This window comes from Synechococcus sp. ATX 2A4 (assembly GCF_024346375.1).
In the GTDB taxonomy this organism is placed as follows: Bacteria; Cyanobacteriota; Cyanobacteriia; order PCC-6307; family Cyanobiaceae; genus MW101C3.
In genome coordinates this window covers 113,616-169,569 of record NZ_JAGQCV010000005.1, presented here as the reverse complement: position 1 = coordinate 169,569, position 55,954 = coordinate 113,616, and the positions used below count along the sequence as shown (strand labels likewise).

Below are 55,954 nucleotides of genomic sequence, written 5' to 3'. Positions count from 1 at the left end.
AAGGCGGCCAGCTGCTCGGCATCGGCGCTCACCAGCGAAGGCGCCATCAGGTGGCTGAAGCGCAGGGCGCCAAGCTTCTCGTTCCAGGCCAGCAGGGCCGCCGGCCGGTTGAGCACGCGCACGCCCTGGTGCTCGGCCCGCTCCAGCAGCAGGGTGGCGTAGAGGAAGGCTTCATCGACGGGGGGATCCTTGCGCATCCACACCACCGGGAAGTGGCGGAGCGGCAACCAGAGCGGTTCCCCGGCGCTGAACCAGGGATCGGGCACCTGCCAGCCCTCGCCCTCAACGCGCATGGGGGCAAGCGTGACCGGGCGGGCGCGCACCAATGGAGTGCAACCGGGGCTGGCGGCACCCGCCCGCTCGCCTTCCACGGCCAACTCGGCGATGGTGCAGACCCACACCTCCTGGCCGGCCCGCTGGGCGGCCTGCATCAGGGCAACGCTGGAATCCTTGGCCGGCCGCAGCCGCTCGATGGGGTCGACGACAAAGAGCTGGGAAGCGGCCTGAGGGGTGCGTGCTGTGGCCCCCACCCCTCAGGCTCCCTGCAGCAGGGAATTGAGGCGGCCGGTGCGTTCGAGGCCGTGGAGCTCGTCGCAGCCGCCGATGCCCTGATCGGCGATGAAGATCTGGGGCAGGCTGGTGCGTCCACCGGCGCGGTCGGCCATGGCGGCGCGGGCCGCATCATCGCCGTCGATGGCGTATTCGGTATAGGCGACCCCTTTGCGCTCCAGCAGCGCCTTGGCGCGCATGCAGAACGGGCAGAAGCGCCAGGTGTAGATCTCCACGCTGGGGCTGGCGGAGGAGGGAGCGGAGGATGCCGCCATCAGGCTGGACCAGTGCTTTGGCCCGATCCTAGGAGCGGCCCCGCTTCGGGGTGCAGGCGCGGCTGATACGGTCGAATCCACTACGCCCCAGGCCCGCCGGTGCTCGATCTCACCGATTTCAAGCGCGATCTCTCCGAGCTCACTGACCGCCTGGGCCATGCCCAGGACTGTCTTTGACGTACCGGCCCTGAACGCCCGCCAGCAGGACCTCGAGCAGCTGGCCTCCCAGCCCGGCTTCTGGGACGACCAGCAGCAGGCCAAGAAACAGATGCGCCTGCTCGATGAGGTGAAGGCGCAACTGCAGCAATTACAGCATTGGCAGGCGGCGATCGACGACGCCCGCGCCACGCTGGAGCTCTACGACCTGGAACCCGACCAGGAGCTGCTGGCCGAGGCCAACGGCGGCCTGCAGCAGCTCAAGGGCGCCCTCGACCGCTGGGAGCTGGAGCGGCTGCTGAGCGGGATTTACGACAAGGAAGGTGCCGTGATCTCGATCAATGCCGGCGCTGGCGGCACCGACGCCCAGGACTGGGCGCTGATGCTGATGCGCATGTACAACCGCTGGGCCGAAGACCACGGCATGAAGGTGTCGGTGGACGAACTCTCGGAAGGGGAGGAGGCGGGGATCAAGAGCTGCACGTTCGAGATCGAGGGCCGCTATGCCTACGGCTACCTGCGCAACGAGAAGGGCACCCACCGGCTGGTGCGGATCTCGCCGTTCAACGCCAACGACAAGCGCCAGACGAGCTTCGCGGGGGTGGAGGTGATGCCGAAGCTGGATGAAGACGTGAAGCTCGACATCCCCGACAAGGACCTGGAGATCACCACCTCCCGCTCGGGCGGCGCCGGCGGCCAGAACGTGAACAAGGTGGAAACGGCGGTGCGGATCCTGCACGTGCCCACCGGCCTGGCGGTGCGCTGCACCCAGGAGCGCTCCCAGCTCCAGAACAAGGAGAAGGCGATGGCGCTGCTGATGGCCAAGCTGCTGGTGATCGCCCAGGAGCAGCGCGCCTCGGAGATCGCCGACATCCGCGGCGACATCGTGGAGGCGGCCTGGGGCAACCAGATCCGCAACTACGTGTTCCATCCGTACCAGATGGTGAAGGACCTGCGCACCGCCGTGGAAACCACGGATGTGCAAGGGGTGATGGATGGCGATCTCGATCCCTTCATCCAGGCGCTGCTGCGCCAAGGTGTGGAGATCGCCGCCGATGAGGCCGCCTGAGCCCCGTAGATCCCCCGATGGCCGATCCCCAGATGCCTGAGAGCAGCCCCCCGGACGCCCCGGACGCGACCCCTGCCGCCGCCCCGGCGGTGCCGCCGCCGAGCTTCGTGAAGCTGGCGATGCGGAACATGGTGCGCAAGGGGCGCCAGAGCCTGCTGCACTTCGGGCTCACCGCCGTGGGACTCAGCTCCCTGCTGCTGCTGCTGGCCTGGTTCGGCCGGCCCACCTTGCCCCAATGACGATGCCAGCCGCCCTGGGCAACGCACCGCTCCTGCCCGACCTGGATCTCGCCTTCGCCAGCGACGACGACCTGCCGGCCGAGCTGCTCACTGCTGCCGGGGATCTGGCCGATCCGCTGGCCGGCGCCGATCTGTGGCACGGGGCACTGGGCCAATGGCTGGCGCAGCTGCAGGGCGAACTGCCGCCTGCGCTGGCGGCAAGCTCCTACAGCCTCGGGCTCACCCTGGTGGGTGATGCGGCGATCGCGGAGCTGAACGCCGACTGGCGCCAGATAGAGGGGCCCACCGACGTGCTGGCTTTCGCGGCCCAGGAGGAGGCGCCACCGCTGCCGGCCGGCGGCGAGGACGGCGAGGACAGCGAGCCGCTGGAGCTGGGCGACATCGTGATCTCGGTGGAAACGGCCGCGCGGCAGGCGGAGGCGGCGGGCCAGAGCCTGGCGCGGGAGCTCACCTGGCTGGCCAGCCACGGCCTGCTGCACCTGCTGGGCTGGGACCATCCCGACGACGCCCGCCTGGAGGCCATGCTCGCCCGTCAGGAGCAGCTGCTGGAGGGCACCGCTGCGGCGGCCGCAGGGGGCGACACCACCGGCCCGGTGTGCGAGCCGTGACCGGCGGGGGGAGCGGTCACCAGAAACCAGCGGTAGGGTTCGACGCAGGCCCGAGTTGCGGTGCCCATGACCACGCTGCTGCCACGCACCACCGAACCGATGGCGAGTGAAGCTCCTCGCCGCGGACGCGGGCGCCGCGGCGGAGCCTGGAGGGTGGCCGGCGATCTGCCGCTGAGCCTGCGCTATGCCATGCAGGGGCTTGGCTATGGCTTCATCAGCCAGCGCAACTTCCGCATCCACGTGATCACCGGCGCGGTGGTGTTCGTCCTGGGGCTGTGGCTGCAGCTGAGCCTGGATCGCCTGGCGGTGCTGGTGCTCACAGTGGCGGCGGTGCTGGTGCTGGAACTGATGAACACGGCGATTGAATCGGTGGTGGATCTGGCGATCGGGCGCCGCTTCCACCCACTGGCCAAGATCGCCAAGGATTGCGCCGCTGCCGCTGTGCTGATAGCGGCCCTGGCGGCCGTGCTGGTCGCGGTGCTGCTGCTGGTGCCGGCCCTGCTGCTGCGGCTGGGGCTCTGAGGGCGGCCCAAACCCCCCGCTCCCTGACGCGGGTGGGTTGAATGGCGGTTGGTCTGGCAGCCGGGATGCTTCTCGTTCTCGACAACTACGACAGCTTCACCTTCAACCTGGTGCAATACCTGGGCGAACTGGCCGCGGAGCACCCGCTGGCGGCCGAGCTGCGGGTGGAACGCAACGACGCGCTCACGCTGGAGCAGATCCGCCAGCTGGAACCCGCCGCGATCCTGATCTCGCCGGGCCCTGGTGACCCGGATCAAGCGGGGGTGTGCCTGGAGGTGCTGGCGGCGCTGGGACCGACGGTGCCGATCCTGGGGGTGTGCCTCGGGCACCAGTGCCTGGCCCAGGTGTATGGCGGCAAGGTGGTGCGGGCCCATGAGCTGATGCACGGCAAAACCTCACCGGTGCTGCATGGCGAGGCGGGGGTGTTCGAGGGGTTGCCCAACCCGCTCACGGCCACCCGCTACCACAGCCTGATCGCCGAGCGCGAAAGCCTGCCCGACTGCCTGGAGGTGACCGCCTGGCTGGAGGACGGCACGATCATGGGCCTGCGGCACCGGCAGCACCGCCACGTGCAGGGCGTGCAGTTTCACCCGGAGAGCGTGCTCACCCAGAGCGGCCACCAGCTGCTGGCCAATTTCCTGCGGCAGGCCGCCAGCACGAGGAGCGGAACCAGCCGGTAGGGCTTGCCCCGGCAGCACTGCTAGGTTCCGCCAAGATCCGGCGCCATCGGGGCGCGAAGCAGCCCATGGCGTCCGACTCCCCGGCACCGGCCCCGTCCCGGCGCCGCCTGCTTGCCCAGCTGCTGGTGGGGGGCCTGGCTCTGGCGATGCCCCTGGCCCTGGCGATGCCGCTGGCCGGCCATGCCGCCGGAGGGGTGAGCATCACCAGCTACGGCCACAGCGCCCTGCTGATCCGCGGCGGTGGCGCCACCGTGCTTCTGAATCCGTTCAAGGCGGTGGGTTGCGCCGCCGGGCTGAGCGAACCGCGCGTGCGCGCCGATGTGATCCTGGCCAGCAGCCGCCTGTTGGATGAAGGGGCGCCGGTGGCCACCGGCCGCTTCCTGGTCACCCCGGGCTCCTACCGGGTGGCGGGGCTGCGCATCGAAGGCTTCGCGGCCCCCCACGACCGCCTCGGCGGCCGCCGCTTCGGCATGGCCACGCTGTGGCGCTGGAAGCAGGGAGGCCTGGAGATTGCCCACCTCGGCGGCACCGCCGCGCCGCTCAAACCGGAAGACCGGGTGCTGCTCGGCAAGCCCGATGTGCTGATCATCGGCGTGGGCGGCGGCGCCAAGGTGTACACCGGCGCCGAAGCCGCCGAAGTGGTGCGCGACCTGCAACCGCGTCGTGTGATCCCGGTGCAATACGTGAGCGGCACCACCCCCGCCGGCTGCGATCAGGGCGACGTGAAACCCTTCCTCGACGCCATGGCCGGCACCCCCGTGCAGCGCCCGGGCCGCACGGTGACCCTGGGGGCTCCCTTGAGTGATGCCACGCAGATTCTGGTGTTGCAGTGAGCGGGGTGGGGTTGGTGTGGGGTCTTCGGGGTTGGGGGCTGGCGCCCGGGATGAGACAGCTGTACGGAATAAAGGGTCATGGCAGTGGCAGCCATTGCAAGCCATGAAATCGCTAGACATCACGATCGCCGCGCGCGCTTAGAAGTGTGCAAACAGCGGATCTGACAGCTCCGAGTTGATGCCTGTGCCGTTCCTTGCCGATGGGCTGTTGACGTGGACCCCAGAAACTGAACCAGTCCATAGGAGAGCTTCCGTGCCCGGCGTGAGCTCAGAGCCCGGGGGGAGCCTGTGAAGCCAGCCGAACCAGTGAAGCCGGCCACCCCAACACGGCCAGCCACCTAGAGCCGAACGCTGCCGCTGCTGGCGAATTCGGCCACCGTGCCAGCCAGCCCCTCCGCCAGGGGGATGCGGGCACGCCAGCCCAGGGCCGCCAGGCGGCTGACATCAAGCTGCTTTTTTGGGGTGCCATCGGGCTTGGTGGTGTCCCAGTCGATCGTGCCCGCAAAGCCCGTGGCGGCAGCCACCGCTTCCGCCAGCTCACGGATCGTGAGATCCACGCCCGTGCCCACATTGAGAAACTGCAGCTCCTCCGGCCCGGGCTGCCAGCGCTCCAGCGCAAACACGCACGCTTCGCCCAGATCATCCACGTGCAGGAATTCCCGCAGCGGCGTGCCGCTGCCCCAGCAGGTGACCCGTTCAGCCTTCGCAGTGGCGGCCTCATGAAAGCGCCGGATCAAGGCCGGCAGCACATGGCTGTTGGTGGGGTGGTAGTTGTCGCCCGGGCCATAGAGATTGGTGGGCATCAAGCTGATGGCATCAAAGCCGTGCTGGAGCCGTAGCGCCGCACACAGCTTGATGCCGGCGATCTTGGCAATCGCATACCACTCATTGGTGGGCTCCAGCGCTCCGGTGAGCAGCGCTTCTTCGCGGATCGGCTGCTCGGCGTACTTCGGATAGATGCAACTGCTGCCTAAAAACAACAAGCGCCGCACACCGCTGCGCCAGGCGTTTTCGATCACATTGATCTGGATCTTGAGGTTGTCGAGCAGGAAATCAGCCGGGTAGCTGCTGTTCGCCGCAATGCCGCCCACCTTCGCGGCCGCCAGCACCACCACTGCGGGCTTGTGCGCATCAAACCAGGCCGACACCGCCGGGCCATCGAGCAGGTTGAGCTGCTCGCGGCTGGCGGTGAGCAGGGCACCGCCCTGGGCCGGATCGCCATAGCCGGCGCGCTGCAGCGCCCGCACAATCGCGCCGCCAGCCATGCCGCGGTGGCCTGCCACGAAAATGCGCTCAGAGGGGGTGATCAACGCGACCATCACCCCTGCCCCCGGGCCACTGTTCCACCAAGGATGGCCGCCGGGTTGGTTGGCGGGTTTTCCATCGATCCCACCACCTTGAAGCCCTGCAGCCGCAGGATCGCCTCCTTGCGCGCTTCCTCCCGATCAGCCGTCACCATCTCAGCCACCAGCTGCTCCAGGGTGCAGGTGGGCGTCCAGCCCAGCTTCTCGCGCGCCTTGGTGGGATCGCCCAGCAGGGTTTCCACCTCCGCAGGGCGGAAATAGCGCGGGTCGATGCGCACCACCACTTCGCCGCTGCTGCGCTTGCCGATCTCCTCGGTGCCCATGCCCTCCCACTGAATCGCCCCCCAGCCCAGTTCCACCGCCGTGAGCTCGATGAAGCGCCGCACCGTTTCCTGCCGGCCCGTGGCAATCACGAAATCCTCCGGCGGCCCCTCCTGCTGCAGCATCCGCCATTGCATCTCCACATAATCCCGGGCATGGCCCCAATCGCGCAACGAATCGATGTTGCCCATGTAGAGGCAGTCTTCCAGCCCTTCGTTGATGCGTGCCAGGCCGCGTGTGATTTTGCGGGTCACAAAGGTTTCACCTCGCCGCGGTGATTCATGGTTAAACAAAATCCCATTACAGGCATACATTCCATAGGCCTCACGGTAATTCACCGTGATCCAGTAGGCATACAGCTTCGCCACTCCATAGGGGCTGCGCGGATAAAAGGGCGTGGTTTCCTTCTGCGGTGTTTCTTGCACCAGGCCATACAGCTCACTGGTGCTGGCCTGGTAGATGCGGGTTTTCGGCGTGAGCCCAAGCATCCGTACCGCCTCCAGGATCCTCAGGGTGCCAAGGGCATCGCTGTTGGCAGTATATTCAGGCGCCTCAAAACTCACCGCCACATGGCTCTGGGCGCCCAGGTTGTAAATCTCATCAGGCTGCACCTGTTGGATGATTCGAATCAGATTCGTGCTATCGGTTAAATCGCCATAGTGCAGTGTGAGCCGTGGATCCTGTTCGTGGGGATCCTGATAGAGGTGATCGATGCGTGCCGTGTTGAAGCTGCTGGCCCGGCGCTTGATGCCGTGCACTGCATAGCCCTTCTCGAGCAGCAACTCAGCGAGATACGAGCCATCCTGGCCGGTGATGCCTGTGATCAGAGCAGTCTTGGCAGCTGGGGACACCTGAGGGTTCTGCGAGGATTCAGTGCCAACAAACTACGCCGGGCCGCAGCAATTGGCTTCAGCCTTCGCTGAATCGCGGAACCCAGCCAACCGACCACGCGCCTGAGCCTGTCGCGCAACAGCGGCGGCAGCCATCCCCACGCATTGGCCCAGTACCGCAGGACCTCCGGGCGCCGTGCACAGCCCTGGAGCTGGAGAGCTGGTGTTCGAGAGCTGGCGATGGTGCAGGAGCTGGCGTTGTGCCTCCCGCAGACGATCTGGCTGACGCCATGCCGCTTTCTCTGCTACCGCTCCAAAAATCCAAGCTGATCAATGGATGGGTTGCCGCCGATGAAACCAGCTCAGATCGACTTCGCCTATCATAAGATCGGCTCTTGGCGGCATGCCGAGCTGCTGAATTCAACCCGAGGGCTTGCCTACTTAGCACAGGCAATTTGTCTTTGCAGTGAGAAGCACAAGGCTCTCGATGTGGGCTGCGAAAGCGGCGGACATTTCCGGACCGCCCTGGCCGAAGCCGGATTTGAGGTGAGTGGCCTTGATGTGTCGCAGGAGATGCGGCGAATCGCCAAAGAACATCACTCTGAGGCAGGCTTCATCAGAGCTGATGTATCCGCGTGGGAGCCACCCGGGCACTACGGCATCATCACGACCTGGGACAGACCTCATCCATGTGCCCCACGCGCTGCAGAACAGCGTGCCACAGAAACTGTGCCTTTCCCTGACTCGCCACTGCCTGATCTTGATCACGGTTTGCGGCGTCGACGGGGTGGTGACGAGCAGCATGCAGGATGAGGATTCCTATCACAGCTCCCTGCACGATCACCACTACCTCCACGTGATGAAGGCTGCCGGCTGTGGCTGCCTTCATCTGGAGCGGGATCAGTTCCCAAGAGGACACCTGGTGCTGTTCGCCATCAATGAATGGCGCCGAGAGCTCGTGATGGCTTCAGTACTGAGCGGCCCTGCTGTTGTCAGGTTACAACTGTTTGGTGCACTCGCCACGGTCGGCTCAGCCCGTGAATCCGTGAGGATCTACAGCATGAGCCTGGAAACGATGGCCCTGATCGGCGTGCTCACGCTGCTCTCTGTGAGCCTGGGCGCCGATGTCTGCCTAGCTCTGGTGATCAGCCGGCTCCTGGGCACCTCAGCGACCCTGCCGTTCTTACAGCTGCAGCCAATAGTCACCTGCAGGCCGCGAAGATCCTGCCTGTTGTGTCCATTTACAGGTTGATTTGTGCCGTCACATTGAATGGGGTCTGGAGCACGCGTACTGAGCCCTATCTACTACGCATCGGGCTTTTCGCCGTCGCGGTGGCACTGCCATTGAGGCGCGGGGTGGGGCATTGATCCACGAGGGAACTGGGCCCTTGCCGGCTGTCGCAACCGCCGCCTCAACCGCCGCCTCAACAGCCGCTGCAAGCGCTGCCTCAAGCCTGAGCGGTCTGCAACGCCAATGGAAGGATCTCCTATGGCTTCGCATTCCCAGCCTCTTGATTGGCTATTGGTCGGTTTTGCACTACGGGTTGAACCCGAAGCGGTGAAACCTGAGCCTTGAGCCCCAGAGCCGAACCATGAGTCCCAACACGCCCGGGTGCCGCGGACATCACACAATCGCCAGGGCCGCGAGCGAACCACTGAAGCCAGTGATCTCCACGATGGCGTCATTGGCGGCCTGGAAGCCGGCCACCCCATCATTGAGCGCCAGGAACGTGCGGGTGCCGCCGGTGGCACCGAGGCTGAAGGTGGCGGCACCGTTGGCCCGGAAGGCGGCAGGTGTCAGCACCGCCGCCACCGCCGAGGCGTTGAGATTGGCAGCCCGGCCCAGCTGGCGCACATCAGCGGCCGCCACAGCCCGTGGGCCATCGATGCGATCGCTGCCGATCGCCAGATCGGTGATCTGATCGCGGGCGTTCAGCAGCGAATCGCGCAGGTTGTTGATGCGGAACGTGTCCGCGCCGCCCAGGCCGGTGAGCACATCCACGGCGGCACTGCTGCTGATCACATCGGCAGCCGCACCCCCTGTCTTGAAGCTGGGATTGGCGCCACTGAAGCCAAGCCGGCCGGCGCCACCGAACAGCGCCGCCGCCGTGAGCGTGCCGCTGTGGCCCAGGGCCCTGCCTTGGCTGGCGTTGAAGCCCACATTCACGCTGCGGCCGGGTTGAATCGCGCTGGCCCAGGCATCGCCGGTCACGGTGTGGCGGAACAGGCCGCCCGCCAGCGCCGCGCTGCTGATCCGCACCCCCCAGGGCGTGCCGGTGGGCCGGTGCGGGCTCTCGAAGCTGAAGTTCCAGCCGTTCAGGGGCGTGCTGCCGGTATTGGTGAGCGTGAGCTGCACCGTCATGCCGCCGGTCCAGATCGATCCACCCACCGACACCGCCAGGTTCGGGTTGGAGGTGCGCGGGATGCCATTGAGCGTCCGGGGCAGGGGCGTGCCGGGCTGGGGCGCCGGGGGCACGGGGGTGGGGATCGGCGTGGGAGTGGGGGTTGGGATCGGTGTGGGGGTGGGAGTCGGTGTGGGAATCGGCGGGGGCGTGGGAATCGGTGTCGGGATCGGGGTCGGTGTGGGGGTGGGAACTGGAGTAGGAGCTGGCGTCACCGGTGACCCGCCACCGCCGGGCCGCACGCTGATGCCCGGCAGGGCATTGAGCTGGGCATCGGTGAGTGCCTGGCCACCACGGCGCTCCACACTGCGGGCAAAGGCACCGGCCAGGCCGGCGTTGTAGTCGATCGCCACCTCATTGGCCACGAAGTCGTCGCGGCGGTCCTGATAAGAGAAGTCGTTGGAGCTGGTGGGGCCACCCACCAAGGCGCCATAGAGAATGTGGGCGTTGGGCAGGCCGTTGCGGAAGCCATCCCAGCCCACACCCGAGGCCGCCCGGTGATGGGGCTGGCGCGGGGCATTGGCACCGAAGCCCACCAGGTAGCTCGACCGGCGCGGATTGGCCCCGAGGATGTAATCCACCGTGCCCTGGGACAGCCGGCTGTAGGCACCACCCGGATCACGCACGTTGTCGGCGTACACATCAGCGAGGAAGGCCGTATTGGCGGCATAGCGCAGCGAGCCCCACTGGCTGATGTGGCGCAGGCCGCCGGCACTGATCGACACACCATTGCCGCCGTTCACCCAGTTGTTCAACCAGCCCTCCACGTCCTGCTGGATACGGGCCGAGCCGGTGTCCTGCGCCAGGATCACCGCGGTGGCATAAGAGGCGTCGTCCCAGTTGCCGGTCCAGCCACGCGAGAGGCCGCCGATGTTGTTGGTGTAGATCGACAGCGCCTTGTCGCGATAGGCCGTGCCGTTGCCTCCCGCCGCCGTGACTGCTCGCGATAGCCACGCCGCGCCATAGGCCAGCTCATCGTTATAGCCACTCCAGGAATTGTAGTAGTTGCGTACTTCCGGAATCGAATCGGCATAACTGCCGCGGTAGCGATCCGCAAAGTTGTAGAGCGAAATGGCGCGGGTCAGCAGCACATCGGCGTACGCCGCCTGACCGTTCTGGCGGAACAGCACCGAGGCGGAAGCCAGCGCCGCGGCCGAACCGGCTGCCACATCGGAGCCGGGCTTGCTCGGCGTCACCGCCATCGCCGGCCGGGCAATCCGCTGGCTCTCGGGAGAACTCCACTGGGAGTGGTCGGCGCCCACATTGCCCACCTGCGCCACGAAGAACCGTGTCACCCCGGCCGCATCCACGGCATGGGCCTTCAGCAGGTAATCGGTGCCCCAACGCACGGCCTCCAGCAGTTCGTCGGTCTGGCCGGAGAGGGCGTAGCCATCGGAGAACTCAATCCCGCCCCAGGCAAGGGTGGCGAGCGTGGAGGCGAGCGGCAGGCCGAACTTGGAATGATCGCCAGCGTCGTGATAGCCGCCAGTGAGATTGAGCGTGAGCCCGCTCTGGAGGTTGGCGGCGGTCTGGCCACCAATATACACCCCATCGGCGCCGTCCCGCAGGCCGGAGTCGCCGCGCCAGTCGATCCGCTTGCTGGCTTCGTTGAGATCGCCGGAGCGCTGGGCCTCATAGAAGAGGAAGCTCTTCTGCAGAGCCACGGCGTAATTGAACGCCATCCCAGTGACCGGATCGACGCTGGACATTGGGCAAATCAGATCGCTGCAACGGTCCTACGCCGGATGTCCCCGCCGGGGCGACCCCCATCGGGGGGTGGTTGGCAGCTCCGGCGAGGGTGAATGCCGGTGCTGCCGTGCCTACGGAAGGCCTCAGCGCAGCCGGATCAACCCCTGGCGCAGGGCGATCACCAGGGCCTGCAGGCGATTGCGCGCGCCCATGTTCTGCAGCAGCCGCTTGGTGTACGACTTCGCTGTGTTGGGGCTGATCATCAACCGCTCGGCAATCTCGCGGTCGGTGAGCCCATCGGCGAGGCCTTCCAGAATCTGGTAATCGCGCGGGCTCAGTTCGCAGATCGGCTCCGGCATCGGCTGATCGCGCATCGAGGCGCTGCGGAAGTGGCTGCCGCCCAGGGCCGCCAGCACCGCCGCCTGCAACGCGCCGCTGTGGAAGGTCATGTCGCACTCCGCCACCAGCCCATCGATCCAGGCGGCCCGCACCAGGGCGGGATCGACAGCGACACCCATGCTGATCACGATCACCTTCACGGCGGGGTGCCGCTCCTTCACGGTGGCAGTGAGACTGAGCACGTCGCCACTCTCGAGGCTGTCGGAGCACACCAGCAGGCCATAGGGCTGCTCCGCCAGCCGCTGCAGGCAGCTCTGGGCATCGGTGACCGCGCAGCCCACCAGGCCATAGCCGAACAATCCGATCGTGTAGCGCAGCAACAGAGGCTCGTTGCCCATGGCCAGCGCCACCCGCGGCGGGATCGCCGTGGAGAGCAGCGCCCGGCGCATCACCGTTCGCCGGATCTGCACGACGGGGAGATCGGCGGTGAAATCCACAGCAGCCGGGTACGGGATCAGAGCAAGGGCAGGCTATGGCCGTGCGCGGGCCTGCAAACGGGCAAAGGAGCCCCCAGACTGCCCAGCGAATGATGTCCTCCCTCTCAATGGACCTCCAGGTTCAAGGCGCACAGCTCCGGTCGGTTCGGCTGAAACGGCACAGCCGCCGCAGCTGGCTGGCCCTGCTGGTGCTGGGAGGCAGCCTGCTGCTGCCTGTGCCGCCCGCCCTCGCCGATGGGGAACCGGCCGCCGCGAAGGTGCGCACCGTGGTGAAGTCCAGCGAGGCCTGGAACGGCACACGCCTGCCCGCCTATCCGAAAGGCGAACCGGAAATCACCGTGCTGCACATCACCATCCCGCCAGGGGTGAAGCTGCCGATGCACCACCATCCAGTGATCAATGCCGGCATGTTGATCCGCGGCCAGTTGCTGGTGATCGGTGAAGGGGGCGCCCGCTTGCAGCTGAAGGCGGGCGACGGAATCATCGAAATGGTGGATCAGCCCCATTACGGCACCAATAACGGCACCGAACCGGCCCAGATCGTGATGGTGTACGCGGGCACCACGGGCAAGCCAATCACGGTGCTGGAACCGGCCGCCGGCAAAGCCCGCTGATCGCCGGGCTTCAGCCGAGAGCCTCGATATGCCGGTAGGCCGCCCAAAAGGTGGCCATCTGCTCGGTGGTGCCCAGGCTCACCCGCAAGGCGCCATCGATCAGCGGCTTGCCGGCCATCGAGCGCACCAGGATGCCCGCCGCCCGCAGCTCGGCCTCCACCGTGGCCGCCGGCCGCCGCGGCCAGATCAGCAGGTAGTTGCCACCGGCGGCGTGGTGGCGCACCCCGGCGGCCACCAGGTGCTCCAGCAACCAGGCCTGCGCCCGCAGCACCTCGGCCACATAGGCATCGATGTAGGCCTGATCGGCCAGGGCCGCATGGGCGGCGGTCACGGCAACGCTGTTGACGTCATAAGGGCCGCTGACCCGGCTCACCCGATCCACCAGCGCCGGTGCACCCACCGCAAAACCGAAGCGCAGCCCGGCCAGCCCGGCGGTTTTCGCCAGCGAACGCAGCACCAGCAGGTTCGGGAAGGCCGCGAAGGGATCGCTTGCTGCTGCCGCGGCCGCTCCAGTTGTGGCCTCCCCTGCCGCGGCGAGCAGCAGGGGCAGCACGCTGTCGCCGGTGAAGGCCTCGTAGAGCTCATCGACCACCACCAGCGTGCGTGGGGCAGCCGCCGCCAGTTCCAGGACCCGCTCCGGCGCCAACCGGGTGCCGGTGGGGTTGTTGGGATTGCAGATCAACAGCAACCGAGGGGCTGAGCCGCCGAGCGCCGTTGGGGTTGCTGGCCCGCCGAGCGCCGTTGGGGATGCCGAGCCGCCCAGAGCCGCTTTGATCTCCTCGAACGGAAAGGCGAAATCAGGTAGCTGGTAGGGGATTGCTTCGATCTCCATCCCCTGCATGCGGGCGCAGGGGGTGTAGTAGCCGAAGGTGGGGCTGGTGGTAAGCAGCCGATCGCCGGCGGCGCCATAGGCGTGGAACACGGCGTGCAGCGCCTCATCCACCCCGTTGAACAGGCCGATGTGGGCGGGGGTGAGGGTGCTGGGGCCAGCAGCGGTGCCGGCGGCTGCGGCGGACCCGGCGGCCGGGCCGGGCCGGGGGGCAGCTTCGGCGAGCAGCGAGGCGATCACCGCCTCCCGCAGGCCGTTGTATTCGGGATAGATCGCGTAGTGATCGGCCGGAATGGCGCGAACCGCCTCCACCACCTTCGGGCTGGGCCCCACGGTGTTCTCGTTGAAGTCGAGCCGCAGCAGACCGCGGCGCCCCTCCAGCGGCGCGCTGTAGGCCGTGAGCGTTTCCACCTCCGGGCGGGCCGGCGGACAGGGGGAAACGGCCGGGCGCTCGCCGGGGCTCGGGCTGGTCACAGAAACGGCGTCATGGCGGCGGGAAAGATCCACCGGCTGCAGCCTAAAGATGGGCGAGCCCCTGCCCCCACTGGCCAGCAGCGGCCCGCCACCGGAGCGTATTGATGACCGAGCCGCCATGATTTCAGCTCCGGTTCACCTCCGTGCCACCCCGTGCCGGCGTCCCCCTTCTATCAACGGATCCGCGCGCAGGTGCTGCAGCTCACGCAGGCTGTTCCGCAGGGGCGCCTCTGCACCTACCAATCGATAGGGCGGCATCTCGATGTGATGCCCAGGCACGTGGCCTACATCCTGAGCCGGCTGAACGATCACGAGAAGGTGCTGGTTCCCTGGCACCGCGTTGTGCCGGCGGATGGGCGTCTTGGCGCCGGCAAGCAGCACCCGGATGGGCGCACGCAGGCTGACCTGCTGCTCAGCGAAGGGATCACGGTGTGCGAGGGCAGGATTCCCTCTGCCTTCCCGCAGGTGTTCATCGAAGCGGAACATCTTCCCAGCGGCCTGCCCAAGCAGACCAGGCCGGACGATGCACCTCGATCCACACCGAAGCGCTCCCAACCGCGCCAACGCTGAGGCCCCGAACATCGATCCTGAGACAGCTCTGGCACAGGTCGGTGTGCAGATGATGGCGCAGACTGAAGGGCTGGCTGAGAGAGCTACCTGAAGGCGCTGGCTGGAAGGCTGACTGAAGGGGCTGGCCAGTGGTGAGTGGTCAGTGGCGAGGACCGCTTGTGGGCCTAAAGGAGGCCCCCACAGAAGAGCTGCCTCATAATCGAAGCAGGCGTTGAGGTTGTGAACAGTTGGCGAAAACAGAGCTGGTTCTGCGGGCCCTTGAGCGCGGCGACCTCAGATTTATTCACGACCAGGTGAACAACAGAAGCGTGATGGCTTATTGGTTCGAGGAGCCCTACGAATCCTTCGATGAGCTCGAAGAGCTCTATAGCCGGCATATCCACGACAACGCAGAGCGCCGTTTCGTGGTGGAAACCAGGGAAAAGGAATTGATCGGGCTGGTGGAGCTGATCGAGATCGACTACATCCACCGGCGCGCTGAATTTCAGATCATCATCGCGCCACACCATCAAGGCAAAGGCTTCGCCCGCTTCTGCATCCACAAAGCGCTCGACTACTCCTTCACCATCTTGAATCTGCACAAGATCTACCTATCCGTCGCCGTCGACAATGCCAAGGCCCTGCACCTCTATCAGCAATGCGGCTTTGCGGAAGAGGGCCACCTGGTGGGTGAATTCTTCATCGAAGGCCGCTACCGCGATGTGAAGCGCATGTACATCCTCCAGGAGGATTACCTCGCCAGAGCTCAGTGAGCAACGTCCCGCTTCCTGCGCCTCAGTGATGCTGCGCCTCAGTGGTGGCGGGATCCGCCGCTCACATCCGCTCCAGGGTGGGAATGCCGAGCAGGCCGAGCCCCAGCTTCAAGGTGGCGGTGGTGAGGCGGCAGAGCGCCAGACGCGAACTCCGTGCCGGTTCCTCGGCCTTCAGCACCGGCACCTGGTCGTAGAAGCGGTTGAACATCTGGCTCAGTTCAAACAGGTAACTGCACAGCCGGTTCGGCAGCAGTTCTTCCTCCACTTCGGCAATCACGGCGTCGAACTTGAGCAGCTCCCGCACCAGCGCCCACTCCTGCGGCTCGCTGAAACTGAGCACCTCCGGCAAGCCTGAATCTGCGGCACCGGCGGCCGTATCCGCCCCGGCGCCACCCTTGCGGGCGATGCCGGCGATCCGCACCACCGCATAGAGCAGGTAGGGGGCGGTGTTGCCGCTGAGGGCCAGCATGCGATCGAAGCTGAACTGATAGTTGGTGATCCGGTTGGTGCTGAGGTCGGCGTACTTCACCGCCGCCAGGCCAACCGTGGTGGCCACCTCCGTGATGAAGGTCTCCTCTTCGTGGCGTTCCTCCTCCGCCAGCCGGCGGCGCAGATCGGCCTCGCAGCGCTCCACCGCCTCATCCAGCAGCTCCCGCAGCCGCACCGTGTCGCCGGCGCGGGTCTTCAGCTTCTTGCCGTCCTCCCCCTGCACCAGCCCGAAGGGCACGTGCTCCAGACGCCCGTCCTCGGGAATCCAGCCGGCGCGGCGGGCCACCTGGAACACCCCGGCGAAATGGCTGGCCTGGCCTGCATCGGTCACGTAGATCACCCGCCGCGCGCCATCGCCGGCGGGGGGCGCGGCAAAGCGGTAGCGGATGGCGGCCAGATCGGTGGTGGCGTAGTTGAAGCCGCCGTCGCTTTTGCGCACGATCACCGGCGGGGCCTTGCTGGCGCTGCCGTCCTCCGCTTCCAGGAACACGCACTGGGCGCCGCCATCGCTCACCAGCAGCCCGGCGGCGGCCAGATCCGCCACCACCGCCTCCAGATAGGGGTTGTAGAAAGATTCGCCGCGTTCTTCGAGGCGGATGTCGAGGGCGTCGTAGAGGCGCTGGAATTCCCGGCGCGATTGATCACACAGCAGCTGCCAGGCGCGGCGGCTGATCGGATCGCCGCTCTGCAGCTTCACCACCTCCTCGCGCGAGGTGGTCTGGAAGGCTTCATCGCTGTCGAAGCGGGCCTTGGCCTGGCGGTAGAAGGCCACCAGATCCCCCAGGTCCACCGCGTCGGCGGTGGTGAGCGCCTCGGGCGCCTCCTGCTTGAGATGGGTGATCAGCATGCCGAACTGGGTGCCCCAGTCGCCCACATGGTTGAGCCGCAGCACCGGATGGCCGCGAAACTCCAGCACCCGCGCCAACGCGTCGCCGATGATCGTGGAGCGCAGGTGCCCCACGTGCATCTCCTTGGCGATGTTGGGGCTGGAGAAATCCACCACCACCGGCGCCAGCGCCCCAGGGTCGCTGGCGCTCTGCTCACGCACCGTGGGCACCCCCAGGCGCGCATCCCTCAGCCGCCCAGCCACCTCCGCGGCCAGCCGCTCCGGCCGCAGGGTCAGGTTGATGAAGCCTGGGCCGGCGATCTGCGGTGCCAGGCAGAGCGCATTGAACTCTGGATCGGCGGCCAGCTGCTCCACGATCGCCGTGGCAATGGCCCGCGGCGCCTGGCGGAGCGGCTTGGCGAGGGACAGGGCACCGTTCGCCTGAAAATCACCGAATTCGGGCTTGGTGGCAGGCGCCAGTTGCGGATCCAGCCGCTGCCCGCCCTCTGTCCCGAACGGTTCTGAGGTCTCCTCCCCCATGGCCGCCATGGGGAAGGCCCGCTGCATCGCCGCGCGCAGCTGGCTGTCGAGGGCTTGGGCGAGGCGAAGCATGGGCAGCGGGTACGGAAGCAGGGCACTCCCGGCAGCGGGGAGGCACCCTGATCATCCCCTCTGGAGCGATGGCAACCCGCCGGGCAGGTTCTGGATGAACGCACAACCGGTGGGAACAGCGCTTCAGGGCTGTCCGCGCCATGGGTGGCCCGCCAGGAGCACTGGCTCCCGCTGTCGGCGGGCGGCGCGTGCGGGCGCGTGCGGGCGCGGCCAGGATGGCGCATCTCGCTGGTTGACCAGGCTGGCGAACCACGAGACGACCGCGGCGTTCAACCCGCCTTCAATAGTGCGTTCAAGCCCGCGTTCAGCTTCGCGTTCAACGGCCCGTTCACCGCACCCTCCCACCGCCTCAAGAACCCCATGCAACTTGCCTCCGTGGTGTTCTACGGGCGTTCGGGGGAGCAGGCCCTGGCGATGTTCAACCTCGAGGGAGACCTGGAGCAATGGCGTGACGCCCGCGTGCTCGACTGCCCCGGCGGCCCCGGTTCACTCTCGGCGCGACTGCGCGGCCTGGTGGGGGAGGTGGTGGCGGTGGATCCCCTCTACGCCCTGCCGGAGGAGGAGCTCGAACAGCGAGCCCTGGCCGATCTGGAGCGCACCATGGCAGGCCTGCGCAGCAGTCCCACGCTGCGGCCGGATTTCGATCTGGAGGCCTGCCGCGAGGAACACATTCAGGCGCTGCAGATCTTTCTGGAGGACCGCCGCCGCCATCCGGAGCACTACCGCAACGCTTCCTTGCCGGAGCTGCCCTTCCCGGATCAGAGCTTCGATCTGGTGCTCAGCGGCCATCTGCTCTTCGCCTATGCCCCCCTGCGCGATGGCGGCCTGTCCAGCAGTGACGCCTTCGACCTGGACTGGCACCGCCTGGCCCTGAGCGAGCTGTGCCGGGTCAGCCGCCGGGCGGTGCACCTTTATCCCGCCCACACGATCGAGCGGGTGGCCCGGCGCCATCCCTACGCCACGGCGCTGCTGGCCGAGCTGCCGCCGGGCTGGCGGGGCGCCTTCTGCGCCAGCCGCTACGACCAGGGCCACGACGGCTGCACCGATGCCCTGCAGCTGGAGCGGATCACGGCGGCGACGAGCAGACCGTCAGCGGCGGGCAGCGCTTGAATGGCACGGTGCGGCCCGACCGTTGATGCTGCAACCCTTCCCGCCTCCGCTGGCGCGCACCTTGGTGGGCGGGCTGCGCGATCTGGTCGCCGTGGAGGGCGGCGCCACCAGCGAGCAGGAGCGGCTGCTGCGCAGCCTGGCGCTGCACCTGCTTGGGCTCACCCCAAGCGAACTCACAGCCATCACCCCGCTGCCGCCCCAGGCCCTGGCGGCCCTGCTGCCCGACGACGACAGCCGCCGCCGCTTCCTGCAGCTGGGCTTGATGCTGGAGCTCTGCCGCCATCCCCGCAGCGCCGCCCAGCTGCAGCGGCTGGAGGCCTTCAGCAATGCGTTCGGCATCCACGGCGTGGAGCTGCGCCTCGTGCAGGACCTCTTCCACCGCACCGCTGCAGAAGCCACCGCCAGCTTCGTGCGCTGCTATGCAGTCTTCCTGCCCGAGCTGTCTTCCAGCCACGGCGCCCTGGTGGTGGATCTGAGCAAGAAGCCTGGCGCTGATCAGGGCACCGATCCCGGCAGCGATCCCGGCGACGCCTTCTTCGCCCAGGTGCAGGGGCTGCGCGACTGCCCCCACGGCAGCCTCGGCTGGGCCTTCGTGCAGTTCTACGCGCGCAACGGCCTGCCCCTGCCGGCCCGGAACACCCCGAACCCCGCCTACTACGTGAGCCATGACATGAACCACGTGATCACCGGCTACGAACCGACGGGGCCGGGCGAGATCGCCCTGGGCGCCTTCAAGCTGGCGCTCCGCAACGACGACGCCAACTGGATGGCCTCGCTCGCCAACTTCCTCATCCATGAGGTGGGTCTGTTCGTGCACGGAAACGACAGCCAGTTCGTGCCCTACGGCGGCGATGGCGAGCCCTACAACGGCCTCAACGGCAAACGGGGGGCCCTCGATCTGCCGGGCGCGCCCGAGCTGCTGGCGGAAGCCTGGCGCCGGGGCGCCGCCTGCAGCGGTGATTTCAGCCGGCTCGATCACCTCGCCCTCGCCAGCGAGCCCCTGCTGGAGATCCGCCGCCGCTTCCACGTGCTGCCGCTGGAGCGGCCCATGCTCGAGCAGCCGGAGTTCTGGCCCAGCGACGGTTGAGGGCTCCGCTCAGCCGGTGAGCTCCAGTTCCCGTTCCAGGCCCGCCATCACCACATCGGCGCTGAGCTTGATGCGGTAGCGGCAGGCCTGGGTCTCGCTGCAGTCGAAGGTGCCGTGCTCCCAGTACTTGTTGCTGCCGGCGCCGCCGCCGCAGAGGCCGAAATACGCGCAGTCGGCGCGGCAGCGCTCCACGCCGGCGCGGATCTCGCTGTGCACCTGCTGGAACTTGGCGCTGTGGATCACGGATTCCAGGCTGTCGGTGAGCACGTTGCCGAAGGCGAAATCGCCGTAGGCGGCGGTGGCCACCGACAGCAGCTCGGGGTCGAAGGTGGAGAAGTTGCCGCGCGCATCCACGTTCACGATGGCGAACGGGTGGTTCATGTCGGTGCGGGCCAGGCGCTGATCGCCGCAGGCCAGCCCGGCGATCTCATCGAACTCCCGCAGGCGCAGGGCGCCGGGCTCGGCCCGCAGCCGCTCCCAGAACCGCTCCAGAAACGCCTGGTAGCGGGCCTCCGAGCGGGGGCGGGACAGGGTGGAGGTGAGGTTCTCCCCTTCGGTTTCCTCCATGTTGAAGGCCAGGTTATCGATGCCCTGGCCGTGGAAGAAGTCGAACAGGGTGTCGGCGTGATCAAGGGAGTCGTCGGTGAGCACGGCGATCACCTGAAAGGGGATGCCGCGGCGCTGCAGCCAGCCGATGCCCCGCAGGCTGGCGGCGTGGCTGGGCAGGCCGGTGCGCGTGCGCCGGTGGGCGTCGTGCAGGAAGGCGGGGCCATCGAGGCTCACGCCCACATGGATGTCGTTGCGCTCAAAGCAGTCGCACCAGGCGGCGTCGATCGTCATGGCGTTGGTCTGCAGCGACTGGGCGATCTGCAGCGGCCGCCCCTCCCGGCGCGCCAGCACGGAGCGAATCAGCGCGGTGGCCTCGTCGTAGAAGGCGATCGGCATGGTGAGCGGCTCACCGGCATGCCAGAGCAGGGTGAAGTCGTCGCTGGCATAGGGGCTCTCCAGCACCCGCTCCAGCGTGCGCTCCAGCAGGTCCAGCGGCAGCCGGCTGCGGTCGTCGCGGCTGGGCAGGTAGCAGTAGTCGCAGTCGAGGTTGCAGAACGGGGTGGGCTGCACCACCAGCAGCCGCAGCGGACCGAACGCCGAGGGGGTCAACGGCTCACCAGAAGTTGCGGAAGCCGCCGCCATTGCGGAACCCCCCATTTCCGAAGCCACCGTTGCGCCAGCCACCGCCGCCATTGCGGAAGCCGCCGTTCCAGAAGCCGCCATTGCGGAAGCCACCGTTGTTGAAGCCGCCGTTGCGCCAGCCCACCCGGGGGCCGTTCACGAACACGTAGGCCAACACGTCGTCGGGAATGGCCTGGGCGGTTGCCGGCTCCTGGCCGTCTGCAGAGGGTGGCTGGCCCTCAGCGGGGAACGCCGCCTGCAGCCCCTCGGCTGATCCGGTTTCCCGCTCGCGCACCGCTCCGGCAATACGGCGCAGGCGGGCCTCCACGCTGAGGTTCTCCGGTTCCGGGCCATCACGGCTCGGGGTGGCGGCAGCAGCGGCCGCAAAAGCTTCGGCAGCCGGCACCAACGGCAGGATCGCCAGGAACAACAGGAAGCCGAACAGCCGGGGACGCGGAAGGAAAGCCATCGGAGATGAAACCTGGAGAACGAAGAAGCGGCGGGGAAGCAATGGGCGAGAACGGAGGCAGCTGTGAAAGCAGGCGCAGGTCGGAGGCTGACCTCAGGGAGAGGCCGGGGCGGAGGACGTTGTCGCCGGGCCCTGGGGCCGGATCGCCTCGTAATTGAGCAGCACCGATTCGAAGTAGGTGCGAATGCGCTCGGATGGCACCCCCAGCACCCCCTGGGGCCCCACCCAGCGGTCCACGCTGGCCACCGCGGCGGGATCGCCGTCCACATAGCCCTGGAGCAGCCGGGCGATCGCCAGGTTGGCCAGGTCACGGAAGGCGGAATCGTTTTCGGGGACGATGCAACCCACCGCATAGCGCTCGTAAGGCTGCTCCGGTGTGACCACCAGCCCGGTGGCGCCGAGGCTGTTGGCCTTGCCGCTGAGCAGGTTGGTGTCCCCCATCACGCCATCCAGCTGGCCGGCCTGCAACGCGACCACCGCCTCACCCAGGCCGGCAAAGGGAACGACACGGGCCTGGGGCTGGACGCCCTTCAGCACCGCCTCGCCGAGGGAGCCCGGCACCGCACCGATGCGACGCCCCTGCAGCGAGGCGGGGGAGCCGTCGATCCGGCCTGCCGGGGCCAGCACCCGGATGCCGGAGAGCCCGATCGGCAGGGTGTAATCCACCTGGGCATCACGGGCCCAGGAGAAGGGCACGCCGCAGGCAAGGGCCAGTTCCCCCTTGCTCACCCGGCGCACCAGCTCGGCGGGATCACTCACCGCTTCAAACCGCACCGTGATCGGCCGGCCCAGGGCGGTGCTCAGCTCCGCCTGCACGCGGCGCACCACCTCCACCCCATAGCCGGCGGGCTGGCCCTTGCTGTCGAGAAAACTGAGGGGGGGCAGCAGGGGTTCACTTCCCACCACCAGCTCGCCGCTGGTGTCCACCCGCTGCAGCACCGCCCCGGCCCGGGCGGCCGTGGCCGGCAGCACGCCCGCCAGCAACACCAGGGCCACCGAGGTGAGCCGCAGGCTCGGGCTCGAGAAGCAGCAGAACGGCATGGCTCACGGCAACGAAAACCCGCCATCACTCTGCTGCCCGAGGACTCAAGGCGCCACACGCCCGGAACCAACGCCACAAATCCACAACGGCGAGCCCAGGCGGTGGCTGTGCAGATGACGGCCGCGCGGCGTGTTGGCGGCGCCGCGTGGTGGCCGCGCTCAGCCGCCGCTTGCCAGGTAGCGCATGCTCAGATCCAGCCAGCCGCTGCGGGTGACCGGCGCGCTGGTGGAGATCAGATCGATGCCGGTGTTGGCGTAGGCCCGCAGCTGTTCCGGTTGCACCCCTGAGGCTTCCAGCACCAGCGCCCGCCCCTGCGCCGCCGCCAGAGCCCGCAGCTGTGGCACCAACGCCTGCAGGGCCGGCGGTGCGAATTCATCGAGCAGCACTGCGTCGGCGCCGGCACGCACGGCGGCTTCGGCCTCGGCGGCTGTTTCCGCCTCCACGATCACCTGCGCCGGCCAGGGCGCGGCCGCCCGCACCGCCGCGATCGCCGGACCCACCCCACCACTCCAGGCCAGGTGGTTCTCCTTGAGCATGGCCGCATCGTCGAGGCCGAAGCGGTGGTTCAAGCCACCGCCGCAGCGCACGGCGTACTTCTCCAGCAGCCGCAGGCCGGGCGTGGTCTTGCGGGTGTCGGCCAGGGCCACGCCGCTGCCTGCCAGCTCGGCCACCAGCCGGGCGGTGGCTGTGGCGATGCCGCTCAGACGCATGGCCAGGTTCAAGGCGGTGCGTTCACCCGCCACCAGGGCCGGGGCCGCCCCCTCCAATTCCAGCAACGCTTGACCGGCCCGCACCGGCGTCCCCTCCGCCACCCGATCGCGCACCACCACCCCCGCATCCAGCAGCCGGAACAGGGGCTCCACCAGCACGCCGCCGCAGAACACCCCATCGGCCTTGGCGATCCAGTGGGCCCGGCCCCGGGCGCCGGTCAGGGCCGGCGCGGTGAGGTCGCCGCGGCCGAGATCTTCGGCCAGCCAGCTGCGCAGCTGCTGCTCAAGGGCAGGGCTGAAGGGCAGCAGGGGCGGAGGGATCACCGGGGCAGACAAGCGGCAGGCAGGAGGGAGGCTGGGCTGTTCAGCCCATGCTCGGCGACGGCCATTCCGGCTCCCGACCACGGGGCCGCACGTTGAAGCGCTGGCGCACCTCCTCCAGCGGGTCGGCGAAGTGGTCCCAGGGGTCGATCGCGGCAATCAGATCCACCGACACCTGGGCGCCGTGGGCCATGGCGGCGAACAGGCGCTCCACATCAAGCGCATCACGCTCACCCGGGATGAACGGGGTGGCGCCGATGCCGAGCTCGAATTCCGCCAGCGCGAACATGAGCACATAAAAAGGATCCACCCGCTCAAAACCCGCCTGGAAGCCCAGCACGGCTCCTTCCTCGGCGGCGGTGGTGCCATAGCCGCCCAGCACATGACAGCAGTCGTGGTGCATCACCGGCGGCGGCGGCCCGCCCACCTCGCCGGGAAATCCGAAGTGGTTGCGGTCGATGAAGGCGGCGTAGGCCAGGCCGAAGCTGCCGGCGGGGTAGTGGCGCAGGGCGCGGTAGCGCTCCGCCATGGCGGTGTCCTCCTGCCGCAGCAGCACCCGCGCCACCCCCAGGGCGCCGCGCAGCCCCTCCTGCTCCAGCGTGGCCCGCGCCGCCGACACGATGAAGCCGCGCCGGGCGATGTCGAGGCGCACCATGGCCAGCCGCTGCTCCATCACCTGGCCGAAGGTGCGCACCGGCGCCGGGTCCACCGCCAGGGCCGCCGCCGCCTGCTCCAGCAACTGCTGCTGCGCTGGAGAGGGAGCGCCATCGAGCAGGGCCACCAGGGTCATGCCGCGCAGGATGCGCTCGCGCCACTGGGGATCGGGATTGACGGCCCGCACCCGTTCCGCCAGCTGGTCGGGGCTGATCGGCGGCAACGCCTCCAGGTCGCAGTCGATCTGCAGGAGGTGATCGCGCACACCCCGGATGGCGGCGAGGGCCTTGGCCGTGGGCGCGCCGTTGCAGCGGGCCACCGTGAGCAGGGCCGCCAGGCCGGCGGCGCCGATGGCCTGGCGCTGCTCCAACGGAAGCTGAGCCCTGGGATCGATCACCGCACAGCCGCACGCAGTGGATCCATTGTGCTCAGCCAGGCCTGAGCGGCACGCTTGCAGGAGCCTCATTTGCCGATGCAGAAGCGCGCGAACACCCGATCGAGCACAGCTTCGCTCACCTCCTCGCCGGTGATCTCGCCGAGGCTGCGCACGGCGGCGCGCAGATCGATCGTCCAGAAATCCCACGGCAGCTCGGCCGCGGCAGCCTCCAGGCTGCGGCCGAGGGCAGCGGCGGCGGCGGCGGCCAGCTCGCGCTGACGGGCATTGAGCGCCACCTGCAGGCCCTGCAGTTCGGTGGCCCCACAGCGCTGCAGCAGCGTTTCCACCAGGACGTCGCAGCCCTCGCCGGTGCGGGCGCTGATCGCCACCTCAAGCGGACACCCGGGGCCGGCCGGGGCCGCCGCGCCGGTGGCGCAGCCGGCAGCATCGGCCTTGTTGCCCACCAGCAGCAGCACGGCGGCCTCCGGCACCAGGTCGCGCAGCTCCTGGTCGTCGGCGGTCCAACCGGCGGTGAGATCGAACAGCAGCAGCACCGCATCAGCGGCCGCCAGGGCGGCACGGCTGCGCGCGATGCCGAGCTGTTCCACCGCATCGCTGGTGGGGCGGATGCCGGCGGTGTCGAGCAGGGTGAGCGGCACGCCCGCCAGCACCAGCTCGCTTTCGAGCAGATCGCGGGTGGTGCCGGGGGTGTCGGTCACGATCGCGCGCTCCCTCTGGCTGAGCCGGTTGAGCAGGCTCGACTTGCCCACGTTGGGGCGGCCCACGATCGCCACCCGCAGCCCGTCCCGCAGCAACTCCCCCTGGCGCGCCTCGGCCACCAGGGCCTCGAGCGCCTGGCGCACCGACATAAGCGCCGCCACCACGGCAGTGGCATCGAGCGTCGGCAGGTTTTCCTCGAAATCCACCCGTGCCTCCAGCTCGGCCAGCTGGTCGAGCAGCTGCTCCCGCAGGGCGGTGATGCGGCGCTGCAGCCCGCCATCAAGGCCCGCCATCGCCAGCTGGGCGGCCCGCTGGCTGCGGGCGGCGATCAAATCGCCGATCGCCTCGGCGCGGGTGAGATCAAGGCGGCCGTTCAGAAACGCCCGCTGGCTGAATTCACCGGCGGTGGCGCGGCGGCAGCCGTAGGCCAGCACCAGCGCCAGCACGCGCTGCACGGCGATCAGGCCGCCGTGGCAGTGCAGTTCCACCACGTCTTCGCGGGTGAAGCTGCGGGGGGCCTTCATCAGCAGCAGCAGGGCCTCATCCACCCGTTCGCCGCTGGCCGGGTCCACCACATGGCCGTAAAGCACGCGGTGGCTGCCCCAACCCTGCTCCCCGGGGGCGCGGAACAGGGCGCGGCCGATTGATTCCGCCGCCGGGCCCGACATCCTTACGATCGCCACACTCCCCAGACCCGGTGCCACGGCCGTGGCGATCGCAGCGATGGTGTCGTCCCAATCCAACCGGCCCCGGCGGCGACGGACGCTCCAGTCTCGGTTGCGGCGGACCTTGCGGCACGGCGCCATCCGCCTGCGCCGGCTGCTGCTGTGGCTGTGGCGGCAGGAGGGCTCCCACGGCCAACGGGCCCGGGGTCTCGCCGCCGGTGTGTTCTGTGGCTGCTTCCCGTTCTTCGGGCTGCAGACGCTGCTCGGCATCGGCCTGGCCAGCCTGGTGCGGGGCAACCACCTGCTGGCGGCGGCCGGCACCTGGATCAGCAACCCGTTCACCTATGTGCCGCTCTACTGGTTCAACTACCAGCTGGGCAGCTGGCTGCTGGGACCAGGTCAGGGCTGGCCCAGCGCCCAGACCCTGCAGCAGCAGGGCCTCTGGGAAATGGGCTGGTCGTTCACCAGCCGCATCCTGCTGGGCAGCACGATCAGCGGAGTGGTCTGCGCCCCGGTGCTCGGCAGAGCCTATTGGCAGTGGCTTGAACGGGAGCAGGAACGGCTGCTGGCTTCAGCACGCTGAGGGCTGGACAGAGAGGGCTGCACATTGAGTTCTGATCGCTCAGGGCTGCACACGGAGCCAGCAACCTGACGGCAGCAGCCTGAAGGCAGCAGGCTCAAGGCCGCCTGGCAAAGAAACCGGACAGAGGCTCGGTGCTCACCTCGCCAGGGTGGGTGCGTTCAGCCGCGGCTGAAGCCGGGGCAGAGCATCAGATCGATGTGACCGCCACTGGGCTGGCGCCACTCACGGAATTCGGCGGCCAGCGCCCTGTGCTCCCGGCCCTGACGACCGGCTTCGAGCGCCTGGAGCCGTTGGTGCACGAGGTCAAGGGTGTCGTCGATCAGCTGGGCGGCCTGTTCGGAGGTCATGGCGAGGCATCAAGACAGGAAGCAGTCGCTGAATTCAGACAGAGCCCCGCTGGGGCGGCTGTAGCACCCAACACCCGCCGGCGCTTGAGGTCAGGGTGTGCCAGCAGAGGTCACGCACCCCTCCAGCCACTCCTGGAAGGGCCCCCAGTCGTCCGCCGTGTCGATCGCCTCCCACAGGCGCTCGATTTCAGCCCGCACCGGCGTGACCGGCAGATTCCAGCGCCGCAGGGTGGTGGCGATGCCCGGCTGATGCTCAGGCGGCAGCGCCGACGACCAGCCCCACCAGGCATCGCGCCAGGCGGCCCAGCGATCGGCCGGGGGCGACGCTGCCCCGGGCACGAACGGGGCCAGGGCTTCCGCTTCCGCCGGCAGGCCGCCGCTGGCGATGCGGTCGGCGAGGGCGGCGAAAAAGCTGCCGTAAGCCACCGGCCAGGCGGCCAGCAATTGCAGGGCGAGGGGCACCGGATCGGCCAGGTCGCTGCCACCATCGGCCAGCGCCGCCACGGCGCTGGCCTCGAAACCGAGGCGCCGCATCAGGCAGTGGCGGTAGTGGTGGTCGTAGGTGGGGACGAACCGCTCCAAGCGTGCCTCCAGCTCTGCGCGCGGCATCAGCATCGCCAGGGGCTCCTGCAGCCGCCGCAGGTTCTGATGGCAGACCAGCGGCTGCTGGCCGTAGGCGTAAAGGCCGCTGTGATCGAAATAGGCGGCGGTGAAGCCCGGATCCCAGGTTTCGAGGAAGGCGAAGGGGCCGTAGTCGAAGCTCTCGCCCGTCAGGGACATGTTGTCGGTGTTGAGCACGCCGTGGGTGAAGCCGGCCGCCATCCACTCGGCCGCCAGCCGCGCCACCCGCTCCACCAGCTCCCCGTAGAACGCCAGCAGGGCCGCCAGGGCGCTGCCATCGGCAGCGGGGGGATGGGCGGCGGCGATGTGGGGGTAGTACACAGCCACCACATGGCGCAGCAGCCGTTCGAGCTGTTCGGGCTGGCGCAGGTGCAGCAGCCGCTCGCAGGTGCCGAAGCGCAGGTGGGTGCGGGCCACGCGCACCATCACCGAGCTGCGGGTGGGGGAGGGCTCATCGCCACGCCACAGCCCTTCGCCTGTTTCCACCAGGCTGAGCGTGCGGCTGGTGGTCACACCGAGCCGGTGCAGGGCTTCGGAGGCGATCACCTCGCGCACGCCGCCCTTGAGCGTGAGGCGGCCATCCCCGCCCCGGCTCCAGGGCGTGGTGCCGGACCCCTTGGTGCCGAGGTCCTGCAGGGCACCATGGCGATCGCGCAGCTGGCCGTAGAGAAAGCCCCGCCCATCGCCGAGAAACGGGTTGTAGGTACCGAACTGATAGCCGTGGTAGCGCAGGGCCAGCAGCGGCATGCGCCCTTCGAAGCGCCCATAAGCGGCCTCCAGATCCGCGTCGCTCAGGGCGGCCGGATTCACGCCGAGTTGCTGCAGCAGCGGATCGTTGCGAAAGCGCAGGCGGCTCTGGGGAAAGGCGGCCGCCTCCACCACATCCCAGTAGGCCTCACCCAGCGCCTCGATCGAGGGCTCAAAGGGCAAAGCGAGCAGGGGATTGGGGCTGGCGGCGGACATAGGCAGCAAGCAAAACGGCGCGTGGCGCAAGGGCCGCCGGTGACCCTAGGGAGCAGAACCGGAAGCGGGCTGGCGGTGGATGGCCTGCGGATCTCCAGGAACAGCTGCTGCAGAATCACGCTGCCGGAGAGGGCTTCACCGTGCGTGATGCACCATTCCCTGAGCCGCAGCAGCGGCGATCCCCATGCAGCCTCGCCTAGAAATCCGGCCGATCCGCAGCGAAGAACTGCACCTGATTGCCCACTACATCACGGGGCTGCAAGCCCATCTTGCGCAGCTCGACCCGGAGGAGCGGATCATCTGCCCTGAGGGCTACGGACATGCCTATGCCACCGACCTGCTGCGGCGCGTGACCAATGGCGATGGCCGCATCTTGCTGGCCCTGATCAACGATCAGCCTGCGGGGATTGCAGCGGGGATCGTGAAGGCACCACCGTTCTACGAAGCCATTGGCACGACAGTTCAGCGGGAGGGTGAAATTCTGGAGCTGTTTGTCTCCGAGGATTATCGTGGCCAGGGCGTGGCCACCGAGCTGATGGCGACATTGGAGGACTACTTCCGAGCAAAGGGCTGCGAGGTCGCAGGGATCGCCGTGTTCGCACACAACACCAAAGCCCATCGCCTTTATACAAGCCTGGGCTACGCCGATCGGATGATCTATGGCGTCAAGTCATTGCGTTGAGGTCACCCAGACTCATTGCCTATCCTCATCATCACAAGCCTGGAACGATCGCAAAACAAGAGGATTCATGGCCTTAAACATTCAAGCCAACGCCTAGCATTCTGAACAATGAATCTGCTGAATAGTAAGTGTGCTTAATGGTGAGTGTGCTTAATGGTGAGTGTGCTTAATGGTGAGTCTGCTGGATGCTGAATCTGCTGGATGGGCGCCTGAACAGCGGCGGTCGCCTGGACACAGCGCAGCACACCTGAAACCAACGCCATGGTTTCAGATCTCTGGGTGGCCGTTGTGCCCCTGGTGAGCCTGAGGGCCTTGATCGACCAACACAGCTGATCAGCAAGCCAGGAAGACCAGCCTCCGAGCCATTCCATCAACGACCGCTCCACGCCACAATTCAGCGGAGATCACAGACGCAGTGCCGGCCCATAAACGCATCCACGTCGTTGGTGATCGCCTCCACAGGCAAAAAATGCATAATGGGAATATCTTTGCTAACAAATTCAAGATCGTCCTGTAAGTTGGCAAACCATCTACCAAGGGGCAGAACTCCGTTCCCAAGCCAAGTATTTCTTGCTCTTTCAAAGCCTGGGAATCGATCGCTTCTTCTCCAGCCACCCTGGTCCACCGATTGACATCTCTATCGCCATGACATGGTTTGAACATCTGACGGGCTGCCCAGAAGACTCGGCAACTGCAGTTCGAGAACAGCTCTATGTGGATGGCCCCCGCTTGCACTCGCGCAGCATCGGCCACTCATGGCGATACGGCAAACTTGAAACGCCAACACTTGTGGAGTTGCGCGAGCGCGCTGGAGGTCTTGCAGGCGAGCCCCGAGCCACTTCAGTTCGCGAGGTGATCGCAGATGTGCAACGCCTGCACGTAGACGAAGACAATGCGCATGCCCTCTTTCAGGTGGCCTCACAATTCAACTTGCTGGAGATGGTATCGCCAGAGAAAACCCCTGATTGCGGCGTAGGTATCTATGAATGGGACCCAACCCAAGGGCCAGCCTGCGCCATTGCCGCAGGAGCAGGCACCATCTACCGCAACTACTTTGCAACCGTGAACGGCCGCATTGGCCAAACCGCCGACAACCAGATTGACTGTCTTGCCGGCCTCGGCGCCCTGCTCGGGAACACCAATCAACGCCTATGGCGCATGGTCAACGGCTATGCCCTGCCATCCGCGGCTGGCCTGGAGGAGATCAACGCGAAACTGAAGGCCACCGATGAGCCTGGTCTCGACCAGCTGAGGCAAGCCCTGCAGATCGGCCTGCAGTGGGGCACGCAGGTCACACTGAAAGGCGCATCTCATGTTGTGTCACAGGCCTACTGCTCAGCCTTGCCGGTGGCCTATAGCGGACATGCACAAACGCTCTGGACACCATTCGCCACCCTGGTGCTGGAAGCGGCTTACGAAGCTACGTTCTGCGCAGCAATCCTCAATGCCGAGCGAACGCAGAACAACACCGTGTTTCTCACACTCCTGGGCGGTGGCGCCTTTGGCAACGATCTCGCCTGGATTTTGCAGGCCCTGCGCCGTTGCTTGCATCTCTACAGCAATTGCGGGCTCGATGTGGCGATCGTGAGCTATGGCCGCTCCAAACCCTGCGTGCAACAGCTCGTGGCTGAGTTCACTGCCGGTTGCATCGCAGAGCTCGCATCGGACACTGATGCGCAGCTTGGCAAGCCATGAGAGCCATGAACGCAGCGGTCCCCGTAAGCGGCCGCCAGAACGTCACGAAGGAGCAGCCAAAGCGTTGCGAAGTGGCGGGGCCTCCTGTGGCAGCTCTCCTGGCAGTCAGGCTAATTTGATTGTCTAACCGGCCGGGCCTGATGGGGAGGGATGACATGGACAAGCGCCAACAGGCGATCAAGCTTGCGTACTCAGAAGCGAAACGCGGCGCCTGGGAGCCATTGCTATCGGCGTGGCGGCAAGATCCTCAGCTGGCAAAGCTTTGCAGTCGGTACCGAAAGCCCTCGTCCGGGTGGACATTTCTGCATCAGGCGGCCTACTTTGGCCACGAGGCGGCTTGCCGCGAGTTGATTCGCCTTGGCGCCGCCGCCGCCGCTTTATCGGATGAGCAGCAACGGCCTACAGATGTGGCGGAAGAGCACAATCATTTTCTATTGGCAGCATTTCTAGCGCGAGCATGTGAGTCGGAAGATATTTCTCGGAGATCATTGAGCAATCCAGATTTGCTGCCAAGCAGTAGCCTGTGGAATGAGGCTTTGGAACGTCAAGCATCGGAATTGATGTGCGTGGCTTATGGCGATTACATCGTGAAGATTCCGGCGGGGTCTCGCTACTACGTGGATTCATTTGAGCGCACGCTAGTGGGCTGGCACGGCACGTTTGACCCTCCTTCTGGGATGAGTGGAGAATCGATGGTATGAACAAGAAATGATGCATGCAATGCCATTCGCCAAAGCACTCATTCGGCCTTCCAAATCACACCCACAGACTTCCACCAGACAACATGCCAATGCCACGATCAACTCGGGCCATCAATGCAAGCTCTTACATTTCTGTTCCCAGTGCTCCAAATACTGGGACACCTGTCGAGGCCTAGGGTCAATCGACGCGTAAACGGACACCAGCCTTGGCGAGCCATTGCTTGTCAACAGTTGAAGGATCATTCAAGTTCGGTTCAACGTGAATGGAGCCGACCACATTCCTGCCAGAACCGACAACTCAAGAGCACTCCCATCAACGATCAGTCACATGGGAGCACATCTGCCGGAACGAGGCGAAAGAAGCCGGGAGCAGACATGCCTTCGCCAGTTACCAGCTGCCGATTGCCAATTGCCGATTGCCGATTGCCGATTGCAAACAAGTGGGGTACGCTATCAAGCACAGGAGAATGGGCTTCGCTCCACACATCCGCCTACCGAACCGTCGAAACTTGAGATTGTGCCCGACAGGCTGAAACAACTCCTACGCAAGTTTCCAAAACTTTGGCAGGCGGCACATGCAGTCAATGACGCACGCCTATACGCACAGTCGATGATCAAAGGGTCTTTTTCTCAACACGGAGAAGATCTTTCGATCATGAACTTGCTAATTGCCAAGGGCGCTCGTGGGCCCTATGTAGATATTGGCTGCAATCATCCTTTTAGACTGAGTAATACTTATTTATTGTATTTAAATGGGTGGCGTGGCTTGTGCGTAGACCCCCTCCCGCGCTTTCGAAAACTCTATCAACGCTGGCGCCCTGAAGATCAATTCGAATCAGCGGCGATCAATGACACGCCCGGGGCAGTGACGTTGTACGAGTTCGGCTGGGATGCACTTTCAACTCTCAGCCCGGAAGTCGCAGCAAGCTACATAAAGGAGGGAATTGAGCTGGTAGGAGAAGTGAAAGTTGAAGCCTATCCCCTCAACCTCCTGCTTGAACGCAATAACATCAGTGCTCCCATCTGCCTGCTGTCAATTGACATCGAGGGGCGCGAGCTATCGGCATTGCAATCCATAGATCTCAGCAAGTGGGCGCCACTCTATGTCTGCCTAGAAGTGACAACTGCTGATGGCACCAAAGATATCGGTGCGACTCAATACTTGCTCAACAGGGGCTACACGCAAGCACTCAGCGTAGGCCGCAACATCCTGTTTGAGCGCCAACATTACGGCCGAGCGATGGACTGAACCAGTGCTTCCATAAAGGCCACGACTTCAAGCAAAAGCATTGAAGGCTGAATGTTTCAGCGCGGATGAAGATGTTCTTCAAAACAGCACCAAGAGCCCTTCGCAGCCAGGAAACTCACTGGCAATCTGCAGGCCCTTGCGACGCGTAAAACTTCATGGCTTCCTCTTGAATTGGCGCCACTTTCGACATCGGCTCCAGATCTCAGAATCGACGAATAAATAGATAACTGAATGACTGAATCACTGAATCGCTGAATGGCTGAATGGCTGAATGGCTGAATGATTCCAACCATCAAGCTGTCAGCGGCGCCTCAATACAGAAGTGGCATCATTCACCCTTTGCTGCCACCATCTATCCAATGATTTTGATGCGTGCAAATCGCCTTGAAGTCCATTGGAATTCCATTCGCAATGCGGCGAGCAACCTCGGGATGGGGGGCTTCCTGTTGCAGCAGCAACTGCCCTGCTCAGCCCTGCCCTGTTCAGCCGTTGCCGGTGCGGCAGAGATCGAGCACATCCGCCATTGAGCGGATCTGATCCATGGTGGTGCCCATCTGGGCGGCGCTCACGAATTCCACCTTGAGATCGATCGTGGCCGGCTTGCCCGCCGTGGTGCGCACCCGCGCATCGCTCACATTGATGCGGTGATCGGCCAGGCGGGTGAGGATGTCCTTCAGCACCCCGACCCGATCGAGCACCTCAATGCGCAGGCGCACCGGGTAGCGGCGCTGCTGGGCTTCGCCAATCGGGTTCCAGCGCACGGGCAGGCGCCGTTCCACCGGCACCTGGGCCACATTGCCGCAATCCTGACGGTGGATGGTGATGCCGTGGTTTCCCAGCGCCACCGCGCCCACGATCGGCTCACCGGGCAGGGGCCCGCAGCAGCCACCAAGCCGGTATTCCAGCCCCTCCACCCCCAGGATCGGGCTGCCCGATGCGGGTGTTACCACCGGTGCCTCCACCCGGGCGGCCACGACGGCGGCGGCCACCTGCTCATTGGTGAGCGCCGGTGCCGCCGCTTCGGTGGCGAGGCGAATCTCCTCGCGCAGGCGGTTCACCACCTGGTGGAGGGTGACGCCGCCGAAGCCGAGCGACGCCAGCAGGTCTTCGGTGCCCACCAGGTTGCAGCGGCGGGCCACCTTGGCCATCGCCTCGCCGCTCAGCAATGCATCGAAGCCATCACGGCCCAGCTCCCGCTCCAGCAGATCGCGACCGCGCAGGATGTTTTCATCGCGGTGGCTGCGCTTATACCACTGCCGGATGCGATTGCGCGCCGTGGGGGTGGCCACGAAATTGAGCCAGTCGAGGCTCGGGTGCGCAGACTTCGCCGTGATGATCTGCACGAAGTCGCCATTCTTTAGCTGGGAGGCGAGGGGGCAGAGGCGGTCGTTGATGCGCACGCCCTGGCAGTGATTGCCCACTTCCGAGTGAATGCGGAAGGCGAAATCCACCGCTGTGGCTCCTTTGCGAAGCCCCACCACATCCCCATGCGGCGTGAACACGAACACCTCCTCATCGAAGAGGTCTTCCTTGATCGAGGCGAGGTAATCGCTGCTGTCGTCACCACCGCCATCCTGCTGCCAGTCAACGAGCTGCCGCAGCCAGTTGAAGCGTTCGGTGGTGCCGCCATCGGCAGGTGAGCCGCCCTCCTTGTATTTCCAATGGGCGGCGATGCCGTATTCCGCCACCTGGTGCATCTCGGACGTGCGGATCTGCACTTCGATCGGGCGGTGCCGGCCGATCACCGCCGTGTGCAACGACTGATAACCATTGGGCTTGGGCAGGCCGATGTAGTCCTTGAAGCGGCCGGGAATCGGGCGGAAGGTGTCGTGCACCACCGCCAGGGCGCGGTAACAACTCTCCAGATTCGGCGTGAGGATGCGCAGCGCCGCCACATCGAAGATCTCGTGGAAGGCCTTCTGCTGGAGCTCCATCTTGCTCCAGATGCCATAAAGATGTTTCGGCCGGCCACTCACTTCGCAATTGGTGAGCCCCACCGCCGCCAGCCGTTTGCGTAGCAGCGCCACGGTCACCGCCAGGCGGTCTTCGCGGTCGCTGCGCTTGCTGGCCACCTGCTCCTTGATCTCCCGGTAGGCGGCAGGTTCAAGGATCTTGAAGGCGAGATCTTCCAGTTCCCACTTGAACCGCCCGATGCCAAGGCGATTGGCAAGCGGTGCATAGATCTCGCGGGTTTCCCGGGCGATGCGTTGTTGCTTCTCGGGCCGGAGGGCGCCGATCGTGCGCATGTTGTGCAACCGGTCGGCCAGCTTCACCAACACCACCCGGATGTCGCTGGCCATCGCCAGAAACATGCGGCGCAGGTTTTCCGCCTGGGCTTCGGTGCGGTCGGTGAAATGAATGCCGCCCAGCTTGGTGACCCCTTCCACCAGCGCCCGCACCTCAGCGCCGAACTGGGCTTCGAGTTCCTCGGGGCTCACCTCCGTGTCCTCCACCACGTCGTGCAGGAAGCCGGCGGCGATCACGCCGGCGCCGGCGCCGATGTCGCGCAGCAGATCAGCCACCGCGATCGGATGAATGATGTAGGGCTCGCCGGTGGCCCGCACCTGGCCGTCGTGCAGCTGAAAGGAGAAATCGAAGGCGTTGGCGAGCAGCGTTTCGCCTTCGCTGGGGGGCGCAGCGGCACCGGGCTGGTCGTCGCTGGCCCGCACCCGCTCCAGGCAGATCCGCAACCAATCGGGCAAGGCAACGCCGTAGGCCTCGGGGTCGCGCAGGCGGCGCTGGCGGCCAGCGGCAGCGGGGCATGCAGCATCTGCGGCAGCGGCCTGTTTCGAATGACCCGGAACAGCGGGGAGCCCTAAGGCCTCGATCGGGGCGATTCGGGTTCCTGCCGCCGCTTCGAGCATCTACAGGTTTCCGCTGACGCTCAGCGTAGGCAGGCGCTGCGCGGAATGAGCAGAACGGGCGCGGATCCCCCATGCTGGGCCCGCTGCCCGGTCACGATCCGCTCACACCATGGCCAGCTCCCCGTCCAGCGCTGCGGTGCTCCAGATCCATCAGCTGACGGTGCGCTACCCCGGCGCCCCGGATGGTGCTGCCACCCTCGATGGCCTGGATCTGCGCCTCGATCCGGGGGACCGGCTGGCACTTGTAGGGCCCTCAGGATGCGGCAAGAGCACGGTGGCCCGCGCCGTGGTGCAGTTGCTGCCGCCAGGAAGCCAATGCAGCGGCGAACTGCTGCTCTGCGGCCAGGACCCCCGCCGTCTGCGCCGCGCCGCCCTGCAGCGCCTGCGAGGCGAAGCGGTGGGCCTGGTGTTCCAGGACCCGATGACCCGGCTCAACCCGTTGCTGCGCATCGGCGATCACCTCGGCGACACGCTCACCGCCCACCGGCCGCTCTGGTCCCGCAGCCGGGTGCGGCGCCGGGCGGAGGAGCTGCTGGAACGGGTGGGCATCAGCCCGGAGCGCTACGGCAGCTATCCCCATGAATTCAGCGGCGGCATGCGCCAGCGCCTGGCGATCGCCCTGGCGATGGCCCTGGAGCCGGCGCTGGTGATCGCCGATGAACCCACCACCAGCCTGGATGTGGCGGTGGCGGGCCAGGTGATGGCCGAACTCACCGGCCTCTGCCGCGAAAGCGGCAGCGCCCTGCTGCTGATCAGCCACGACCTGGCGATGGCCGGGCGCTGGTGCGACCGGATCGCCGTGCTCGACGCCGGGCGGCTGGTGGAGGAGGCCCCCGCCCATGCCCTGCTCACCCGGCCGCAGGCCCCCCTCACCCAGAGGCTGGTGGCGGCGGCGCGGCGCCGCGAAGGCGGCCTCACGCCCCCACCGGCCAGCGGGCCACCCCTGCTGGCGGTGGAGGAGCTGCGCTCCTGGCACCTGCTGCCCTCGCTCCCTTTCCGGCCGCGCTGGCTGAAGGCGGTGGATGGGGTGAGCCTGGAGCTGCGCGAAGGCGAAACGGTGGGGGTGGTTGGGGCCTCGGGCTGCGGCAAGAGCACCTTCTGCCGTGCCTTGATGGGGCTCGCGCCCGTGCGCGGCGGAGCGGTGCGACTGCAGGGCCGCGACCTGCTGCGGTTGCGGGGGCCGGAGCTGCGCCGCCAGCGGCGCCGCCTGCAGATGGTGTTTCAGGACCCGCTGGCCTGCCTCAACCCGGTGATGAGGGTAGGCGCGGCGGTGGCCGACCCGCTGCGCATCCATGGCCTGGCCAGCCGGCTGGAGGCGCGCGCCCGCGCCCGCGCAGGCCTGGAGGCGGTGGGGCTGAGTCCGGCTGAAGCCTTCGAAAACCGGCTGCCGCGGCAGCTCTCCGGCGGCCAGCAGCAGCGGGTGGCGATCGCCCGGGCCCTGGTGCTGGAGCCGAGCGTGCTGCTCTGCGACGAAAGCGTGAGCATGCTCGATGCGGAGGTGCAGGCCGAGGTGCTCGCCCTGCTGCGCGCCCTGCAGGTGCGCCTGGGGCTGGGGCTGATCTTCATCACCCACGACCTGGCCCTGGCCGGTGGCTTCTGCCAGCGGGTGATCGTGCTCGACGGCGGCCGGATCGTGGAGGAAGGTCCGGGCGATCAGCTGCTGGCGGCGCCCCAGGCCGCGATCACACGCCAGCTGGTGGCGGCCAGCCCGCGCCTTCCCGCCCTGACCTGACATGCCGCTGACCGCCCCGGAACGCCGCCAGGCCCTCAGGCGCCTGCTGCGCCTGCTGCTGCTGGTGAACGCCATCGGCATCGGCGTGGCGGTGGCGATCCGGCTGTACAGCGGCGAAACGCAGCTGCTCAACAGCCTGCGGCTGCAGCTGGCCGCCGTGCTGCCCCGCTGGATCGTGCTGCCGCTGATGGGCGGCCTGGGCGGCGCCGTGGCCGGTGGCCTGATCAGCAGCTTCGAGCCCGAGGCGAAGGGATCGGGAATCGTGCAGGTGATGCTCTGGCTGGAGGGGGTGCCGATCCCGATGACCTGGCGGCTGGCGATCGTCAAGCTGCTGGCCAGCGGCATCGCCATCGGCAGCGGCCTGCCGGTGGGGCCGGAGGGGCCCTCGATCCAGATCGGCGCCGTGGTGGGCCGCGCCAGCGCCGATGGCCTGCAGGCGCCGCCACGGGAACGCAGGCTGGCCGTGGCGATCGGCAGTGGTGCTGGCCTCGCGGCGATCTTTCACGCGCCGCTCGGCGGCCTGGCCTACACGCTCGAGGAGATGTTCAAAGGCAGCACGGTGCGCAGCAATGCCGTCGTGGCCTTCGCCACGTTCGCCACGATCACCTGGAGCCGGCTGCTCGACGGCCATGAAGGCGGGCCGCTGTGGCTGCGGCAGCTGCTGCCGGTGATCGAAGACCCCTCGGGCCTCACCGACTTCCGCCTGCTGGACATCCCCCTGCTGATGCTGCTGGGGGCGATCGCCGGCGCCCTGGCCATGCTCTACCAGCGGGGCATCGTGCGCCTGCGTCGGGGCTTCTTTCGGCTGCATCTGTCGCTGTGGCAGCAGCTGGGCCTGGTGGGCCTGGTGATCGGCCTGGCCTCCTCGCTGCTGAATCCCGGCTTCGACAATCCCGATCGGCTCGGCTTCAGCGCCCTGCTCGGGCTCAGCACCCCGCTGAATGCCCTGGTGGCGTTGGTGGTGCAGGCCGCCGGCACCGCCCTGGCCGTGGCGGCTGACGCCCCCGGGGGCTTCCTGGCGCCGGCGCTGGTGGTGGGGGCGTCGCTGGGCACCTTGGTGCAGCAGGTGTGCCTGGCGCTGTTTCACTACGCCCCGCCCACGCTGCTGTTCGCCGGCGGCGGCGCTTTCCTGGGGGCCCTCACCCGCACGCCGCTCACGGCGATCCTGCTCACCTTCGAGCTCAGCAAGGACTACGCCCTGCTGCTGCCGATCGGCTTCGCCGTGAGCACGGCGATCGCCGTGGCCGATCTGTTCGAGCGCGACACGATCTACGACCTGATGCGCGACGAATCGCTGCGGGAGCGTCGGCGCAGGGAGGCCGCAGACGCGTGAGCGACTGGCAACGCGCGCACCGACCTGGGCTAGGGCGGCAGCGGCGCGGGCCGGCGGCGGCGTAGCACCGCCAGCAGCGCCGTGAAGGCCGGTGGGAGCGGCGCCTCGAAGCTCAGCCTCTCGCCGCTGATCGGGTGGTCGAGGCCCAGGGCCACCGCATGCAGGGCCTGGCCCGGCAGCTCGATCGGCAGGCGGCGGCAGCGGCTGTAGGTGGCATCCCCCACGATCGGGTGGCCGATGTGGGCGCCGTGCACGCGGATCTGGTGGGTGCGGCCGGTGTCGAGCTTGAAGCGCAGCAGGGAGTAATCGCCCAGCCGCTCGATCAGGCGCCAGTGGGTGCGGGCCAGCCGGCCCTTGTCGTCGGCCACCACGGCGTACTTCTTGCGGTCGATCGGGTGGCGGCCGATGGCGGCCTCGATCGTGCCGGACTCCGCCTGGGGCGCGCCGTGCACCACGCCCAGGTAGTCGCGGGAGGCCACGCGCTGCTGGATCTGGCGTTGCAGGTGCACCAGCGCCTGCTGACTCTTCGCCACCACGATGCAGCCGGTGGTGTCCTTGTCGAGGCGGTGCACGATGCCCGGCCGCCGCTCACCGCCGATGCCAGGCAGATCGGGGCAGTGGTGCAGCAGGCCGTTCACCAGGGTGCCGTCCTTGTTGCCAGGGGCCGGGTGCACTGTGAGCCCGGCGGGCTTGTTGAGCACGATCAGGTGGCTGTCCTCGTAGAGGATGTCGAGCGGCATCGGCTGCGGGATCAGGTAGGGGAGGGGTTCCGGCGGCGGCATCCACAGCTCCACGCAATCTCCCGGCCGCAGCGGTGTCTTGGCACGGCCGGGGCTGCCGTTGACCCGCACCAGGCCGGCGTCGATGAACTTCTGAATGCGGGCGCGGCTCTGCTCCGGCCGCTCGGCCACCAGCCAGCGATCCAGCCGCATCGGCAGGGGCCGGGGGTAGTGGAGCGTGATCAACTCCCCTTCACCTTCCCCGAACGCGCTCATGCCTGCACAGCGGCGCCGCTGGCGGCAGCTGGGTCAGCGGCAGCCGCAACGGGTGTGGCGGTGGCAGGAGCGGCGGTTTTCTGGGGCGGGCGCTCCAGGGCGATCGGTCCGAGCACGGCGCGGCGGAAGTCGTCGAGCAGGCGCTGGGCCATGCGCGCGGTGTCGCCGCTGGTGTGGCGGGCGGCAGCGGCCTCCAGCCAGGCCAGCCCATCCGGCAACGACTCCAGGGCCCTAGCACCAGCGCAATCGCGCTCGCGATCCTCTTCAGAGGCGTCGTCGTGTTCGCCATCGGCGTGCCGCCGCCCCTGGCGCCGCGGCAGTGCCACGCCGTAGCGCTTCTCCAACAGCTGCTCCGGCAGCCCGGTTTCCGGCACCGAGGCCAGGGCATCGAGCAGGTGCAGGAACGCCACCGCCACCCCCTCTCCGTCGTAGGCCGCCTGGCCGATGTCGTCGCAGAGGGCCAGCAGCAGGGCGGCCCGCTGGTCTTCCAGCCGGGGGGGCAGGACGCCGGGGGCATCGAGCAGATCGAGCGCCTGGCCCACCCGCACCCAGCGCAGTGTGCGGGTGACCCCGGCCCGGCGCGCGCTTTCCACCGCCTTCTGGCGCACCAGCCGGTTGATCAGCGCCGACTTGCCCACGTTGGGGAAACCGAGCACCAGGGCCCGCACCGGCCTCGGGCGCATGCCGCGGCCGGCGCGGCGGGCATTGAGCTGGTCACCCGCCCGGATCGCCGCCTCCTGCAGCTGCTTCACGCCCGTGCCGGTCTTGGCGTCGCACCACCAGGGCACTTCGCCCTGGTCGCGCAGCCAGCGGTCCCACGACAGACGCGCCGCTTCACTGACCATGTCGCGGCGGTTGATCACCAGCAGACGGTGCTTGCCCTCCATCCAGCGCTTCAGGCGGGGGTGACTGGTGGCGCGGGGGATGCGGGCATCGCGCACCTCGATCACCAGATCCACCTTGGCGAGCTGGGCCTTGAGCTGGCGCTCCGCCTTGGCGATGTGGCCTGGATACCACTGAATGGCGGGCTGCATCAGGGCACCACCAGCACCGGACAGGGCGCCAGCTGGATCACCCGGGCGGCGGTGCTGGGCTCATCGGCTTCGAGCGTGAGGCCCCGGGTGCCCATCACGATCACATCGGCGTTGATTTCATCGGCCACGTCGCCGATCACGAAGGCGGGATTGCCCTCCCGCTCGATCACCTCGCAGGCCACCCCCGCCTGCTCGAAGTGGCTGCGGGCCTGCTCCAGCAGGCTGGCCACAGCAGCCGCATCGTGCATGGCCCCCTCCGGTTCCACCACCGAGAGCACCACCAGCCGCCCGTTGTGCTGCTGGGCCAGGCGCAGCGTGAAGCCCGCCGTCTCCATGGTCTGACGGCTCTGATCGATGGGGAACAAGATGGTGGAGAACATCGGTCAGAGCCCCGACGGGACAGAAGGGGCAGGCAAGTTGCTGACCTTGTCCTAGCGCCCGCTGTGCCGGAGACCACCACCCGGTTCAACAGGGGCAGGGCCACGGGTTAATGTCGCGCATCTTTCCTTACATCTTGAATCCATGACGAAGCGCTCCCTGGCCAGCCTCTCCGCCGATGAACTGAGCGGCAAGCGCGTCCTGGTGAGGGTCGACTTCAACGTGCCCCTCGACGGCGACGGCACCATCACCGACGACACCCGCATCCGGGCCGCCCTGCCCACGATCAACGACCTCACCGCCAAGGGCGCCCGTGTGATCCTGGCGGCTCACTTCGGCCGTCCCAAGGGCGAGGTGAACGAAACGATGCGCCTCACCCCGGTGGCGGCCCGCCTCGCGGAGCTGCTCGGCAAGCCCGTGGTCAAGACCGACAGCTGCATCGGCCCCGATGCCGACGCCAAGGTGGCGGCCATGGCCGACGGCGATGTGGTGCTGCTGGAGAACGTGCGCTTCTTCGCCGAGGAAGAAAAGAACGAGCCCGGCTTCGCCGCCAAGCTCGCCGCCCTGGCAGACGTTTATGTGAACGATGCCTTCGGCGCCGCCCACCGCGCCCATGCCTCCACCGAGGGCGTCACCAAGTACCTGAGCCCCAGCGTGGCCGGCCACCTGATGGAGAAGGAGCTGCAGTACCTCCAGGGCGCCATCGATGAGCCCCAGCGGCCGCTGGCGGCGATCGTGGGCGGCTCCAAGGTGAGCAGCAAAATCGGCGTGCTCGAAGCCCTGATCGACAAGTGCGACAAGGTGCTGATCGGCGGCGGCATGATCTTCACCTTCTACAAGGCCCGCGGCCTGGCGGTGGGCAAGAGCCTGGTGGAAGAGGACAAGCTGGAACTGGCCAAGGAGCTGGAGGCCAAGGCGGCTGCCAAGGGCGTGCAGCTGCTGCTGCCCACCGATGTGGTGCTCGCCGATGCCTTCTCCCCGGACGCCAACAGTCAGACCACCGCGATCGATGCCATCCCCGAGGGCTGGATGGGCCTGGACATCGGCCCCGACTCGATCAAGGCCTTCCAGGAGGCCCTGGCCGACTGCAAGACCGTGATCTGGAACGGCCCCATGGGCGTGTTCGAGTTCGACAAGTTCGCCGCTGGCACCAACGGCATCGCCCACACCCTGGCCGACCTGAGCGGCAAGGGCTGCTGCACGATCATCGGCGGCGGTGATTCGGTGGCGGCTGTGGAGAAGGTGGGCGTGGCCGAGCGCATGAGCCACATCTCCACCGGTGGCGGCGCCAGCCTGGAGCTGCTGGAAGGCAAGGTGCTGCCGGGCGTGGCCGCCCTCGACGAGGCCTGATCACCACCTTGCCCCCAGCGGCGCCGGCTCAGAGCGCCTGCTTGCCGCCCCAGCCGCGGCGGCCGCCTTTGCCGTCACCCTTCGGCTCGGGCATGGGAAGGCCCAGCTTCTGGTTGATGGCCCGCGCCTGATCGCGGTTCTTGCTCATCAGGGCGCGGCGGCTTTCCATCGCCTTCTGGCGGCAGGCCTGCAGGGCCTCCATGTCGGTGGCGGCGGTGATGCAGCGCTCCCCGTTCTGGAGGATCGAGATCTGCTCGGCGTGGGTTTTCAATGACTGGCTGCGGCGGAAGCTGAACAGCTCCTGCTTCTGGCTGGGGGTGAGCTTCTCGACCGACTCGAGCCAGGCCTTGCGACCGGCGCCGGGGCCGGCGCCCCCACCGGCGCCAGGGCCGGCGCCAGGAACAGCCAGGGCCTGGCCGGCGGCCAGATGGACGATCACCGCCAGGGTGGCGGCGACAGGGGGCAGCAAGAGACGTTGCAGACGGGTGGTGGACATCAGGAGAGTTTCTGTTTGGTCCCCCCCATGCTGTCCCTGATCTCCAACTGAACGCACACTCAGCCACCCGACGAAGGTGACCGGATGTGGCTGGCGGAAGCGCTCAGGGCGTGAGTGCGGCCCGATCGCCCACCACCCGCACCCGCTTGGTGGTGCTGACGATGCCATCGGGATGCACCAGCAGCACGGCCCAGGTCTGGCTGCCGGGCTGCTGGGGCGCCTGCACCACCTTGAACACCCCGCCGCCACCGAGGGCGGTGAGTTCAAGGTTGGGGCTGTTGTAGGTGCGGATCTGTTCTTCGGTCACGGCGGTGATGCCGCCGGCAGCCACCGCCCCGTCCAGCGGGTTGTCGAACACCACGTCCACGTCGTACCGCTGGCCGGTGAGCACCGCATCAGGAATGAGCACGCTGACCGGCAGGTCGGTGCTGCCGCTGCGCAGGGTGGCACTCTCGGAAATCAGCTCCTGGCCATCAAGCCGCCCATCACGGATCTTGAGGGCCAACAGCTGCTCCGCCTGAAGGCGGTAGAGAAAGGCGCCCACCTGGCTGCTGCCGCTGACACTGATGCGCACGGTGCTGCGGCCGTCTTTGAGGTTCTCCCCTGGGCTGATCTGCCAGCGGGCATCAGGAAAGCGCGTGCGCAGGCTGCGGTAACGGGCTTCGACATCGGCAGGATCGAGGCCACCGCCGGGCTTGAGCAGGACGGCCAGGCTGTCGGGGGAGCCGCTGTTGAGAGCTGTCTCCAAGTTGCGGAGCAGGTCGGGGCTGGGAACGGCCGCCAGCGCCGCCGGCGCCCAGCAGGCGGCCGCGAGCACCAGTGCCGACAGCATCAAGCGTGGCCGGAACGGACCCGGAATCGGCAGAGGGGTGCGCATCGGCAGACCGGTGAGCGGCTGGCAAATGGACGACAGGCGGTTTCGCGACAGGCGGCACTGCGACATGGGCGTTTGGCGGCCGTCGGGGTGCTTTTAAGTTAGGCGCGCCCGGGAAGGCTGATGACCCACTTGTTGATCGCCGCCAGCGGCACCGGTGGCCACCTGTTTCCTGCCCTGGCAGTGGCCGAGGCCCTGCCGGCCTCCTGGGCCGTGAGCTGGCTGGGGGTGCCCGATCGGCTGGAGACGGAGCTGGTGCCGCGCCGTTATCCCCTGCACACCGTGCGCGCCGGTGGGCTGCAGGGCAAGGGCCCGCGCAAGCTCTGGCAGTTGCTGCGCTTGATCGCCGCCAGCGGCCAGGTGCGGCGCCTGATCCGCCGTGAACGGATCCAGGTGGTATTCAGCACCGGCGGCTACATCGCCGCGCCCGCCATCCTGGCCGCCCGCTGGTGCGGCATTCCGGTGGTGCTGCACGAATCCAACGCCGTGCCCGGACGGGTGACGCGGCTGCTGGGCCGCTGGTGCTGCCGGGTGGCGATCGGCCTGCCGGCAGCGGCAGCGCGCCTGCCCGGCAGCACACCGCTGCTCACCGGCACCCCCGTGCGCCGCGCCTTTCTCCAGCCCGCGCCGCTGCCGGTCTGGGTGCCGGCGGGGGAGGGGCCGCTGCTGCTGGTGATGGGCGGCAGCCAGGGGGCGCTGGGGCTGAACCGCATGGTGCGGCCACTGCTGCCGGCCCTGCTGAACGCCGGCTGCCGCGTGGTGCATCTCACCGGCAGCAACGACCCGGAGGTGGGCGGCCTGCAGCATCCGGCCCTGGTGGAGCGCGCCTTCAGCGATGAACTGCCCGGGCTGCTGCAGCACACCGACCTGGCGATCAGCAGGGCCGGGGCCGGCAGCCTCAGTGAGCTGGCGGTCTGCGGCACGCCCGCCGTGCTTGTTCCCTACCCGCAGGCCGCCGACCAGCACCAGGAGGCCAACGCCGCCGCCGCCGCCGCCAGCGGAGCGGCGGTGATCGTGCACCAGCACGCGGCGGAGCATCCGGCCCTGGGCCGAACGCTGTGGCGGCTGATCGGACCCAGGCTGCGGAGCAGTGCCCCTGCCGCAGATCCGCTGCTGGAGCTGCGCGGCGGCATGGAGCGCCTGGCGGTACGTGATGCCGATCGGCAACTGGCCCTGCTGCTGGAGGCGCTCATCCCGGCCACTCACGACGCAGCGCCCTGAGGATGCGGCGGTTGCCGCGGCGGTCCTGCAGGCCAATGCGCAGCCAGCACTCCCCCAGCCCGGCAAAGGAACGGCAGTCACGCAGGAGGATGCGGTGGCGGATCTCCAGCCGCTCGCGCAGCTCCAGCAAAGAGCGATCGCCGCGCAGCAGCAGGAAGTTGGCCGCCGCGGCCTGCGGGCTCAGCCCCGGCAGGCGCTCCAGCTGGCGGTGGAACCAGGGGCCTTCCCGCGCCACCCAGCGCTGCACACGTTGCTGCCAGCGCCGATCGGCGATCACCAGCGGGCCGACGGCAGCGGCCAGACCGTTCACCGGCCAGGGATCCCGCCACCCCTGCCAGCGCTGCAGCCGCGCCGGAGCCGCCACCGCATAGCCGAGCCGCAGCCCGGCGATCGCCATCAGCTTGGTGAGGCTGCGGATCACGATCAACTGGGGGTGATCTGCCACCAGGGGCACCAGCGAGTGGCGCTCCCCATCGGGCACCAGCGGCAGAAACGCCTCATCCACGATCACCAGCGCGAAGCGGTCAAGCAGCGGCTCAAGGGAGCGACGGTCCCACAATTGGCCCGTGGGGTTGTGGGGATTGGTGATCCACAGCGCCGCGCCGGAACCGGCCGGGGCGGGGAAGGGGAGCGGGCAGGCCCAGAGCGGCGGGGCGCCAGGGGGGCCTGGAGCTGCCGGTGGCGCCGGCAAGGGCAGCGGCAACGGCTCCATGGCCCCGTCCCAGCAGACCAGCGCACGGCGGTAATCGGCGAAGCCGGGCTCAGGCAGCAGGCTTGAGCCCGCCGCCGCCGCGTCCCTGGCCGCCCAGGTGAACAGTTCGGCAGCCCCATTGCCGGGCAGCACCGCCGCCGGGTCGATGCCGTGGTGGCTGCCGATCGCCGACCGCAGCTGGCCGTAGCTGCGGTCGGGGTAGTCGCGCAGGGCCGTGCCGGCGCTCCCACCCGCCAGGCAGCGCCGCAGCGCCCGCCGCAGGGAGGCAGGGGGGCCGAACGGCACCAGGGAAGCGCTGGCATCGAGCAGCTGCTGGGGCTGGCAGCCGAGGCGGCGCGCGGTGGCCGCCAGGTTGCCGCCGTGGCGAAGGTCAGGCTCCGCGCCGCCCGGCATGCCGGTCATCGTCCCCCCGCTTTCAGACTCACCATCCTTTAATCTGATCTTGCTTTGGACAGTGCCGGTCCAGTCTGTGTCGCCACAACGGGTCATCGAGCATGTCAGCAAGGTGCTGCTGGGCAAGGAGCAGCAGATCCGCCTGGCGGTGGCCTGCCTGCTGGCCCGCGGCCACCTGCTGATTGAAGATCTGCCCGGCATGGGCAAAACCACCCTCGCCGAAGCCCTCGCCCGCTGTTTCGGGCTGGAATTCAAGCGGGTGCATTTCACCAGCGATCTGCTCCCCGCCGATCTCACAGGCATCGGTGTGCTCGAAACGGGCAGCGGCAGCTTCAGCTTCCAGCCCGGCCCCCTGTTCAGCCAGGTGCTCCTGGCCGATGAGATCAACCGGGCCAGTCCGCGCACCCAGAGCGCGCTGCTGGAGGCGATGGCCAGCGGCCGGGTCAGCGTTGATGGCACCAGCCATGAGCTGCCCATTCCTTTCTTCGTGATCGCCACCCAGAACGGGCTGGATCAAACCGGCACCGCCCCGCTGCCGGAATCCCAGCTGGATCGTTTCCTGATGCGGCTCACCCTCGGCTTCCCGGAGCGGCAGGCGGAGCTGGCCCTGCTCAGCGGCCAGGCGATGCGGCCGGAGCAGCTGCCGGCCCTGCTGACCCCCGCCGATCTGCTCGCCCTGCAGCAGCAGGCAACGGCCCAGCACGCCGAGCCGTCCCTGCTGGCCTATGTGCTCGATCTGGTGGAGTTGAGCCGTCAGGGCAGCTTCGGGGCCTCGCCGCTCTCGCCCCGTGCCGCCCAGTCGCTGCTGGCGGCGGCGCGGGCCTGGTCTTTGCTGGAAGGGCGCGATTTCGTGATTCCCGCCGATGTGCAGGCGGTGCTGCCCAGCGTCTGCGAGCACCGCATGGACGACGGCGAGCCCGTCGGCACCAACGGCGCCGGCGCCAGCGAGGCCGGCAGCTGGAGCCAGCGTTTGCTGGCGGGCGTCGATGGTCTCCGCTGAACGGCTGCCCATGCCCAAGCCGGCCAAGTTCAGCGGCATGTTCCGACCCCACATCGGGCAGCAACTGCGCCTGGGTGCCCGCAGCATCTACATCCTGCCCACCGGCTTCGGCGTCCTCTGGCTGATGGCCGTCGCCCTGCTGCAGGTGGTGGGCATCCAGCTCCAGAGCAACGGCGCGCTGATGATGTCGTATCTGCTGCTGGGGCTGTTCCTGCTGGCGATGCATCTCACGGCCTTCAACCTGCAGGGCCTTGAGATGAGCTGCAGCGCCCCCCCACCAGGGTTTGCCGATGCCCCGCTCAGCTATCCGGTGGTGGTGCGCAGCCGCTGCCATCGCGATCAACTGCGCTTCGAGTTCGTCGCAGGCTCGTCGCCCTGGCAGGACAGCCTCCGCCAGGGCGCCGATCAGGAGATCCAGCCGGGCCAGGCCCTGCTGTCGATTCCCTGGCAACCGCAGCAGCGGGGACAGCAACGGCCCGGCCGGCTGCGCATCAGCTCCAGCGCTCCTCTTGGCCTGTTCCGCTGCTGGAGCCTGTGGGAACCGCCCACAGCCCAGCTGGTCTACCCCGCCCGCCGCGAAGGGCCGGTGGCCGAACGCTGCGCCGATGCGGAGGGGAACCGGCCGAATGTGAACGGCCCCCCCAGCTCCGCAGGGCACGACCACTGGGTCGACCTGCGCCCGCACCGGGCCGAGGAAGGGGTCAGCCGGCTGTTCTGGAAATCGCTGGCACGGGGCCGGGGCGCCCACGCCAAGGTGTTCGTCGGCTCGCCGCCATCGGAGCGCCTGCTGAGCCTCCAAGCGGGCCTGCCGAAGGAGCAGGCGATTGAGCACATCTGCGCCCGCATCTGCGCCCTCAGCGCCGCCGGAGACACCTACGGCCTGATCCTCGGCGGTACCACCATCGCTCCCGACAACGGCAGCCGCCACCGCGACCAGTGCCTGATGGCGCTGGCCCTGCTGCCATGAGTGGGCACCGGCGGCTGCAATGGGTGGCGCTTGGCCTGCTGGCCACCCTGCTGCCGGCGATCGACACCGGCATGCCCCTGAGCTGGGGAGCGATCTGTCTGATGGCGCTCACCGGCCTGAAGTTGCGCGAGGCGCGCTCCCGCAGCGAGTTAAGGCGCTCCTCGCTGCTGCTGCTGGTGATCATCGGTGTGATGGCGGCCCTGCTGCCCGGGCTGGGGCCCAGCCTGATCCAATTGCTCACCACGCTGCTGGCGCTCAGCAGCCTGCTGGCGCTGGAGCTGGGCGGCGCGTTGCAGCTGCGCACCCTGCTGGGACGCAGCCTGCGCCTGCTGGGCGCCGCCCTGCCGCTGGTGCTGGTGCTGTTTCTGCTGGTGCCGCGGGTCGGGCCGATCTGGACGGTGCCGATGGGGCAGACCGCCCGCACCGGCCTCTCCGACCGGCTCGACACCGGCAGCATCGCCAACCTGGTGGCGGTGGACACGCCAGCAGCCCGGATCAGTTTCGCGAGCGAAGCGCCGCCACCGCCGGAAGCCCGCTACTGGCGGGTGCTCACCCTGCACAGCTTTGACGGCCAGCGCTGGGAGCGCCTGCCCGGCGAGGACAGTCTCAATGCCTTGATCCCAGCCGCTGCCGGTGCACCCATGGCCAGCACCCGCGAGCAGTTCTGGCTGGCGGAACCCACCCTGCTGCCGATGCTGCCCTGGAGCGGCCAGGGGCAACCGCTGGATCCCGAGCTGCGCATCAGCCCCGATGGGGTGCTGCTCAACAACCGGCCGCCGATCGAGCGGCGCGCCTATGGCTTCACCAACCTGAGCGCGCCCGCCGCCTGGAAGCGTCAACCTCCTCGGGATGCCGCCCTGGAGCTCCCGGCAGGAATCAATCCACGCCTGCAGGCGCTCGGCCAAGAGTGGAAGGCCACCTATGCCCCTGCTGATCGGGTGGCGGCAGCCCAGCGCTGGTTCCTGTCGCAGCCGTTCCGCTACACCACCCAGCCGGGGCTGCTGCCCGGCCCCGATGCGGTGGATGCCTTCCTGTTCGACACCCGCATCGGCTTCTGCGAGCACTTCGCCTCTGGCTTCACGGCCCTGATGCGCGCCGCCGGTGTGCCGGCACGCATCGTGCTGGGGTATCAGGGGGGAGATTGGGTGCCCCAAGTGGGTGGCGGCGGCTATCTGGATGTGCGCCAAAGCGATGCGCACGCCTGGAGCGAGGTGTGGCTGGCCGACCAGGGCTGGGTGCAGGTGGATCCCACCGCCTGGGTGTCGCCGGTGCGGATCAGCGCCGGTCAGCCGATCTCCGCCGGGCAAGCCCCCCGTCAGTTCAGCCCGCTTGGCTGGGCCCTGCTGCAGTGGCGCGGCATCGATCTGCGCTGGACCGGCTGGGTGATGGGCTTCAGCCGCCAGGACCAGAGGGCGCTGATCGAGCGGTTGCTGGGCACGCGGCATGAATGGCTGGGCCTGCTGCTGGTGGCGGCGCTGGCCCTCTGCCTCGGCGTGGTGCTGCCGCTGATGCGCTGGACCCAGCGGCGGCGCGATGCCGACGCCCTGCGCCGCGAGCTGGATCGCTGCCTCCAGCGCTTGCAAGGGCTGGGGTTGGAACCCCTCCCCGGCGAAGACCTCGGCAGCTTCTGCCACCGCGCCGGGCAGCAGCGCCCTGATCTCGATGCCGTGCTCGATGAGCTGGCCCGCACCTACCTACGGCAGCGGTTCGAACCACCACAACCGCAGGACCAGCGCCAGGCCTCCAGCCAACGGCTGCGGAGGTTGCGGCACCAGCTCACGCGCTCGCCCGCTGCGGCTCCAAGCCCGCAGGGATGAGCATCCGGGAGGCGCGCCGGCCCCGTCCCAAGCCAAGCAGGCATGCGCCTCGATAGAACACCCCCATGCTCCTAGCCATCACACCATGAGCGGCACACGTCCACGGCTGGCTGCGTTGCTGCTGGGTCCGCTCACGGCCTGCGGGCTCGCCATGCCTGCCAGCGCGGCGTCCTTTGAAACGCTGGTGCGCCTGCTGGACACTCGCTCCTGCCAGCGCTGCAAGCTCCAGGACGCTGATCTGGTGCGCGCGGATCTGCGCGACGCAGACCTGCGCAACGCCGCGCTGCAACGCGCCAACCTGAGTGGCGCCCGCCTGGATGGGGCCCGGCTGGGCGGCGCAGATCTCAGCTTCACCAGCCTGAAGGGGGCCTCGCTCCGGGGCGCCGACCTGCGGGGGGCGATTCTTCAAGGCACCGATCTGCGTGATGCCGATCTCAGCGGTGCCCAGGTCGACAACGGCAGCCTGGCCACCACCCACTGGCAAGGGGCGCGAGGCCTTGATCCGGCGTTGCAGAGCTACGCCGAGTTGCACAACGCAGGCGTGGCGGCCGCCAAGGCGGGACGTCTGCCCGAGGCGGAGCGCTTCTTTGATGCGGCGATCCAGCGCGATCAGGAGGCGGCGATCAGCTGGGTGGCGCGCGGCATCGTGCGGGGGGAGCAGGCCAAGAGCGAACAGGCCGCCGCCGATTTCACCTATGCGGCCCAGCTGTATGCCGCCGATGGCGATCAGGCCACATCTGAGCAGTTGCAGAAGGCCTCCGCCGATTTGACGAAAGGGCCAAAAGCCGGGAGTGGCAGCGGCAACGCCATCGGCAGCCAGGTTGTGGGAGGGGCCATGGGTGTAGTGCAGTTCCTGCTGCCGTTGGCCGCCAAAGCTTTCATTCCCCTGGCGTTCTGATCTGAGCCCTAACCCCAAGTCAAGTTCACTGCGGGTTGCTCATGAACTGACGGGATTCCGGGGTGGAAGGTTGGAAGCCATAGCCGAAGGTACCGCCATCGTTGTCGGAGATGATTCGCGGGGTGACCATGATCACCAACTCGCGCTTTTCGCGGCGGTTGAAGGAGCCCCGGAAGAACTGACCGATCAAGGGAATGTCGCCGAGGATGGGCCATTTGGTCACCTCGGCAACGTCCACATCGGAAATCACGCCGGTGAGGATCAGGGTCTGGCCGTCGCGTACCCGCAGTGCACCGGTGTCCAAGCGACGCACGCTGAGGATGCTGATCTGGCTGGTACAAGTGGGAGGCCCCGGCACCGAGCCGGTCACAGCAGAAATACTGGGCGAAAGCGAGAAGGTCACGAAACCGTTATCGTCAATCTTCTCTATGCGTGCGCCCAGCACAAGGCCAGCAGTAGAAAGCTCCAGCGAGCACTGGGTGCCTCCGTTTTCCTGCTGCGTCACCTCAACGTTGGTGATCACGTTGGTGCCCACCCGAACCGCTGCTTCGTTGGCACGGCTACGGGCGATTGGAGAGTCAATCGTATAAGCATCAAGCCCTTGGTTGGAGCTGCCCCCAGACCCACCACCACCATCTGCGCCACCATCGCGGAGGCGGGAGGGATTTTCCTGCAGGATCAGGGTGGGGCTGGCGATCAACTTGGTGTTTCGCGAAACAATCTGCGCTTGAACAAAGTCGAAGAAGTTGTCGCGTGGAAAGTTCTGTCCCGGGTTTTGACGGAAACCATCCGTCAAGGAAGATCCAATCGATCGGGCACCATCCAATGCGGCCGATCCGGTGGCGACAAGGCCTGGCAAATTTGTACCCGATGTTGTAACTGTGCCAGGAGTCGTTCCTTGGGCGGGTGTGAGTTCAACTGTCAGGTCACTCGGAACACCCCGGCGAAAATCTCCGGCATTGGGTGGCAGCCGAGACCCGAACGCCCCCAACAGCTGCCCACTGTCATTAACGATGAAATTGTTGCCCCAACGGAAGGCAAAGCTGTTGGCAATATCCTGGCTATTTTCCAGGTTGATGTCAAGGATGCGTACAGCGAGGGCCACCTGCCGCTGGCGAAGATCTAGCTGCTTGAGATAAGCCTCGGCAATCGCCACCAAGCCACTTTCCCCCACCAATGTAATGGTGCCAAGACGGGTGTCTGTGGTGCCGATCAAGCCCACCAAAGGCCCCTGGCTGGCGCCGAAGGAATTGATCTGGGTGGTGGTGGCCGTGGTGGCGGTGGAAGCGGCTGTGTTGTTGGCTGGTGTGCCCGTGGAGGCCACCTCACTGGAGGTGGCTGTGGTGGTGAAGGTCTTGTTGATCGTGGCCCCGAGGCTCGCCAGATAATCGGCAGCAGAGTTGGCTGAGGCTTGGTTAAGCCGATAAACCTTGGAAAGCTGGGAACCGAAGGTTTTGCTCAGCGCGCTGGGGCCGGCAACAATCAGATTTCCCTCAAGTTTGCCCTGGAGGCCAGAGGCCAAAAGGATCGCATTCACAGCCCTGGAATAGGGTTCATTGCGAAAGGCAATCGATACGCGCCTGCTGTCGATGGTCGCTTGCGGAGTGGCTGGGGCCGCAGCCGTCTGTGGCGTGTCATCGACGTAGACAAAGCCATAACCACCCATCTGGGCCACGGCCATCAGCGCATCCTTGGCCGGGGCGTTGCGGAGGGTCATGGTCACACTGGGCCCCCGCAGATTCACGAAGCTGCGGTTGCGCAGCAGCATGCTGCCCACGGCCATGTCACCCACCGGCGGTGCCACCGCCCTGGGTTGGAGCGGTGGCGCGAACCGCGGCTGGTCGACCCGACCCGGCGTGTTGAGGTCGAGCCTGCCGGTCTGGGTGGAAGTCTGGGGCGGCGCGGGGAAGGTCAGGATCAGATTGCGCCCATCGGCGCTCACCACCGGCCGTGGCACGGAACCGCCTCGGCTGGGAGACACCTGCAGGAAGAAACGGGTGCCTTCCCCTTCAAGGCTCACCGACTGGAAGCCCAGATCAGGCAGGCTGACGCGTTGGGGGCCACGGCGCAGGGCGCCGGGGCCCGTGAGGACGATCTGTCCTTCCCAGCCGCGGTTGTTGGTGAACTGCTGCAATTGCGGAGCGGCGCCGGTGCCTTCAATCACGAACTCCACCGCATCCGGCAGGCGGCGAATCTTCAATTCCACCGAGCTGAGCGGGGTGGCATTTCTGCTAGATCCGGCGGCAGGAGCCCCAGGCTGAAACGGGCCCACTTGGCCAGGTGCAGCAATGGCTTCACCAACCGGCAGCAGGGTCAGCACTGGAAAGGCTGCCGAAAGAGCCAAATTGCCAAGTCGTCGCACCGACCAATTCTCCGCAGGTTTCATCGTTGGGGGATCTTATCGGTAGAGCGGGAAGGGAGCCACATGAGCGGAATGAATGTGGAAATCAGGGCGTATTGGGTGGTTCTGGATCGGGTGGCTTGGGCGCTGGATCTCCCTCTCGATAAAGAGAAAGATTGAGTTTGAGTTCGGCCAGTGGAGCGGCAGTGGCGGCAGGGCCGGTTGCCTCTCGAAGGGCCACGCTCAAATCGCTCTGAACCACCAACAGACCCAGCCGCTCCAACCGGCGCAGAAAGTTGAGCAGGTTGGGATAGCGGCCACGGGCGCTGAGCAGGGTGGTGGATTTCACCAGGCCACTGGCTTCAAGAGGGTCCTGGGGAGGGGGCGGCGGGGCGTTGGGGTCAGCCGCCTGCCCTTCGGCCGCCGGAGGGGTTGCCCCAGCGGCTGGCGCAGCAGGTGCGGGCGGGGCGATGGGTTCAAACACGTCCAGCAGGATGCCGGCGGCACTGGCTTCCCGGTTGAGCTGGGCCATGAAGGTGTCGAAATCACCGCTGCCGGCAATCAGCTGCAGAAGGTTGTTCTGTTGCTGGCGGATCTTGTCGGTTTCCTCGATCTGGCGCAGCCGCTGCACCCGCAGCAGGGGCAGGCGGCGCTCCATCTCGCGCAGTTCATCGAGCTGGATCTGGTCTTGGCGCAGGGTGTTCCAGGGCTGCCAGACCCCTCCGAAGAACACCAAGCCAGAAAACAGAAGACCGGCGGCAATCGGCAGACCCGCCAGCAAGCCAATGCGCAGGGCCGGGGATGGTTGTTTGACACCTTCCTGGAGGTTCGTCATGGCAGCAGCCCCTCGCGGCGAAGCGTCTGCAGCCGCAGAGCGAGTCCTTCAGCGCCCAGGCTCTGCAGGAGGGCCAGGCGCTGATTGAGAGATTCGGCGGAGGCGCGGAAGCCCGCCGAGATCTCGAAGGCCACCAGGCTCTCCTCAGGGGCCGCTCCTGCCCCTGCAGGGGCGTCACGTCCAGCCCGAGCCAGGGTGATCTTGGCTGGATCCAGCAATGGGGAGGCCTTGAGTTGAAGCACAAGGGCGTTGATGCGCTCGAAGGCCCCAGGATCAGCGCTGCGGCCTTTCAGGATCAGCCCTTCCTTCTCCACCGTGAATTGGGTCAGCTGCAGGCCGCGGGGGGTGCGCTGGCTCAGATCGGTCATCAGCGCCGAACCGGAGCGCAGGGTCACCAACCCACCGGCCAGCGCCTCATTGCTGGCACGGGTTGTGTCATTGGCGGTTTTTTCAGCGGCCAATTCCTGCTCCAGCCTGGCCACCTGCCCCCGCACCGGTGCCAGACGCTCCAGTTCCCGGGAGAGCATCTGCTGTTGAAGCCGCATCAACAGCGAAACAGCCACCATGGCCACCACCAGGCCACCACCCACGGCGGCGCCGATCAGCAGCAGGCGGCGTGTGTCAAGCGGCGGCGACGGATCCGCTGGCAAGCCGAGTTCAACCCGGCGCTCGCGCAGCAGGTCAACAGGGGGAAGGGAGGCGCTCATCGCGACAGGTCTCCGGCCGCCAGGCCAGCCATGCGTACCAGCGCCGTTCCGCCCGCCGTATCCGTGGCGTAGGGGTCGGGGTCACTCTCGATGCCGACCAGGTTCAGCCAGCTTTGCTGCGAAGGGTCGACGATCTCCACACTCCAGGACGGCGTCGCGGAGAGCGTATCGGAAACCTGATTGCAAGCCTTGGCAGGGCCGAAAACCAACACCCGCACAGACATCATGCTCGGGTCGCGGCGCTGCCAGAACGCCAGGCACGTGCGCAGCTCCCTTTCGATTGAGGTGGCGCCGGCCGTGATGCGCCGGCTGAATTCAGGGATGCCATCGCGGACCAGCAACAGATGGGCGCTGTCGCCATGGAGCTCCAGCAACACCACCAACTCGCCAGGAGGAGAAGCAGCAATCAATTGATCCATCGCCCGCAGGGTGACCACCTGGGCGGGCTCCAGGCAGACGAGATCAAGCGCCGCGATGCTGAACACCTCCACCCAGGCCTGGATCAAGGTGCGCGGCGCGATCGCCACCAGTGATGTGGGCGGCCGGGATGGATCCCTGGAGGGGAGCGGCACCAAGGTGGTGTAGGCCTCGCTGATCGGATAAGGGAGCCCCAGATCCGGATTCAGTTCCCGCAGCGCCAGGTCGGGTTGCTCGGGCCAGTCGTCAAAGGGCCACTCCACCACTCGCAGGGTGCAGGCGGCGGCGGGCAACGCCACCACCAGCTCCGCCCCCATCAAGTTGAGCTCCACCACAAGGTCGCCGATCAGGTCGCCCAGGGCCACTTTCTGTTGGGGTTGGCCGCCGCTGCAGGTGCCGCGCGGCAAGGGCACGGTGCGCAGCAGGGAGCCCGTGGGGGGCTGGGTGGTTCCCTTCAACGCCATCAATGTGACTTGCTCATCCTCCAGCACCAACAGGAGACGGGGGGGGAACAAACGGGCTGTCAGGGGCCGCAGCCGTTCTTGCAAGCCAGCGAGAACCAAGATTGGCGAGGGGAAGGTGGCCGAATCGTATCTGGTGCCCCTCGCAGTTGCACTCAACCCGCCCCTATCCGCGCAGGAAAGGCAAACCGCTGCCCACCGCTTCACCGATGTGGCGACAGCCGTGACGGTCGAGCTGCTGCTGGAGGCCTTCGAGAATGGTGGGCACCAGGGCGGGGCCTGCGTAGATCCAGCCGGTGTACAGCTGGATCAAGGACGCCCCCGCCGTGATGCGCTCCCAGGCGGATTCAGGCGAGTCGATGCCGCCCACCCCCACCAACGGCAGGGCAGGACCGGCCGTGGCCCGCAGCCGCCGCAACACCTCCAGCGCCCGGCCCCGCAGCGGAGCACCGCTCAGGCCACCGGCCTCCTCCTCCAGGGTGCGG

54 protein-coding genes and 1 pseudogene (2 of these 55 only partly in view) are annotated in these 55,954 nt (G+C 67.4%); 27 read left to right on the top strand and 28 right to left on the bottom strand.

Annotated features, from left to right (window positions below):
* Positions 1–530 carry the 5' portion of a glutathione synthase gene (gene gshB / locus KBY97_RS06515; RefSeq protein WP_255145882.1) on the bottom strand. It extends 487 nt beyond the left edge of the window, so only the first 530 of its 1,017 coding nucleotides appear in the window; it begins with the start codon at positions 528–530; the stop codon falls past the left edge of the window.
* A 3-nt stretch (positions 531–533) separates the two neighbouring features.
* Positions 534–824, bottom strand: a complete 291-nt coding sequence (grxC, locus tag KBY97_RS06510; RefSeq protein WP_255145881.1) for a glutaredoxin 3 — start codon at positions 822–824, stop codon at positions 534–536.
* A 99-nt stretch (positions 825–923) separates the two neighbouring features.
* On the opposite strand from grxC, the gene prfB reads away from it, so the two are divergent.
* The 6 genes from prfB to KBY97_RS06480 all read left to right on the top strand — a co-directional run bounded on the left by prfB (position 924) and on the right by KBY97_RS06480 (position 4,931).
* A protein-coding gene (prfB, locus tag KBY97_RS06505; RefSeq protein ID WP_255145880.1) for a peptide chain release factor 2 occupies positions 924–2,049 on the top strand; the annotation gives its coding sequence in 2 pieces (ribosomal slippage) (positions 924–998 and positions 1,000–2,049; 1,125 coding nt in all).
* A gap of 32 nt (positions 2,050–2,081) precedes the next feature.
* Complete coding sequence (locus tag KBY97_RS06500) at positions 2,082–2,288, top strand: DUF3285 domain-containing protein (protein WP_255145954.1); 207 nt, start codon at positions 2,082–2,084, stop codon at positions 2,286–2,288.
* A complete protein-coding gene (gene ybeY / locus KBY97_RS06495) occupies positions 2,285–2,896 on the top strand; it encodes an rRNA maturation RNase YbeY (protein WP_399217398.1) in 612 nt (203 codons plus the stop codon). The genes KBY97_RS06500 and ybeY overlap by 4 nt, the downstream gene beginning before the upstream one ends.
* 99 nt (positions 2,897–2,995) lie before the next feature.
* Positions 2,996–3,418, top strand: coding sequence for a diacylglycerol kinase family protein (locus tag KBY97_RS06490; protein ID WP_255145953.1), 423 nt, complete (start codon positions 2,996–2,998; stop codon positions 3,416–3,418).
* A 65-nt stretch (positions 3,419–3,483) separates the two neighbouring features.
* On the top strand, positions 3,484–4,098 hold the full coding sequence (locus tag KBY97_RS06485; protein WP_255145878.1) for an aminodeoxychorismate/anthranilate synthase component II: 615 nt from the start codon (positions 3,484–3,486) through the stop codon (positions 4,096–4,098).
* A 146-nt stretch (positions 4,099–4,244) separates the two neighbouring features.
* Positions 4,245–4,931, top strand: coding sequence for an MBL fold metallo-hydrolase (locus tag KBY97_RS06480; RefSeq protein WP_255145952.1), 687 nt, complete (start codon positions 4,245–4,247; stop codon positions 4,929–4,931).
* A 338-nt stretch (positions 4,932–5,269) separates the two neighbouring features.
* On the opposite strand, the gene KBY97_RS06475 is transcribed toward KBY97_RS06480, so the two are convergent.
* Together KBY97_RS06475 and gmd are read right to left on the bottom strand one after the other, a co-directional pair.
* Entirely contained in the window at positions 5,270–6,250 is a 981-nt protein-coding gene (locus KBY97_RS06475) for a GDP-L-fucose synthase (RefSeq protein ID WP_255145877.1), read from the bottom strand.
* Complete coding sequence (gene gmd / locus KBY97_RS06470) at positions 6,250–7,407, bottom strand: GDP-mannose 4,6-dehydratase (RefSeq protein WP_255145876.1); 1,158 nt, start codon at positions 7,405–7,407, stop codon at positions 6,250–6,252. Before gmd ends, KBY97_RS06475 begins: the two co-directional genes overlap by 1 nt.
* A 312-nt stretch (positions 7,408–7,719) precedes the next feature.
* Here gmd and KBY97_RS14810 point away from each other — a divergent pair.
* Together KBY97_RS14810 and KBY97_RS06465 are read left to right on the top strand one after the other, a co-directional pair.
* Positions 7,720–8,061: pseudogene (locus tag KBY97_RS14810) on the top strand (class I SAM-dependent methyltransferase); the annotation flags it as partial.
* Positions 8,062–8,077: 16 nt separating this feature from the next.
* Positions 8,078–8,638, top strand: coding sequence for a hypothetical protein (locus KBY97_RS06465; RefSeq protein WP_255145875.1), 561 nt, complete (start codon positions 8,078–8,080; stop codon positions 8,636–8,638).
* A gap of 372 nt (positions 8,639–9,010) precedes the next feature.
* Here KBY97_RS06465 and KBY97_RS06460 read toward each other — a convergent pair whose 3' ends face one another.
* Both KBY97_RS06460 and KBY97_RS14740 read right to left on the bottom strand, forming a co-directional pair.
* Positions 9,011–11,497, bottom strand: coding sequence for a glycoside hydrolase family 9 protein (locus tag KBY97_RS06460; protein ID WP_255145874.1), 2,487 nt, complete (start codon positions 11,495–11,497; stop codon positions 9,011–9,013).
* 123 nt (positions 11,498–11,620) lie between these two features.
* A complete protein-coding gene (locus tag KBY97_RS14740) occupies positions 11,621–12,313 on the bottom strand; it encodes a response regulator transcription factor (RefSeq protein ID WP_255145873.1) in 693 nt (230 codons plus the stop codon).
* Positions 12,314–12,402: 89 nt separating this feature from the next.
* Here KBY97_RS14740 and KBY97_RS06450 point away from each other — a divergent pair, with 89 nt between their 5' ends.
* Positions 12,403–12,927 (top strand): cupin domain-containing protein, encoded by a 525-nt coding sequence (locus KBY97_RS06450; RefSeq protein ID WP_255145872.1) that lies wholly within the window; start codon positions 12,403–12,405, stop codon positions 12,925–12,927.
* A gap of 10 nt (positions 12,928–12,937) precedes the next feature.
* Here KBY97_RS06450 and KBY97_RS06445 read toward each other — a convergent pair whose 3' ends face one another.
* Positions 12,938–14,230 carry a histidinol-phosphate transaminase gene (locus tag KBY97_RS06445; protein ID WP_255145871.1) on the bottom strand — a complete coding sequence of 431 codons (1,293 nt, stop codon included), beginning with the start codon at positions 14,228–14,230 and terminating at the stop codon, positions 12,938–12,940.
* A gap of 153 nt (positions 14,231–14,383) precedes the next feature.
* On the opposite strand from KBY97_RS06445, the gene KBY97_RS06440 reads away from it, so the two are divergent.
* Positions 14,384–14,800 (top strand): MGMT family protein, encoded by a 417-nt coding sequence (locus tag KBY97_RS06440; protein WP_255145870.1) that lies wholly within the window; start codon positions 14,384–14,386, stop codon positions 14,798–14,800.
* Positions 14,801–15,027: 227 nt separating this feature from the next.
* A complete protein-coding gene (gene speG / locus KBY97_RS06435) occupies positions 15,028–15,552 on the top strand; it encodes a spermidine N1-acetyltransferase (RefSeq protein WP_255145869.1) in 525 nt (174 codons plus the stop codon).
* Between the two features lie 61 nt (positions 15,553–15,613).
* Here speG and argS read toward each other — a convergent pair whose 3' ends face one another.
* Entirely contained in the window at positions 15,614–17,479 is a 1,866-nt protein-coding gene (gene argS, locus KBY97_RS06430; protein WP_255145868.1) for an arginine--tRNA ligase, read from the bottom strand.
* A gap of 360 nt (positions 17,480–17,839) precedes the next feature.
* Between argS and KBY97_RS06425 the strand changes: the two genes are divergently transcribed.
* Complete coding sequence (locus KBY97_RS06425) at positions 17,840–18,589, top strand: class I SAM-dependent methyltransferase (RefSeq protein WP_255145867.1); 750 nt, start codon at positions 17,840–17,842, stop codon at positions 18,587–18,589.
* 25 nt (positions 18,590–18,614) lie between these two features.
* Entirely contained in the window at positions 18,615–19,676 is a 1,062-nt protein-coding gene (locus KBY97_RS06420) for a hypothetical protein (RefSeq protein ID WP_255145866.1), read from the top strand.
* 9 nt (positions 19,677–19,685) lie between these two features.
* On the opposite strand, the gene grrM is transcribed toward KBY97_RS06420, so the two are convergent.
* The 6 genes from grrM to mnmE form a co-directional block, all read right to left on the bottom strand.
* Positions 19,686–20,834, bottom strand: coding sequence for a cyclophane-forming radical SAM/SPASM peptide maturase GrrM/OscB (gene grrM, locus KBY97_RS06415; protein WP_255145865.1), 1,149 nt, complete (start codon positions 20,832–20,834; stop codon positions 19,686–19,688).
* A gap of 4 nt (positions 20,835–20,838) precedes the next feature.
* Positions 20,839–21,315, bottom strand: a complete 477-nt coding sequence (grrA, locus tag KBY97_RS06410) for a GrrA/OscA1 family cyclophane-containing rSAM-modified RiPP (RefSeq protein WP_255145864.1) — start codon at positions 21,313–21,315, stop codon at positions 20,839–20,841.
* Positions 21,316–21,408: 93 nt separating this feature from the next.
* Positions 21,409–22,356, bottom strand: a complete 948-nt coding sequence (gene grrP / locus KBY97_RS06405) for an extracellular substrate binding-like orphan protein GrrP (protein WP_255145863.1) — start codon at positions 22,354–22,356, stop codon at positions 21,409–21,411.
* A 159-nt stretch (positions 22,357–22,515) separates the two neighbouring features.
* Positions 22,516–23,391 (bottom strand): carboxylating nicotinate-nucleotide diphosphorylase, encoded by an 876-nt coding sequence (gene nadC, locus KBY97_RS06400; RefSeq protein WP_255145862.1) that lies wholly within the window; start codon positions 23,389–23,391, stop codon positions 22,516–22,518.
* A 40-nt stretch (positions 23,392–23,431) separates the two neighbouring features.
* The gene (locus KBY97_RS06395) at positions 23,432–24,439 is read right to left on the bottom strand and encodes a TerB family tellurite resistance protein (protein WP_255145861.1); all 1,008 of its coding nucleotides are present in this window, start codon (positions 24,437–24,439) and stop codon (positions 23,432–23,434) included.
* Positions 24,440–24,504: 65 nt separating this feature from the next.
* Positions 24,505–25,881 carry a tRNA uridine-5-carboxymethylaminomethyl(34) synthesis GTPase MnmE gene (gene mnmE, locus KBY97_RS06390; protein WP_255145860.1) on the bottom strand — a complete coding sequence of 459 codons (1,377 nt, stop codon included), beginning with the start codon at positions 25,879–25,881 and terminating at the stop codon, positions 24,505–24,507.
* Positions 25,882–25,915: 34 nt separating this feature from the next.
* On the opposite strand from mnmE, the gene KBY97_RS06385 reads away from it, so the two are divergent.
* Entirely contained in the window at positions 25,916–26,386 is a 471-nt protein-coding gene (locus KBY97_RS06385; RefSeq protein WP_255145859.1) for a DUF2062 domain-containing protein, read from the top strand.
* Positions 26,387–26,544: 158 nt separating this feature from the next.
* Here KBY97_RS06385 and KBY97_RS06380 read toward each other — a convergent pair whose 3' ends face one another.
* Both KBY97_RS06380 and KBY97_RS06375 read right to left on the bottom strand, forming a co-directional pair.
* Positions 26,545–26,733 (bottom strand): hypothetical protein, encoded by a 189-nt coding sequence (locus KBY97_RS06380; protein WP_255145858.1) that lies wholly within the window; start codon positions 26,731–26,733, stop codon positions 26,545–26,547.
* A 90-nt stretch (positions 26,734–26,823) separates the two neighbouring features.
* Complete coding sequence (locus tag KBY97_RS06375; RefSeq protein ID WP_255145857.1) at positions 26,824–28,317, bottom strand: YdiU family protein; 1,494 nt, start codon at positions 28,315–28,317, stop codon at positions 26,824–26,826.
* Positions 28,318–28,501: 184 nt separating this feature from the next.
* On the opposite strand from KBY97_RS06375, the gene KBY97_RS06370 reads away from it, so the two are divergent.
* From KBY97_RS06370 to KBY97_RS06350, 5 genes are all read left to right on the top strand, one after another.
* Complete coding sequence (locus KBY97_RS06370) at positions 28,502–28,999, top strand: GNAT family N-acetyltransferase (protein WP_255145856.1); 498 nt, start codon at positions 28,502–28,504, stop codon at positions 28,997–28,999.
* A gap of 570 nt (positions 29,000–29,569) precedes the next feature.
* Positions 29,570–30,694 carry a hypothetical protein gene (locus KBY97_RS06365; protein WP_255145855.1) on the top strand — a complete coding sequence of 375 codons (1,125 nt, stop codon included), beginning with the start codon at positions 29,570–29,572 and terminating at the stop codon, positions 30,692–30,694.
* A gap of 155 nt (positions 30,695–30,849) precedes the next feature.
* Complete coding sequence (locus KBY97_RS06360; protein ID WP_255145854.1) at positions 30,850–31,395, top strand: hypothetical protein; 546 nt, start codon at positions 30,850–30,852, stop codon at positions 31,393–31,395.
* Between the two features lie 328 nt (positions 31,396–31,723).
* Entirely contained in the window at positions 31,724–32,644 is a 921-nt protein-coding gene (locus KBY97_RS06355) for an FkbM family methyltransferase (protein ID WP_255145853.1), read from the top strand.
* Positions 32,645–32,907: 263 nt separating this feature from the next.
* Entirely contained in the window at positions 32,908–33,171 is a 264-nt protein-coding gene (locus KBY97_RS06350; RefSeq protein WP_255145852.1) for a hypothetical protein, read from the top strand.
* Here KBY97_RS06350 and KBY97_RS06345 read toward each other — a convergent pair.
* Positions 33,127–35,508: a bifunctional (p)ppGpp synthetase/guanosine-3',5'-bis(diphosphate) 3'-pyrophosphohydrolase gene (locus KBY97_RS06345; RefSeq protein ID WP_255145851.1), complete on the bottom strand. Its 2,382-nt coding sequence runs from the start codon at positions 35,506–35,508 to the stop codon at positions 33,127–33,129. The two genes, KBY97_RS06350 and KBY97_RS06345, sit on opposite strands and share 45 nt — an antisense overlap.
* A gap of 109 nt (positions 35,509–35,617) precedes the next feature.
* Here KBY97_RS06345 and KBY97_RS06340 point away from each other — a divergent pair, with 109 nt between their 5' ends.
* Both KBY97_RS06340 and KBY97_RS06335 read left to right on the top strand, forming a co-directional pair.
* Positions 35,618–37,240 (top strand): ABC transporter ATP-binding protein, encoded by a 1,623-nt coding sequence (locus tag KBY97_RS06340; protein ID WP_255145850.1) that lies wholly within the window; start codon positions 35,618–35,620, stop codon positions 37,238–37,240.
* A 1-nt stretch (position 37,241) separates the two neighbouring features.
* Positions 37,242–38,573: a ClC family H(+)/Cl(-) exchange transporter gene (locus tag KBY97_RS06335; protein WP_255145849.1), complete on the top strand. Its 1,332-nt coding sequence runs from the start codon at positions 37,242–37,244 to the stop codon at positions 38,571–38,573.
* A 29-nt stretch (positions 38,574–38,602) separates the two neighbouring features.
* Here KBY97_RS06335 and KBY97_RS06330 read toward each other — a convergent pair whose 3' ends face one another.
* Genes KBY97_RS06330 through KBY97_RS06320 form a run of 3 tightly spaced genes read right to left on the bottom strand, consistent with a single transcriptional unit; the run spans position 38,603 to position 40,982 of the window.
* Positions 38,603–39,568, bottom strand: a complete 966-nt coding sequence (locus KBY97_RS06330) for an RluA family pseudouridine synthase (RefSeq protein ID WP_255145848.1) — start codon at positions 39,566–39,568, stop codon at positions 38,603–38,605.
* Complete coding sequence (ylqF, locus tag KBY97_RS06325) at positions 39,565–40,605, bottom strand: ribosome biogenesis GTPase YlqF (RefSeq protein WP_255145951.1); 1,041 nt, start codon at positions 40,603–40,605, stop codon at positions 39,565–39,567. The genes KBY97_RS06330 and ylqF overlap by 4 nt, the downstream gene beginning before the upstream one ends.
* Positions 40,602–40,982, bottom strand: coding sequence for a universal stress protein (locus tag KBY97_RS06320; RefSeq protein ID WP_255145847.1), 381 nt, complete (start codon positions 40,980–40,982; stop codon positions 40,602–40,604). The genes ylqF and KBY97_RS06320 overlap by 4 nt, the downstream gene beginning before the upstream one ends.
* Positions 40,983–41,124: 142 nt before the next feature.
* Between KBY97_RS06320 and KBY97_RS06315 the strand changes: the two genes are divergently transcribed.
* Positions 41,125–42,330, top strand: a complete 1,206-nt coding sequence (locus tag KBY97_RS06315) for a phosphoglycerate kinase (protein WP_255145846.1) — start codon at positions 41,125–41,127, stop codon at positions 42,328–42,330.
* A gap of 28 nt (positions 42,331–42,358) precedes the next feature.
* Here KBY97_RS06315 and KBY97_RS06310 read toward each other — a convergent pair whose 3' ends face one another.
* The gene (locus tag KBY97_RS06310) at positions 42,359–42,826 is read right to left on the bottom strand and encodes a hypothetical protein (RefSeq protein WP_255145845.1); all 468 of its coding nucleotides are present in this window, start codon (positions 42,824–42,826) and stop codon (positions 42,359–42,361) included.
* 103 nt (positions 42,827–42,929) lie between these two features.
* Complete coding sequence (locus KBY97_RS06305; protein WP_255145844.1) at positions 42,930–43,703, bottom strand: hypothetical protein; 774 nt, start codon at positions 43,701–43,703, stop codon at positions 42,930–42,932.
* Positions 43,704–43,823: 120 nt separating this feature from the next.
* Between KBY97_RS06305 and KBY97_RS06300 the strand changes: the two genes are divergently transcribed.
* Positions 43,824–44,921, top strand: coding sequence for a glycosyltransferase (locus tag KBY97_RS06300; RefSeq protein WP_255145843.1), 1,098 nt, complete (start codon positions 43,824–43,826; stop codon positions 44,919–44,921).
* Here the strand turns inward: KBY97_RS06300 and KBY97_RS06295 are convergent.
* Complete coding sequence (locus tag KBY97_RS06295) at positions 44,890–46,035, bottom strand: pyridoxal phosphate-dependent aminotransferase (RefSeq protein ID WP_399217387.1); 1,146 nt, start codon at positions 46,033–46,035, stop codon at positions 44,890–44,892. The genes KBY97_RS06300 and KBY97_RS06295 overlap by 32 nt on opposite strands.
* A 52-nt stretch (positions 46,036–46,087) precedes the next feature.
* On the opposite strand from KBY97_RS06295, the gene KBY97_RS06290 reads away from it, so the two are divergent.
* The 4 genes from KBY97_RS06290 (at position 46,088) to KBY97_RS06275 (ending at position 50,708) form a co-directional block, all read left to right on the top strand.
* Positions 46,088–47,026 carry a MoxR family ATPase gene (locus KBY97_RS06290; RefSeq protein WP_255145842.1) on the top strand — a complete coding sequence of 313 codons (939 nt, stop codon included), beginning with the start codon at positions 46,088–46,090 and terminating at the stop codon, positions 47,024–47,026.
* A 10-nt stretch (positions 47,027–47,036) separates the two neighbouring features.
* Positions 47,037–47,993, top strand: a complete 957-nt coding sequence (locus tag KBY97_RS06285; RefSeq protein WP_255145841.1) for a hypothetical protein — start codon at positions 47,037–47,039, stop codon at positions 47,991–47,993.
* Positions 47,990–49,810, top strand: a complete 1,821-nt coding sequence (locus tag KBY97_RS06280) for a DUF3488 and transglutaminase-like domain-containing protein (RefSeq protein ID WP_255145840.1) — start codon at positions 47,990–47,992, stop codon at positions 49,808–49,810. Before KBY97_RS06285 ends, KBY97_RS06280 begins: the two co-directional genes overlap by 4 nt.
* A gap of 85 nt (positions 49,811–49,895) precedes the next feature.
* Entirely contained in the window at positions 49,896–50,708 is an 813-nt protein-coding gene (locus KBY97_RS06275) for a pentapeptide repeat-containing protein (RefSeq protein WP_255145839.1), read from the top strand.
* A 25-nt stretch (positions 50,709–50,733) separates the two neighbouring features.
* On the opposite strand, the gene KBY97_RS06270 is transcribed toward KBY97_RS06275, so the two are convergent.
* The 5 genes from KBY97_RS06270 to KBY97_RS06250 form a co-directional block, all read right to left on the bottom strand.
* Positions 50,734–52,665 carry a type II secretion system protein GspD gene (locus tag KBY97_RS06270; protein ID WP_255145838.1) on the bottom strand — a complete coding sequence of 644 codons (1,932 nt, stop codon included), beginning with the start codon at positions 52,663–52,665 and terminating at the stop codon, positions 50,734–50,736.
* A gap of 490 nt (positions 52,666–53,155) precedes the next feature.
* A complete protein-coding gene (locus KBY97_RS06265) occupies positions 53,156–53,884 on the bottom strand; it encodes a hypothetical protein (protein ID WP_255145837.1) in 729 nt (242 codons plus the stop codon).
* Positions 53,881–54,591, bottom strand: coding sequence for a PilN domain-containing protein (locus tag KBY97_RS06260; RefSeq protein WP_255145836.1), 711 nt, complete (start codon positions 54,589–54,591; stop codon positions 53,881–53,883). The genes KBY97_RS06265 and KBY97_RS06260 overlap by 4 nt, the downstream gene beginning before the upstream one ends.
* The gene (gene pilM, locus KBY97_RS06255; protein ID WP_255145835.1) at positions 54,588–55,502 is read right to left on the bottom strand and encodes a type IV pilus biogenesis protein PilM; all 915 of its coding nucleotides are present in this window, start codon (positions 55,500–55,502) and stop codon (positions 54,588–54,590) included. The genes KBY97_RS06260 and pilM overlap by 4 nt, the downstream gene beginning before the upstream one ends.
* A gap of 133 nt (positions 55,503–55,635) precedes the next feature.
* On the bottom strand, positions 55,636–55,954 hold the final stretch of the coding sequence (locus tag KBY97_RS06250; RefSeq protein WP_255145834.1) for a quinone-dependent dihydroorotate dehydrogenase. The gene runs 872 nt beyond the window's last position; 319 of the gene's 1,191 nt are visible here — the last part of the coding sequence; its start codon lies beyond the right edge, outside the window; it ends in the stop codon at positions 55,636–55,638.

Coding starts and splice junctions, on each gene's coding strand:
- grxC (WP_255145881.1), bottom strand. CDS start 824: ATGGCGGCATCCTCCGCTCCCTCCTCCGCCAGCCCCAGCGTGGAGATC.
- KBY97_RS06345 (WP_255145851.1), bottom strand. CDS start 35,508: ATGCTCGAAGCGGCGGCAGGAACCCGAATCGCCCCGATCGAGGCCTTA.
- KBY97_RS06375 (WP_255145857.1), bottom strand. CDS start 28,317: ATGTCCGCCGCCAGCCCCAATCCCCTGCTCGCTTTGCCCTTTGAGCCC.
- KBY97_RS06305 (WP_255145844.1), bottom strand. CDS start 43,703: ATGCGCACCCCTCTGCCGATTCCGGGTCCGTTCCGGCCACGCTTGATG.
- KBY97_RS06300 (WP_255145843.1), top strand. CDS start 43,824: ATGACCCACTTGTTGATCGCCGCCAGCGGCACCGGTGGCCACCTGTTT.
- KBY97_RS06275 (WP_255145839.1), top strand. CDS start 49,896: ATGAGCGGCACACGTCCACGGCTGGCTGCGTTGCTGCTGGGTCCGCTC.
- KBY97_RS06265 (WP_255145837.1), bottom strand. CDS start 53,884: ATGACGAACCTCCAGGAAGGTGTCAAACAACCATCCCCGGCCCTGCGC.
- ybeY (WP_399217398.1), top strand. CDS start 2,285: ATGACGATGCCAGCCGCCCTGGGCAACGCACCGCTCCTGCCCGACCTG.
- argS (WP_255145868.1), bottom strand. CDS start 17,479: ATGCTTCGCCTCGCCCAAGCCCTCGACAGCCAGCTGCGCGCGGCGATG.
- KBY97_RS06340 (WP_255145850.1), top strand. CDS start 35,618: ATGGCCAGCTCCCCGTCCAGCGCTGCGGTGCTCCAGATCCATCAGCTG.
- KBY97_RS06420 (WP_255145866.1), top strand. CDS start 18,615: ATGCTGCAACCCTTCCCGCCTCCGCTGGCGCGCACCTTGGTGGGCGGG.
- KBY97_RS06330 (WP_255145848.1), bottom strand. CDS start 39,568: ATGAGCGCGTTCGGGGAAGGTGAAGGGGAGTTGATCACGCTCCACTAC.
- KBY97_RS06460 (WP_255145874.1), bottom strand. CDS start 11,497: ATGTCCAGCGTCGATCCGGTCACTGGGATGGCGTTCAATTACGCCGTG.
- KBY97_RS06320 (WP_255145847.1), bottom strand. CDS start 40,982: ATGTTCTCCACCATCTTGTTCCCCATCGATCAGAGCCGTCAGACCATG.
- KBY97_RS06335 (WP_255145849.1), top strand. CDS start 37,242: ATGCCGCTGACCGCCCCGGAACGCCGCCAGGCCCTCAGGCGCCTGCTG.
- KBY97_RS06315 (WP_255145846.1), top strand. CDS start 41,125: ATGACGAAGCGCTCCCTGGCCAGCCTCTCCGCCGATGAACTGAGCGGC.
- KBY97_RS06360 (WP_255145854.1), top strand. CDS start 30,850: ATGGACAAGCGCCAACAGGCGATCAAGCTTGCGTACTCAGAAGCGAAA.
- KBY97_RS06295 (WP_399217387.1), bottom strand. CDS start 46,035: ATGACCGGCATGCCGGGCGGCGCGGAGCCTGACCTTCGCCACGGCGGC.
- KBY97_RS06260 (WP_255145836.1), bottom strand. CDS start 54,591: ATGAGCGCCTCCCTTCCCCCTGTTGACCTGCTGCGCGAGCGCCGGGTT.
- KBY97_RS06355 (WP_255145853.1), top strand. CDS start 31,724: ATGGGAGCACATCTGCCGGAACGAGGCGAAAGAAGCCGGGAGCAGACA.
- grrP (WP_255145863.1), bottom strand. CDS start 22,356: ATGCCGTTCTGCTGCTTCTCGAGCCCGAGCCTGCGGCTCACCTCGGTG.
- KBY97_RS06485 (WP_255145878.1), top strand. CDS start 3,484: ATGCTTCTCGTTCTCGACAACTACGACAGCTTCACCTTCAACCTGGTG.
- KBY97_RS06310 (WP_255145845.1), bottom strand. CDS start 42,826: ATGTCCACCACCCGTCTGCAACGTCTCTTGCTGCCCCCTGTCGCCGCC.
- KBY97_RS06500 (WP_255145954.1), top strand. CDS start 2,082: ATGCCTGAGAGCAGCCCCCCGGACGCCCCGGACGCGACCCCTGCCGCC.
- KBY97_RS06285 (WP_255145841.1), top strand. CDS start 47,037: ATGCCCAAGCCGGCCAAGTTCAGCGGCATGTTCCGACCCCACATCGGG.
- KBY97_RS06475 (WP_255145877.1), bottom strand. CDS start 6,250: ATGGTCGCGTTGATCACCCCCTCTGAGCGCATTTTCGTGGCAGGCCAC.
- KBY97_RS06350 (WP_255145852.1), top strand. CDS start 32,908: ATGGCTGAATGGCTGAATGATTCCAACCATCAAGCTGTCAGCGGCGCC.
- KBY97_RS06425 (WP_255145867.1), top strand. CDS start 17,840: ATGCAACTTGCCTCCGTGGTGTTCTACGGGCGTTCGGGGGAGCAGGCC.
- KBY97_RS06450 (WP_255145872.1), top strand. CDS start 12,403: ATGATGTCCTCCCTCTCAATGGACCTCCAGGTTCAAGGCGCACAGCTC.
- grrA (WP_255145864.1), bottom strand. CDS start 21,315: ATGGCTTTCCTTCCGCGTCCCCGGCTGTTCGGCTTCCTGTTGTTCCTG.
- KBY97_RS06370 (WP_255145856.1), top strand. CDS start 28,502: ATGCAGCCTCGCCTAGAAATCCGGCCGATCCGCAGCGAAGAACTGCAC.
- KBY97_RS06380 (WP_255145858.1), bottom strand. CDS start 26,733: ATGACCTCCGAACAGGCCGCCCAGCTGATCGACGACACCCTTGACCTC.
- KBY97_RS06480 (WP_255145952.1), top strand. CDS start 4,245: ATGCCCCTGGCCCTGGCGATGCCGCTGGCCGGCCATGCCGCCGGAGGG.
- KBY97_RS06280 (WP_255145840.1), top strand. CDS start 47,990: ATGAGTGGGCACCGGCGGCTGCAATGGGTGGCGCTTGGCCTGCTGGCC.
- KBY97_RS06490 (WP_255145953.1), top strand. CDS start 2,996: ATGGCGAGTGAAGCTCCTCGCCGCGGACGCGGGCGCCGCGGCGGAGCC.